This window comes from Ruegeria sp. BF6, assembly GCF_056538665.1.
In genome coordinates, this window is record NZ_JBQFTN010000008.1 from 53,767 (window position 1) to 111,437 (window position 57,671).

Below are 57,671 nucleotides of genomic sequence, written 5' to 3' on the forward strand. Positions count from 1 at the left end.
GACGCACTTGCTGCACGCTATTCAGCCTCTCGCGGGCGGGCTTTTGGGCCTGAGAACTTTCTGTGCTTTCCCGGAACTCAAACGGCCCTGTTCGCGGCGATGGCTGGGGTTGCAGAGGCTGGTGACGAAGTTCTGGTCGGTGATCCGATGTATGCAACCTATGAAGGGGTCGTGCGTGCATCCGGGGCGGAAATGGTGCCCGTACCACTGCGGCCTGAACACGGGTTTCGCATGCAGGCCGAGGATATCGCTGCATGCATCACTCCGCGTAGCCGGGCCATTCTTCTGACAACGCCGCACAACCCGACGGGTGCGATCCTGACCGCCACGGAAATTGCCGAAATTGGCCAGCTCGCGATGGCGCATGATTTGTGGATCATCTCGGACGAGGTCTATGAAGAACTGATCTTTGACGGGGCCGGATTTGTTTCACCATTGGCAGACCCGGGACTGGCGGATCGTGTCATCGGTGTATCATCCATCTCAAAATCACATGCCGCCCCGGGGTTCCGCAGTGGCTGGTGTGTTGGACCCGCTGCATTTTGCGAAGCGCTGCTGCCTTACTCTGAGACCATGCTCTTTGGCAATCAGCCTTTCATCGCGGACATGACGGAAAAGGCGATCCGAGACGGGTCCGAGGTTGCCCCTGGCATGGCTGCCCGATTCTCTGGACGCGCCACGTTACTGGCCGATCGACTAGAAGCGGAAACGGATCTGACCGTTCACCGGCCCGAGGCAGGAATGTTCGCCCTCATCAATGTCTCCGCCACCGGGGTTGATGGCGAAGCTTATGCCTGGGACCTGCTGCAGGCCGGGGTAGCTGTTATGCCGGGATCAGCCTTTGGGGACAGCCTGAAAGATTGGGTTCGGGTAGCACTGACGATTAGCGAAACCGATTTTGCCACTGCGGTCTCTCGCATCATCAATCACGCCAACAGCAAATCACGTGAGGTTGCATGAGCGGAATGACAATCGGTGAAGCTCTGGTTTCCCAGCTTCGCCAAAGGGATGTGACCTGCGTCTTCGGAATTCCGGGCGTTCACACGATTGAGTTGTACCGCGGGCTTGCGGCCTCGGGTATTCGTCATATTACACCCAGGCACGAACAGGGTGCGGGCTTTATGGCCGATGGCTATGCGCGCGTGTCGGGCAAACCGGGTGTGGCCTTTGTGATCACCGGCCCCGGATTGACCAATACGCTGACCCCGATGGCCCAGGCGCGCGCCGATTCAGTACCAATGCTGGTAGTGTCCGGTGTCAACAAAACCGCGTCGCTCGGCAAAGGCTTGGGACACCTGCATGAGTTGCCAGACCAACTGGGGCTAGCCAAAACAGTTGCGTTGGTGTCCGAACAAGTCTCCTATGCCAACGCACTGGACCCGGTTTTGGACCGCGTTTTTCACAGCCTCACCAACGGTCGCCCCGGGCCGGCGCATATCGAGGTACCGTTGAATATTGCAGCGATTGAAAACCAGGAAACACCAATTGAGACGCTCGATTCAGAGCCACCGGTTGACCCGATATTGATTACACAAGCCGCAAAGCAACTGGCTGAAGCGAAGAAAGTTGTCATTCTGGCGGGTGGCGGCGCAAAACGTGCTGAAACCGGACTACAGGCACTGGCCGAAGCTCTGGATGCCCCCGTGGTGCAAACCGTCAACGCGCGCGGCCTGCTGCACGGGCATCCACTGACCGTTCCCGCCAGCCCCAGCCTGAACGCCGTACGCGCACTGATCGAAAGTGCCGATTGCGTACTGGCCTTGGGAACCGAGCTGGGGCCGACCGACTATGATATGTACGCCACCGGTCAATTTGCGGAAATGTCCGGCCTGATCCGAGTTGATCGGTGCAGTGATCAACTGACCCGACACGAGGCAACGCTCGCCATTCAAGGTGACGTTAACGTGGTTGTGCCGGCGCTGTTTGAGGCATTGCCGCAAAAGACAAAGCAAAGAGATGGTGCGGAACGTGCCAGCAAAGCACGCGACGCAGCGTGGGAGGAGCTTAGTCCGGACTATCGCCATCAGGTAGAAATCCTGAATGCAATACGCTCTGGGGCTCCGAATGCGCTGATGGTCGGAGACTCCACCCAACCAATTTACGCCGGCAATCTTTTCTACGACCACGACCGGGCCGGAGGTTGGTTCAATGCAGCGACGGGCTATGGCGCGCTCGGCTATGGCATACCTGCAGCCATCGGCGCATCGATCGCCGATCCGACAGCACGGGTGGTCTGCATTACCGGCGACGGCGGCGCGCAGTTTTCATTGCCGGAAATCATGGCTGCAGTAGACGAAAATCTGCCAGTCACCTTCCTAATCTGGAACAATTATGGGTATCGGGAAATCGCCACGTCAATGCAAGATGTGGGCGTGACAGTCATAGGATGCGATCCCTCACCCCCCGATTTTGCAGCAACGGCCAAGTCATTTGGCATCTCATTCACCACGGTTCCCGCGGAACCACAGGCTGTGGCGCTGGCGCTGCGCGAAACCACCGCACTGAATGGGCCGACAATGATCGAAGTCACCGCTCCGAAATACGAGCCTCAGAAAGATTGAAACATGTCAGATCCGACCTTTGAGTTTTCCCGCGCCATCACCCGTCGTCCGGCCCCAACCATTGCTGGCGGATTGCGTGCAGAAGATATCGGAAACCCGGATTTCGACGGGATGATGGCGGCGCATAAAGATTACGTGGCTGCGCTGAGAAGCACCGGGGTTGAGGTGATCGAACTTGATCCCCTCGACGCGTTCCCTGATGCGCAGTTTGTCGAGGATACGGCCCTTTGCCTGCCGCAAGGCGCTGTGCTGATGCGGCCCGGCGCACCATCGCGAATGGGTGAAGTGGCCGAAATGGCTCCGACACTTCGCGCCTGCTACGAATCGGTCCTTGAAATCAAGGGCCCCGGCCATGTCGAGGGTGGAGATATCCTTGTAACCGGCCGCGAAATTCTGGTGGGCCGGTCAGACCGCACGGATGCTGAAGGTGTCGCCGAGCTGGCGAAAATCACCACTGAGTGGGGGTACAAACTGCGCGAGGTGTTTACGCCGGTTGGCGTTTTACACTTCAAAACAGATTGTTCACTGATGGATGCCGAGACAATCCTGTCGACCCGACGGTTGGATGCATCGGGCTGCTTTGAGGGCTACCGCGTGCTGCACGTCGCCGATGGGGAAGAAGCTGCCGCCAATGCGATCCGCTTCAACAATCTGGTGTTGATGGCCGCGGGCTTCCCACGCACCGCAGAAATGCTGGATCGTGAAGGGTATGAGATCGTTGAGATAGACAACACCGATTGTGCAAAGCTGGATGGTGGCATGTCATGTCTTTCACTGAGATTTTGAGGGGTTTGTCACTAACTTTTCGTCATTGGCGTTCTTGAAGCTAAACAAGCGTGGAACCGTCGTCATGGACTCCACTGACCAGACATTTGTAGATCATGCGGCAATCGACATATTGGGCTCACTACCGCCACCGGAGCAAACGCAACATCTGCACAGGAAACGCATTTCGCTCCTGGGAAGCAGCCCAGAGATGACGTTGGTCCACTGGCACCGTTGCTACGATGCCGCCTGTTACAGGAGACACTCGCTGCGATCGTCTTATGATTGAACGCAGGCATCTTGCTGAGCCTCTATAACGAGAAACACGAACTATTACCTGAATGGCCGGCAGAGATTTTGCTGATGGGTGATTGAACGATAAAGCCCAACCCAGGGGCTTCCACACGCCATGCAGAAACCATTGCGAAAGCTAGCTTTCAAAAAGCTTTGCAAGAGCGTCTTGGTCAGCGTCGTTATGCAGCAATCCAATCATGAGAAGTAGGCGAGCTTTGGCAGCAGGAAGATCTCCGGCCAAGATGCAACCGGCCTTCTGTAGCGTTTCACCGCCACCTGGATCTCCATAAATCGGTTCAACGCTACCATGATAAACCCGGGTCGCGACCACGACTGCGATGTCTTTTGCCAAGGCGTATTTGATCGCCTCAAATACGTCTGAATTGACATTGCCCGCCCCTACTCCGTTGACAACAATACCCTTGGCACCGGTATCGACCGCGTGGCGTAGCAATCTGCCATCAGACCCGGCATAGGCCATGATCAAAGGCACATCTGGCAACGTGTCCGGAAGAGGTTTTGGCAACGGAACCCGCACCCGATGCAGCCGATCATTGAAACGCTGCACCTGTTTGCCGAACACGTAACCAAGATAACCCTTTTCACCCGAGTTGAAGGTCTGAATATTCGTGGTTTGCGTCTTGCGCACGTGACGCGCTGAGTTGACGTATCGATTGAGAGTTACCGTAACACCCCAGTTCCGGGCTTGGGGTGACAGCACTTGAACCACAGCATTGTATATGTTCCCCGGACCATCTGGATTTGGGGTCGAGGCATCGTTCATGGCACCGGTGAAGACGACCGGCTTGTCGCTTTTCAGCGTAACATCCGCAAAGAACGCCCCATCTGCCATTGTGTCCGTTCCATGAGTAACAACGGCTCCGCTGATATCTTCCCGAGAAAGAACCTCGTCCAGCTTGGCGCTGAGCTGCGCCCAATCCTTGGGCGTCATCTGAGATGAGTCAATATTGCTAAATTGCAGGACACCAATGTTCGCAATGCCTGACAATCCGGGCACAGCCGCCACAAGATCTTTGGCCGAAACAGCGGGAACAGCACCACCGGTCGTAGGATCCGTCTTCTCTGCGATTGTCCCTCCGGTGGCGATGATCGCTACTGATGGTAGATTGTCGTTACGGGATGCAAATTCCAATTCCGAATTCTGTTGATCAGCTTCTGCCGCTCCGAAGAAAAATAACGCCAGGCAGGCCAACGCTGACATCGAATTTCGAATACAACTCATGGCTGACCTTCCAAATCCTACAAAAAAACCGTACGAAATGCGCCGGTATTCGTTTCGCGAAACATGCTGCACCTTGTCGAGGCTGGCAAGCTACTTGTTCAAACCTTTTGGAAACACGACCGACACATCCATCCGGAATGCAAAGCCATCCGGCCCACCCTGCGGGCTATCGGCCCAATAGGTCACGCAGCCCATTATCTGAATCGGAACCTCGCGGAACTGTACCAGTTATCCAACTTCTGCAGTCTACCGGAACCCATCATTCATCTGCGGTCCGATCGTATTCGCTCTTGGTGAAGGTCTGGAAGGTCCATTGCGACGCGTTGGTGTAGACCACAAACGGCTCAAGGAAAGTCGTGTTCACACTTGAGACGTTAATCCGCGTCTCACAAACGCCCCATTGACAGGTGACCAACCCGCCATAGGTCCAGCCGTTCTTTTGCACCAAAGCGGCGGCTGTAGGATCAAGCGCCATAGTGCCTTCCCCAAGCAACGAATCTGTACTGGTCGGCCACGTCACCTGTACCCCAGCTCCCAAAGAGAGATCGCCACGTTTCGTTTACTTGGCTTTGGATGCGAAAAAGAACCCCTGCTCAAAATCGCCGAGGCCAAACTGACTGCCGGACGATCCGATGATGTCGTTCTGCTGGACCAGCGGTATGGTTGTCCGGATCGTCAGATTGAGATTTGAGCTCAAGTGCAAAGGGTAAATCGGCTGAAAACTGAGAGAGGTTCTGTAGCCATCCTCAGATCCGATATTGGGCGTGTATTCCGGGATTAAAGGCAACACAATCAGATCCGCGAATGGATTGGCGAGGTCCTTGGCGATTTCTGCAGCCGCGTCGCTACTTTGACCCGACGCAACTCCTGCGATTGAAAACATGATTGCAAAAGGTGACATGTTATCGACCCTGAGAATTGATCACCCTTGGCATTATTTGTGGCGCAAGCTCTGGACTTGCATCTTTGACAGGCAATGCGAGGACTCCATTCGCAAAAAGAAGCGGTATCACACTGCATTGGATGGGTCGTTGTGACGGAGTCCCAAAATGACTTTTTTTGGTACAGCACAAACCTACGGAAGACGAGTTATCTTCACCTGATTTGGAAGAACGTCATAAGATTGCCAAATGGCTTGCAGAAAAAACCTGGGTCAGAGATCGAAGACAGGGTAGGTCGCGCGGTCCAAGGCTTATCGCGAGATCAAGTGCAATTTTTCAAAAAACAGAAATAATGGAATTGAAAGGGAACTAACTTGTAACGAAAACCGGGCCAGAAGTTGATTAAGCTCTGGCCCGGTTCTTTGTGTATTACACGGAAATCAGAACGACCACCTCAGACCCGCCTGGAAAAACGGCCCCTGAGCGTCGCTACCGATTTCCTGTTCCGCATTCGCTTCGAATTGCATGTTGGGAACGAACTCGTGTTCATACCCGATCAGCACACTGGCGCCGGTGAAATCCGTTGATGGGAAAGACAGCGACTGCGTGGTCGAGAATACTGTCACGTTCGTGTCATTGTCCCCCAGATCACGCCGCAGAACTCCCGACAGCTGTCCGACAATAACACCGCCGGTATTCAGCGCCTTCTCGGCCTCGACACCCAGACGGGCTTCGATCACTTCGGTGGTGCTGTCTCCGACCGTGGCATTCGCGGATGACCCAGTTTCGGTATAACCGTCATCGTCCTGACGGGTATAGCGGACATCGCCAAAGCCCAGCAGTCCGAAAGCGTCACTGACGTCGAATGCTCGCTCGACACCCAGATAAGCCGTCAGCAGGGTGCTGTCGTAATCGGCATCCGCGTCTGCGCTACCGGTGATCTCGCGCGACCGTTCGGTCGACAACAAGCCATAGCCCAGCCCGGCTTCGATCGTGTATGATCCGATCTGGCGACCCAATGAGGCGTCCAGATAGAATCCATCGGTGTCGAAATCCGTGGTGTCGGTGTCACCGTTGGACCGGAACACACCCAGCCCCAGTGCCAGCGCCAATCCGTTGTCCAATTGCCCGGAAAACCCGGCGCTGCCGTTGAAAATCGCGACATCAGTATCAACCCCGGGCACGTTTTCGATTTGGCGTGCGGCACCGTCAACCGCCACGTAGGGACGGAACGGGCCGAATGTCACGCCTGCGATACGACCCGTGGTCGAATTGCGCGTCACCTGAGCCTGCGCCCCATAGCTCAGCGCATTCGTCGAACCGCTGATGGTGCTGCCATAGAAGGCTACGACATCGCCCGAGGTCAGCACCTCGGAAGAATCAACGCTGGCATAAATCGGAGCCGCGCCGCCTTCGTCCTGCACGAACCAGGCCGAACGACCATCTGACACTGTCGTTGTAAAGGTTCCGGACCCCGTTGCGGCGTCTTCGAACTCGAAAATCGCGCTGCCACCATTTGCATCCAGGTTAACGTTGTGATCCTGAACGCGGATCAGACCATCAACCTTATCGGTGCTGACAAGGTTCAATGTCCCTGTGCCTGTCCCAAGGAAGATCGCATAGGCATCACCGGTGTCAGAGGTCGCGGAAATCTCACCAACTTCTGTGATCACACCATCGAAATTCTCAAAATACAGGCCATAGGCATTGGATTCTGCCGCGCCCGATGCCGTGGCGGTGATCACACCACTGTTCGAGAACGTCCCCTGCACGTCATCGGCCAGAACACCAACTGCAGTCCCCTGAAAGAAGTCTGTGTCATTGGTGATCGTAGCTGAGGCCGTCAAGGTGCCGGTGTTCGTAAAGCTGCCTGCAAACGTATCGTCCAGGAAAACCGCCTGCGCCTCGGCTTCGGTCGAACCTGTGGCAGATGCCTCAACACCGCCGCCGTTGAGGACCGTTCCGTCGGTTCCGTTGCGCATATAGAGACCCCGAGCTAACGCCTCTTCGGTCTCTGACGTAGCGGTGGCGGTGATCACACCGGAATTAGACAGCGTCCCGTCAAATTCGGAAACAGTGACGCCATAAGCCGTCGCAGAGGCGCTGGTGTTTCCACGGGCCGTCACCTGAATCGTACCGGAGTTCGTTACGTCACCAATTGTCGTGCCACTGGAATAAAACCCGTAGGCTTCTGCCGAACTGGTGTTATCCGTAACAAGCACTGTGATCGAGCCGGAGTTGGAAAAATCACCGTCCAGACCACTGGTAATGTAAATCCCAGCACCCGTGCCTTCCGAAAAGCCATGGGCCTCAATGTCGATGGAGCCGGAGTTCAGAACATTCCCGGTCATGCCACCACTGACATAAAAGCCATAAGCCTCGGCTTCTTCGGTCTGATCGGTGGCAATCGCAGTGATGGTACCAGTGTTGGTGAAATCACCGTCCAGTCCGCTCGAAATATCAAAGGCGTATACCGTCGCCGATGAATATCCATCACCTCTTACGAAGATAGTGCCGGTATTGGTGATGTTGCCGGTCATACCGCTGCTGACATCAAGGACATATGCCTCGGCTTCCTCGGTTTGGTCCGTGGCAATCACGCTGATGGTGCCGGTGTTGGTGAAGTCACCTTGCAAGCCGCCCGAAATGTCAAACGCGTAGACCGACGCGGACGAGTACCCGTCACCGCGTACGGAAATAGTCCCAGTATTGGTGATGTTGCCGGTCATACCGCTGCTGACGTCAAGAACATAAGCCTCGGCTTCTTCGGTCTGGTCGGTCGCTATAACGCTGATGGTGCCCGAATTGGTAAAACTCCCCTGCAAACCACCAGAAATATCAAACGCGATTGCTGTGGCGTCCGAATATCCATCACTTCGCACCAGAATATTGCCGGTGTTGGAAATGTCTCCAGTCATCCCACCGCTGACATCCAACAGGTATGCGTAGGCTTCGTCATCCTCCAGATCGGTGGCATGTACAGTGATCGACCCGCTATTCACGAAACTGCCGTCGAGGCCGCCACGGATTTCAAACGCCGTTGCAGTTGCAGAGGAAACCCCGTCAGCGAGGACCGAGATAGAGCCGCTATTGGCAATATCTCCGGTCATCGAGCCGCGGACATAAAGACCGACGGCTTCGGCTTCTCCAGCTGTTGCGTTCGCGGCAACTGAAATCGTTCCGGAGTTGTCGAAACTTCCGTTCAGGTCGCCCGACAGATAATAGGCCGACCCTGAGGCGGACTCGGAGGCGCTGCCAATGGCAACTATAGTTCCGGTGTTGGTAATATTGCCGGTCGTGTCACCCTCGACATAGACAGCTGCACCGTCCGCGCTGCTAAACGTGGTGTCGGCGATGGCGCGGATCGTCCCGGTGTTGGTGAGGCTTCCGGTTTGATTGCCTTCAACGTGATACCCCCAGGCAACTGCATCACTCGCCGATCCCTCGGCCCTGGCAACAATTGTGCCAGCATTGTTCAGCGCACCATTTGCGTCGCCCTCAACGCGAACACCTACGGCTTCGGCTTGACCGGCAGTCTGAGACGCTGTGGCCTGGATTGTGCCGGTGTTGTCAATGTCACCGTTCAGATTATCGGTTACCAGAATGCCGATTGCTTCCAGTGTGCTCGCGCCTCTGGCAGCTGCCGTGATGGTTCCATCATTGACGATATTCGTGTCCATGTCTCCGTCGGAAAGCAACCCGATGGCTGTTGCGTTGCTTGCACCCGACCCGCTGGCCCTTGCCGTGATCGAACCTGAGTTGGAAAATGATCCGGTTGCGTCGATACCGCCCGTGAAAAGAACGGCAAGGGCGGTTGCATTGGTAGAAGTCGCGCTCGCCTGGGCGGTGACTGTCCCGGTGTTCACGAAATCACCGGCAAAGTCCCCACCCATAAGGTAGCCAAGCGCTGCCGCAAATGACGAGGCATCGACGTTAACGTTGACTGTGCCGTTGTTGATGATCTGTCCGGTTGCCAACAAATCGTCGGTCAAAAGCACGCCAAACCCGACAGAACTGGATGCGGAAGGACCAGAGATCGTACCATTGTTAGTGAATGTGCTGGAATAGTCAGTATCAATGACGACTGCCGGACCACCACCAGTGGTCAGGGTGACCGCGCCGGTGACCGTGATCGTGTTGTCTTCGTCATTCAAAAACACCTGTCGCGTGTTTTGCGGTGCCGATACCACCTCGGCTGTTGCAATCCCGACAGACAACGCCGCGACAGACACGGACGCTAGGAAAACCGATGGCGCAACACTGGCCACCCGCCCTTTCCATTTCACAACACGACCCCCACGCGCCACACGTTCCCGTGTGCGCTCAGTTGCGCAACCTTTCATTTATGAAGTCCCTTCCTTAGGAGATAACTCGTTAACTTTTTGTTCATTTTGCTACCTAGGAGCGAAGCAGGGCGCAAATATGACCACCAAAAAAATCTTTCGAATATTTCGTGGTATTGCATCAAGAACACACAATATATCGTATTGATACTTGGGAATACTTGACCCAGCCAACGGATGGACGGCAGGGAAAGAATGTTCTACCACAAGTGCGCCAGCGCTATAAATAAGCGGTTCTCAATCAGATCTGCGCTGGTTGGCAGGAGGCAATCTTATGGCAGAACAGCAGCAGATTTCGGTGCAGGAAGCATTCGCCCAAGCGATGTCGCATTATGAAAAAGGGCAGTTTAAGCAAGCCGCCGCTCTTTTGTCGGAGATTGTCAAAGCCGCTCCGCAACACGCGGACTCACACCACATGCTGGGCCTAATCGCATTTCGGGCCGGACAATTTGACCCTGCGGTGAAGGCTGTTGGCCGCGCCGTTAATTTGCGACCGGACTACGTGGTTTTTTTGACCAATTTCACCGAAATATTGCGTGCGTCCGGGCAACTGGAAAAGGCCCGCACCATTGGTGAGCGGGCAGTGCGGCTGGCACCCGGCCACGCGGCGGCCCATTCGAATTTGGGCCTTGTTCATTATGATCTGAAAGAGCTTGAGCTTGCGCGCACATCGCAAGACCGTGCGCTGGCCCTGTCGCCGGACTTTGACCGGGCCCTCAACAATCTGGGCAGTATCGCCCGGGATCAGGGTGATCGTGATAAAGCTGCGGACCTGTACCGACAGGCCCTACGGATAAACCCGGCCTCTTCCGAGACCGCGAACAACCTGATCTCGGTTCTGATTGAGGCCGAGGACATCTTCGCCGCCCAATCCGTTGCCGTAGCCCACGCCAAGCAAGCGCCGCGCGATGCAGAGTTGCACCGGAACTTTGGCCGGATATTCATGCTAGAGAACGATCTGGACAAGGCGGAGAACGCCTTTCGAAACGCGATCTCGCTGAACGGTCAAAAGGCCGAAAGCTATGTTGGCCTGTCTCAGGTTCTGTTTGAAAAGAACCACCCCAAACTGGCCCTGATCGAAGCGGAACACGCATTACGTCTGGATCCCGAAAATGCCGCCGCCTGCCATCAGATGGCGCTAGTTAAGGCGCATCTTGGCGACACGGACACGGCGCAAACCCTGTATGCCAAAGCGATTGAGCTCAAACCCGACCTAACCGCAAGCCGCCTGGCCCTAGGACATCTAGCCATGGAACAGGGTGACTTTGACAAAGCGCGCCAATTGTTCAACACGGCTGCGACCTCGGCGGATGATCCGCTCAGCGCGCAAATCTCATTGGCGCGGCTGGACACGATCACCAAAGACAGCCCGGTCTTTCATGCGCTTGAGGCTGCCCTGCCCTCAGCCGATAAGATGTTGCCGCAAAAGGCTGTTTCCTATCGTTTCGCAATGGGTGATTGCTATGAAAAGTTAAAACGTCATGACGAAGCTTTCGCGCAGTTTCAAAAAGGCGCAGCCTTAAAAAGATCGCTGATCACATATGACCCAGCTGAAACGGACAAGCTTACGGATGATTTGATTTCGACATTCGATGCCGACAGGATCAAGCAACTCGGCCAATGTGCGATCCCGAGTGAAAAACCCATCTTTGTTGTCGGAATGCCCCGTTCAGGCACCACGCTGACGGAATCCATCCTCGACGCCCACCCGCAAGTATTCGGGGCCGGAGAGCTGAACGATTTGCAGAACCTGTTCGGGCGTCAGGCCGATGGCCGTACGAATGTGCCACAGGCGACGGCCTCGGCTTCCTACGATCAGCTAAAACGGCGGGCCGAAGACTATGTTGAAGTTCTGTCGCGCCTTGGGGGGGATTACCCGCGCGTGGTGGACAAGATGCCGGCAAACTTTCAGATGATCGGGCTGATCCACGGCCTGATGCCAAACGCCCGAATTATCCACGTCACCCGTGACCCCCTGGATATCTGCCTATCTTGCTACACGCGCCTGTTCGAACGCAGCCAGTTGCACAGCTATGATCAGGTCGAGTTGGGGCGCTATTACAACAATTATGTCCGGATCATGGAACACTGGCAGAATACCCTGCCACAGGGTGCATTCCACACGATCCGGTACGAAGCGCTGGTGGACGATATCGACACCGTCGCGCGCGGCATTGTTGACTATTGTGGGCTGAACTGGACCGAAGCCTGCCTAGAGTTCTATTCGGGCAAGCGCCGTGTCCGCACCGCCAGCGTCCAACAAGTTCGCCAGCCACTTTATTCGACATCCAAGGAAAAATGGCGGCGGTATGAAAAACACCTGCAACCGCTGATTGACACGATCGGTGATAACCGCACTAGGTGACTTAGGAATCCCGCGTGGAACCGCTTTTCTTCAGGTTTCGGGCCATCTTGCTAAGATCCGCATAGAGGTCACCCGCGGAGGGATACCATCGGGCCACGTCAGCACCCTGGCTGGAAACGACCATGTCGTCCCCCCTGGCCGCTGGACCGGTTAAGGCCTGTTGCGGGCCAAACGCAGCCACGTTTTCTGCCGTACTATTCAGAAGCTTGGTGTTGAGTTGTTGCGCCACTTTGTCGGCAACGCCTGCTTCGGCCCAAGCCTCACGTGCGATGGCCTGCAATACCACTGTGAAGTTATTCGAGATCACCGCGGCGGCGTGATAAAGACTTTTGCTTTCTGACCGGATGGAAAAACACTTGGCGCCTATGTTTTCCAACAAGGGCACAATAAACTCCTTGGCATTTGTGTCCCCTTCCAGCCCGCAAAGCGCGCCTTTGAACTGATCCCGTGCCGCCAGAGGATCGGCAAAGGACAAAACGGGATGCACGCTTGCAAGATGCCAATTCAGTTGACGCAACGGTGCCATCTGCTCGGCCGGGAAATAGCCGCTGCAATGGAAGGCGACCGGTGGTTGGCCATTCGATATTTGATCCCTGAAAACCCTTTCTAGCTCAGACGCGGCAGCGAAGATTTGAGTGTCAGGGACAGAAATGATCCATAGGTCGGCAGGCTGCAGCCCTGAATACCCTTCCACAGCCCGCCCATTTGCGGTCAGTTGGACTGCCTCCCGCGCGGATTGAAACCTGGCACTCAGTACGTCCTGCACTGAATAGTCATCGAGAGTGTCCAGCAAGTGGATCAGGGTTTGCCCCACCCGCCCGGCTCCAATGACATTCACTTTGAAAGGGCACATATTCGAACCTCTTTATTGCGACAACCTCTCTGTCCGCCAGCATTTGTCCAGCCTACAAATGGGGCAAGGCAATTTAGATCCTACAATCTCCAGCCAGCGCTTCTTTCGAATTGCGCGAAAACCTCATCTTGGCGTTTAAGCTTTTCATAACAGTTGCCCATCACAAAATGATAGGAAACGTGCTTGTGCGGCAACATCTTGTCGGTTGCAGGGTCAAAACACCCCATTGTCATTCACCTTCGCAATAGTCATCACAAGATCGCCAGCGTCATCTTTGACAAAAATCTTCGAAGCGGCAGCATTGGAAGCAAATCCCTTCGAATACGTGTCGTGAATTCCAAGCGCGCTGCCTGACCAACAAACTCAACTGGACACGGGGTAGTTCCGGATGGTGGATTGGCATTGGACAACCAGGACTATAAACGTGCTTTCAACGCTACTTTTGCGCTCTGTTCAGGACCAAATCTTGCTCGGTCGTAGACCGATACGGCAAAGCTGAGCGCCCCGGATAGCCCAACAGAAATCAAGGCGAGCAACGCCAGTGCAATCAGTAGCTCAAAAGGCTGAGGCCGGATCGCGCGTTCATTCCGGCACCCTAATTCAGTAGCCTGAAAAGTACTTTGCCCACCATATCTTCAACCTCAATCGCCAATTGCATCAGATCAAAACTTGAACCTGTTCCAGTATAGGGATCGAAGCGTTGACACAGTGTCCAGCTTCCAATTCTTTTAGTTCTTTCACCTATGGTCAGAGGCCGCGTGATACCCAGTTCACTCAACCCGGAATACGCAAATTCCGCTGCAACGGTCTTTTGGAATCTGGAGGCAGAGCGTTCTAGAAACTCCGCCTGACGTGGCAAAACCACAGCGTGCACCATCGTAATAACCTCAGATGCGATCAGTACATCAAACAATGGATACCCTGCCCGTCTATTCATCGGATGAAGCTCTCGAAAACTGTTCGAAAAAGGTGACAGAGTTAGAGTTTCCTGGCGTGCACCGACCTCCAAGCAAATCTCGTCACCCTCCGCCGTCACATCAGGCATGAATCTCAGATTCAACGTTTCATTGCCACAGTCGGTTATTGCGATGCCGATCATCTGGCCCGATCTGATTGCACGAAGACGTGCTTCGCTGACCCGTGAAGCAAGTTCTGAAACCCACTGGCCTAATTTCGTTTCATCTGAAGGTCGGCGAAACCCTGTAGCAGAAATAACGACGGCCATCGCAAGGACTGAAAGAGAAACAAACAGTTCGAACAAAGAATAGCCTGCTGCATACTGCGCGAGTGCTGGCGAAAAGGAGTTATCGAAAGAATGCAACATCGTTCTATGTCTTGATGGCAGAAATGATGATTCCTCCAACGCAAAACCCAATGGCAAGGGTGAGCATGGGAGCAATCAAGCGGACGGATTGCCCGCGTATCTAAGCGCTTCGCAGGCGAAGGTCAGCGACGAGGCGATCCTGAACCCGAACCATTTGGTCCGATACGGTTCCGTAGCTAACTTCTAGATGACAGAGCATCGGTGGAATTGCTGAGCAGTTTACCCTGCCAGTTGGTCGCACTGCTGAAACGGACGGTGTCCGGGAGTGAATTGACCTTTGCGGATCATGTTATCGAATTCTATGCCTGCCAGGACAGATGTGGCTGAAGCGAAAGATTTGAATTCCGGCATGGGTCTAATCCGTCGTTTGATGAAACGGTGATCCTGTTCAATGACGTTATTGAGGTCTTTTCGCCTTACCATTTCGATCTAGATCGGGAAGCCAATGCTTTTGAGCATCTTGTTGATCGCCTTGATGCCAGCTGTATTGGCCCCGCTTTTGTCGATGACGATCATGCGCGGTAGACCGTGCACTTCAAGCGCGCGCGTAAAGAACCTCGTCGCAGCGGCTTTATTCCGGCGCTTGGGCAACATGAAATCCAGGGTCTTGCCGTGTTTGTCGATCACTCGATAAAGATAAACCCATTCGCCTTTCACTTTCACATATGTCTCATCCATGCGCCACGAACGGTCAACGGGATGCTTTCTGTACCGAGCCGCTTCAGCAATGAGGCCTGCATATCGGCTGACCCAACGGTTTAGCTTTGCATGATCCAGATCATCGCCACGTTCGGCCATGATTTCTTCCAGATCCCGATATGAAACACCGTAGCGCAGGTAGAAGGAAACCGCGTGCAAGATCACGCTTTCCGGAAAATGCGTGCCCAATAATGAGATCGTCACAGCCTGCTCCTGTCTTGTTCGAGTGCGCGCGACCAGGCATGCCCTCGACCTGACAGGTAGGGTCGATGTCTGCGACAGAACCCTTTGCCAAGCGTCTTCAAGCATCAGGGAAATTTGTGACAGAACCACGTTGAAATACAGCACGCCGATATGACGGCTCTGTTGCGTAGCTTTCGCTGATTGAATTGGCAACGCGGTTCCAGCGGCTTAGGCTGCCAGTTCCGAGAACGTGGCGTCTACATCTTCAGAACCGAGTATTGTCAGAATCGGGCTGACTGCCGTATCGAAGCCGCAGCATATTCACAAACTTCCCAAAAGCTATCGGCGATGTCTGAACTTGGTATTTTGTTGGAAAGCATCACAGAACAAATCTACCGGGAGTCCGACTGGGGTTCGCCGGCGGGGTACATACGCGAATTGGCCGAAGTCGACCCAGAGCAATTTGCAATATGTGTTTGCACCCCTGACGGTGAGACGAATTGGGCTGGTCGCGCCCAACAGCCGTTTTCGATTCAAAGTGTTTCAAAGGTCTTCGCCCTGATTGCCACATTGGGGCGCATTGGCGGTCAACTCTGGAGCCGCGTGGGGAGAGAGCCATCAGGAACATCGTTCGATTCGGTCATTTTGCTGGAAAGCGAGCGCGGCCGTCCGAGAAACCCATTTGTTAACGCTGGGGCTATCGTTACAACCGATGCCCTTCTTTCGGGCCGCGAACCAAAGTTTGCCTTGGCAGAAATCCTGAATCTTGTCCGAGCCGGGGCCGAAGACGACGACATTCACATCAATGCGGCGATTGCAAAGTCGGAACAGGAAACCGGGTCCAGGAACAAGGCACTGGCGCATTATCTGGCCTCATATGGCAACCTGGACAATCCACCGGAACTGACGCTTGGAACGTATTTTCATCAATGTGCAATCGAGATGACCGCGATTCAACTGGCTCGCGCCGGGCGCTGCCTGGCTGGCTTTGACGATGCGCCCAATATTGTCTCGACCCTAAACGCGCGTCGCGTGAATGCGCTTATGATGACCTGTGGTCATTATGACGGGTCGGGGGATTTCGCCTTTCAAGTTGGTTTGCCTGGAAAAAGTGGTGTTGGAGGCGGGATATTGATTATCGCCCCAAAGGTCGCTTCGATCGCAATCTGGTCGCCGGGTCTGAACACATATGGCAATTCTAAGGCTGGCACACGTGCAGCAGCAATGCTCACGGAAAAAACAGGTTGGTCGGTATTCTGACGAAACGGCGCAGCGGCTTGTTCCAGGGCGAAAAGGTTTAACCGCGCCTAGGCCAGAGCCTTTCGGCACTCTGTGACATAACCTCGTCGGCCAATGGTGCAGACGTTGAAAAGCCAGCAATGTCGAGTTACCTTGGAAAGTTCTCGGTTCGGCCTCTTACAAAGATGCCGCTGCGCGCGAAGCTTGGTCATACAGGCCCGACAAATTTCTAAGCACTTTTGCAACATGACTGATCTCATCAAAATCCCGGTCAGCCGCCACAGCGGTGTCGAGAAGGCATGCCTGGCGTACCTTGCCATATTCCAGGCAGACCTCTTGTCCACGTTCTGTGGTTTTATAAAAGACTTCTTTTCCGATTTTCTCGCCTTCGACCAACTGGGTTTTGATTAGCTTCTTGACCGCGTAATTGACCGTATGCGTGTCCTCGATATTGAGCATAAACGATATGTCCGCGAGCCGCTTCTCTTTCCCGCGGTGGTTGATATTGTGCAAGATAAGGATATCGAGCGGATTGAAATCCTTGTGCCCAACAGATTTCATGCAATGCATCATCCAGCGAGAAAAGGCGTTGTATGTCATCGTCATAGCATATTCCAGCTCGCTGAGCTGCCAGCCAACCGGGGAGTCCGCAAGATGGGACGATGACACAATGGCAGTTTCGCTGCCGCCAGTTCCGTCTGGATTGTTTTTTTGTGTCACTGCCAGCCTCACTTTACTTTGTTCTCCCACATGTTACTGCGCAGCAGGCAAACGCACAAGAAACGCTGTCGAAACATTTGCATTTTGCCAGCGAAGCGGCGCATTTGCCTAGTGTGACAAGAACAGCAGAACAGTTGTGTTGCGCAGCATATACTGAATCATCCTGCAGAACCGGAAAACGCTTGAAAGAGTAAGCCATAACAAGGTCCTACATGTTGTTTGGCAGAAAAGTGACGATGCCGGGCACAGCCACAATGATCGCCAGCGCAATAATCATCAGAATGAAAAACGGCAGCGCCGCCTTGGCGATAACAAGGATATTTCGGCCTGTTAGAGATTGCAGAACAAACAGATTGAACCCCACGGGGGGCGTGATCTGAGACATTTCGACCACGATCACCAGAAAGATACCGAACCAAAGAGGATCGACGCCAACCTGCTGCACCATTGGCATCACAACAGATGTTGTTAGAACGACAACAGAGATCCCATCCAAGAACATCCCCATTATGATGAAAAAAACGGTCAATGCGGCAAGGAGAGCATATGTCGACAAGTTCATGCCGCCGATCCACTCTGCAAGTACGCGGGGAATACCGGTGAAGCCCATAGCAACTGTCAGGAACGACGCACCAGTCAGAATGAACGCGATCATACAGGACGTTTTTGTCGCGCTCATCAGACCTTCTACAAAGGTATTTTTATCGAGAGAACCAGAGTGCCAGGACAGAACCAATGCCAGCACAACCCCAACGGCGGCGGCGTCTGTTGGAGACGCGATACCCGCATAGATCGAACCAATCACGCCACCTATCAGCAAAATGACGGGGACCAAGCGTCGAGACCGGTACATTTTTTCACGAAACGAAAACTCGAAAACCTCATCCGGCAGATTGTCACGGTTCAGAAGGGCCCAAATCGCCACGTAGCCGACGAACAGGGCCACGAGCAAAAGTCCTGGCAAAACTCCGGCCACGAACAGGCGCGCGATGGATTGCTCGGTGGCAACGCCATAAACGATCAAGATGATCGACGGTGGGATCAACAATCCCAAAGTGGCCGCGCCTGCCAGGGTGCCGATCATCAGGTTCTCTGGATATCCGCGCTGCGACAGTTCCGGGATTGATAATTTGCCGATGGTGGCGGCCGTTGCCGCCGAGGAACCCGAGACAGCTGCGAAAATACCGCAACCGAAGATATTCACATGAAGAAGCCGGCCGGGCAGTTGATTCATCCAAGGTGAGAGCGCAGTGAACATGTCATCGGACAGCTTGGAGCGGAACAGAATTTCCCCCATCCAGATGAAAAGAGGCAGGGCCGCCAGAGCCCACGAGTTACTGTGGCCCCAAATTGTTGTCGCCATCACCAGGCCAAGCGGTGCATTTGAAAATAGCGCCATGGCAGCGATGCCCACGCCCATCAAGGCGAAGGCGACCCAAACTCCGGCCCCAAGCATAGCAAACAAGAGGACAATTAGGATGACAGAGAGAATTCCGACAGTCATGTTGCGCTCCTATTCGCTCAGGAGGTTTTCGCCCTGACCCTCATAGGTCGGAGCCTTGCCACGCACGACAAGAAAGAGTTCGTCGGCTAGTGCGATTGTCAAAACCGCCAGACCGACCAGTACAGGCACCTGCGGAATCCACACCGGGATCGACAGCATGCCCGATGTCATGTCCCTGAACTCAATGGATTCTTCAACAAGACCCAGCATGTAGAACGTGGCATATCCCGTCATTGCCAGACCAATCAAAAGAGCCATGGCTTCGAAGCCGCGTTGCAGTCGCGCCGGCATCAGCCCGGTTACAAGCGTCACGCGGATATGGCCCCCAGATCGAAGCGTGTAGGCAAGCGCCAGAAACGATGCTGCTGCCAGGAAGAACCCTGTGAAATCGGAATAAGATGGGATTGTCAGTCCAAGTGCGCCGCCTGTCAGGGCCGAGTAGATTTTATCGGTCAAGTTCAGACAGACTTGCGCGAATACAATGGCCACGATGGCGCTGATGAAAATCGCAGCTGCTACACCGCTATAAAGGTAAAGGGCGTCCAGTACGCGTCGCATAGTTAGTTCCTCCCCTAACTTGCGGGGGTGCGATCACGCCCCCCACCAGTGTATTTTGCGGTCTTACTGATTGTAGGCGTCAAGGATTGCTGCACCCGCCTCGCCGGACGATGCGGTCCATTCCTCAAGCATTTCGGTGCCAATGGCTTGCAAACCGCTCATCAGTTCGTCGGTCGGCTGCTGCACGTCGATCCCGTTCTCAGAAAGGGCCGCAGTTTGTGCGTCGGTTTCTGCACGGCTCATCTCCCAGCCGCGGGCTTCGGCAGCGGCAGCAGCTTCCAAAACACTCTGTTGGGTTGCTTCGTCCAGGCGACGGAAGGCGCGTTTGTTGACGACAACGATGTTCTTGGGAATCCAGGCCTGAATATCGGTGTAATTGGACAGAAAATCCCAAGCCTGTGAGTTTACACCTGTGGATGGCGACGTGATCATCGCTTCAACTCGGCCCGTGGAAAAAGCCTGCGCGATGTCAGGAACCTCGATTTGGGTCGGAGCGGCGCCCGCCATGGATGCAAAGGTTTCCAAGGTCGAGTTATATGTGCGGAACTTTAGCCCCGCCAGACCTTCGACTGTTGGGATTGGCTTGGTTGTGTAAAGACCTTGCGGCGGCCATGGCACAGCGTAGAGAACCATAATCCCCTGCTCGTCCAAAAGGCTCTCCACAACCGGCCGTTGGGCCGCCCAGAGACGTTTAGCGTCATCGTAGTTCGTCGCAAGAAACGGCAGCGAGTCAACGCCGAAAGCGGGGTTGTCGTTGTTCAAAAGCGAAAGGAAGAACTCGCCGGCTGGAACCTGTCCGCTGCGAACGGCCTTGGAGATTTCCGGGTGCTTAAACAGCGAACCCGCCGAATGCACTTTGATGTCTAGCGCACCATCCGTCGCTTTTGCCACGTCAGCGGCAAACTGATTGATGTTTTGGGTATGGAACGTGGCATCAGGATACGGCGTTGCCATGTCCCAGGTTTCGGCAAGAAGGCTTGTCGACGAAACGGAAAGCGCAATCGCGGCACCACTCAAGAACTTTACAAAACTCATTTGGTTTCTCCCTGTTTTTGAGTTTATCGCAATATACTGATGTTACGTTGACACTTTGTCAATGTTTTACTATCGTAATTTCTGACGTGCCAATCCTGACATGTGCATCTGTCAGGAACTCGCTACCGCAAACCCAGGGAGAGACTTCGATGAATTCAAACGATAACAGAGCGTTATGGCAGTTCTGGGTGGACCGTGGCGGCACATTTACCGATATTGTTGCGCGTAAACCTGACGGTTCACTGCAATCGCATAAGTTGTTGTCAGAGAATCCAGAACGCTACAAAGATGCAGCTGTTCAAGGGATTCGCGAGCTTCTGGAACTGGAATCTGACGACGAGATTCCCGGTGGTATCATTGAGGCCGTAAAAATGGGGACCACGGTTGCCACCAATGCGCTGCTTGAGCGTAAGGGTGATCGAACAGTTTTACTGATCACCAAAGGAATGCGTGATCTGCTTCGGATCGGCTACCAGAACCGACCCAAGCTTTTCGATCTGGAAATCGTGCTTCCTGAGCTTCTCTATGATGAGGTGATCGAAGTCGAAGAACGGCTGGATGCGGATGGCACCATCGCGACGCCGTTGAATTTGTCACAGGTGCGAACGGCGCTCAGCGCCGCATATGGCAAAGGCTTCCGCTCTGTGGCCGTCGCCTTGATGCATGGGTATCGCTTTCCCGAACATGAAAAGAAAATCGGTGATATGGCGAAACAACAAGGTTTCAGCCAGGTCTCACTCAGCCATGAAGTCAGTCCGCTAATCAAGCTGGTTTCCCGCGGCGACACTACAGTTGTGGATGCATATCTGTCCCCCGTCCTGCGCCGGTATGTCGAACAGGTCAGCGACACCTTAGGAGCCGGTCGAGGTGGCTGCAACTCGTTGATGTTCATGCAGTCGAATGGCGGCCTGACTGATGCGGGCCTGTTCCAGGGTAAGGACGCCATTCTATCGGGACCCGCCGGAGGTGTCGTCGGTATGGTGCGCACCGCGGAAGAGGCCGGCTTTGACAAACTGATAGGCTTTGACATGGGCGGCACCTCGACGGACGTTTGTCACTATGCAGGTGAATACGAGCGGTCGTTTGAGACAGACGTTGCTGGCGTGCGAATGCGTGCCCCTATGATGAGCATTCATACGGTTGCTGCTGGCGGAGGATCGATCCTCAGTTTCCGACAAGGCAGGATGCAGGTCGGGCCGGAAAGTGCCGGTGCCAACCCCGGACCTTCCAGCTACCGTCGTGGCGGACCTTTGACCGTTACCGATTGCAACGTTCTGCTTGGAAAAATTCAGCCGAGTCAATTCCCAAGCGTGTTCGGCCCGGACGGAAACGAACCGTTGGATGTGGCAGCGGCCCGTACCAAGTTCGAAGAGCTTGCAGCCCAGATTTCGGTCGAGATCGGCGAAGCGCCCAAAACACCAGAAGAGCTGGCCGAAGGCTATCTGCGCATCGCAGTTGAGAATATGGCCAACGCGATCAAAAAGATCTCTGTGCAGCGTGGGTATGACGTCACCAAATACACCATGAACTGCTTTGGTGGGGCCGGTGGGCAACACGCGTGTCAAGTTGCCGATGTGCTTGGTATGGAAAGCATTTACATTCACCCCTTCGCGGGCGTTCTGTCCGCCTTTGGGATGGGGTTGGCCGATATCCGGGCAATCCGCGAGCATCAGTTCGCCAGCTCGATTGCCGACCATGTGAAGGCCGGGAAAGTACTCGCCGGCCTTGGTGCAGCCGCACGAGACGAAGTGCTGCAGCAGGGCATTGACCCTTCGAAAATTAAGCTGATGTATACCGCACAAATTCGCACCCCTGGCTCACATCAGACGTTGCTGGTTTCGTTTGGCGATCAAGAAACGATGCAAGCTGCGTTCAATGACGCCCACCAACAACGCTTTGGGTTCGTGCCTGTATATGATGATCTGGTCATTGATCTTTTGACGGCCGAAGCTGTTGGTGCAACCGGTGAAAGTGTGGCCCCGTCGCAGAACGGCACGACTGAATTCGGGAACCATACCGCCCGCATGTTTACCAAGGGCGCGTGGCAGGATGTGCCACTGGTCATGCGAGAGACAATCCAGCCTGGTGATAGGGTATCCGGTCCAGCAATTATCGTTGAGCCAACCGGCACCAATGTTCTGGAGCCGGGTTGGAATGCCGAAGGTCTTGCAGGTGGAGGGGTGACCTTGCGCCGTGTCGAAGCCATCAGCCGAGAAGAAGCCATCGGCACGAGCGTCGATCCAGTGATGCTGGAAGTGTTCAATAACCTGTTCATGTCGATTGCCGATCAGATGGGCGCGACGCTTGCCAACACTGCCTACTCTGTGAATATCAAGGAGCGTTTTGACTTTTCTTGCGCAATTTTCGACGCCAATGGCGACTTAGTCGCCAATGCGCCGCACGTTCCGGTTCACCTGGGCTCTATGTCTGAAAGTGTACGGACGATCTTGCGTGAGAACGAAGGCAAAATCCGACCTGGCGACGTGTTTATGATGAACAACCCCTATAATGGGGGGACACATTTGCCCGATGTTACCGTGATCACTCCGGTTTTCGATGATCGCGGTGAGAAGATTATCTTCCTGACGGCGTCTCGCGGACACCATGCGGATATCGGTGGCAAGACACCCGGATCGGCACCGCCTGACAGTCGCCACATTGATGAAGAAGGTGTGCTGATCGATAACTTCCTGCTGGTCGAACGCGGTACGCTGCGTGAGGATGCGACGCGCGCGCTTCTAGCATCGGGACGTTATCCGTGCCGCAATATCAATGAGAACATGGCCGACCTGGCGGCACAGATCGCGGCCAATGCCACCGGCGCGATGGAGCTTGGCAAGATCACCCGTCAGTTTGGACTGGAAGTTGTGCAAGCCTATATGGGCCACGTACAGGACAATGCCGAAGAAAGCGTGCGCCGGGTTCTGGATGTCCTAAAAGACTGCGAATTCACCTATCCGTTGGACAGCGGTGCGCAAATTGCTGTCAGTATCAAAGTCGACAAGGATACGCGCAGTGCCTTAGTCGACTTTGAAGGCACCTCATCGCAGGATCAGTTCAACTACAATGCTCCGTTTTCAATCTGCCGCGCGGTTGTCCTCTATGTTTTCCGGACGCTTGTAGGTGCAGACATCCCAATGAACGAGGGCTGCCTGAAGCCGATGGACATCCGCGCCCCAATAGGGTCGATGATCAACCCGAACTATCCGGCGGCTGTGATCTCGGGCAACACTGAGGTCAGCCAAGCTATCGCGGATACGCTTTTTGGTGCACTTGGGGTGATTGCCGGATCGCAAGGGACCATGAACAACTTCGTCTATGGCAACGCGCGCCTGCAAAACTACGAAACCATTTGTGGGGGTACTGGCGCCGGAGACGGCTTCGCCGGGGCTAGCGCGGTTCACAGCCATATGACCAATACCCGAATGACGGACCCAGAGGTTCTGGAAAGCCGTTTTCCCGTACGTATCGAAGAGTTCTCGATAAGGCAGGAATCTGGCGGCAATGGATACTGGCGGGGCGGCAACGGGATTACCCGCAAGCTTCGTTTCTTTGAAGAGATGACGGCAACCGTCTTGTCCTCACACCGGCAAGTTCCACCACATGGAACCGCGGGCGGGGAGCCTGGCAAATCTGGGGAGAACCATGTCGAACGCAAGGATGGAACCATTGTCCCTCTTCGCGGGAATGACGAAGCGCTGATGGCTCCGGGTGACATCTTTGTCATGAAAACCCCGGGCGGTGGTGGCTATGGACAAAAAGGCGCCACTAAATGAGCAGTTTCCTATCTGACGTTGGCGCGATGTTTGACTCGGCCGCTGGTTCGCTGGACCTTCCCGATGGTCTGGCCGAGAAAATCCGGGTCTGCAATGCCACCTACGTCACCCGTTTCGGGGTCCGGCTGAGAGGCAAAATGCACACCTTCACAGGCTGGCGTGCTGTGCATTCCACGCACAACAACCCAGCAAAGGGTGGTATTCGCTACTCTCTCCAGGCCGACCAGGAAGAGGTCGAAGCCCTGGCTGCGCTGATGACGTATAAATGTGCCTTGCTCGGCCTGCCGTTTGGTGGGTCGAAAGGCGCGTTGATGATCGACCCACGCGATTGGGAAGAGCACGAGTTGGAAAAAATCACCCGCCGGTTTGCGCAAGAACTGATCCGGCACGGTTTCCTGAATTCAGGTATGAATGTGCCGGCTCCTGACATGGGCACCAATGATCAAACCATGATGTGGATTGCGGACGAGTATCGTCGCCTCAAGCCGGATGACATCAACGGGATGGGTTGCGTGACCGGCAAACCACTTGGGGGCAATGGCATCGAGGGTCGAACCGAAGCCACCGGCCGTGGAGTCCAGTATGCAGTGCAGGTTTTCTTTGAGACGGCTATAGACGCTCAAAAAGCAGGATTTGGCGGCAATGATCTGGCTGGTCGGTCCGTTGTCGTACAGGGGCTTGGCAATGTTGGTTATCATGCCGCCAAGTTCCTGTCCGAGGAAGACAAGTGTCGGGTCACGTCGGTTATCGAACGTGACGGTGTTATTCGCAACCCGAGAGGTCTCGACATCGAGCGCCTGAAATCACATGTCATCGAAACGGGCGGCGTTCAGGGATTTGAAGGTGGCCACTTTGATCACGACGGAACCAAAGCCCTGGAAGATGACTGCGACATTCTCATCCCCGCCGCGCTTGAACGTGTAATCCACAGCCGCAATGCCGGAGCAATTCAAGCACGCTTGATCGTCGAGGCCGCCAATGGCCCCGTAACCTATGAAGCAGACAAATCGCTGCGCGAGCGCGGCGTGGTCATCATCCCCGATCTCTTCGCCAATGCAGGCGGAGTTGCAGTCAGCTATTTTGAATGGGTCAAGAACCTGACCCACATCCCTTTTGGCCTGATGGAACGCCGCTATGACGAGAAGGGCCACCGCACTCTGGCCCGCTCGCTGGAGATGATGACGGGGCAGGCTTTTCCCAAGGAGGCCGAAGCCGAGTTCTTTCATAGTCGCCGCGAAATCGACCTGGTTCGATCTGGTCTGGATGACATGATGCGGTCAACCTATGCAGAACTTTCGCGCGGTTGGAACAGCCCGAACAATCCTTCGACAGATCTGCGCACTGCCGCCTACAGCCTTGCAATCAATCGGATAGCCGAGGCCTACAGAGCCATCGGCATCTGACGTGGAGAGAGTGGTTTTCTCCAACCACTCTCATCTCAACAGTGTTCTCCGCAGTTACCTCGGTTGGAGCCCGCAACGAACCTATGCCTTCGAAAGGCAGTAGGTGGCATGATCCACGTGCTTACCGCTAAGAAATCCGGCACCGCGTTTGGTGCGTTTAAACACAAACCCCAGCCGTTCAGCTGAAGCGCGACTCTTTTGCTTCTCAATGGCAATACCAAGCGTCAACTGCTGGATTCCATCAGTTGCAAATACCAGCGCAATCAACTGCGAAACGCTGGCGATTATAAGTCCTTTGCCCTGTAAATCTCCTGCCAGCCAGTGACCGATCTCAGCCGATCCTTTTTCAGCATCAATCTCCTTCAGGCCAAGCACACCCAACAAACAGTTTTCGGCGAAAAGCCCAAAGTTGCAGGCCCGCGCATCGGCTTTATCCCGTTTGGAGTTCTGTATGAAGCTATAGGTGTCCGCCAGACAGGTCATGTGGGATACCCAGGGTAGCCAGAGACCAAGCTGAGCGCGGTTTGCATCCAGCAAAAGCGGGGCGATCACAGCTGGCATCAAAGGCATCAACAAAACGCTGAAGGGGATTGGTTGCCCGATCCCGATTGAGATGGTTGGGCGGAAATGCGACTTTGCACGTTCGCAGGAGGACTGAATTGATGCTTTATTACGAACCCGTACCAAGGGGCCCTGCTATCTCAATCGAACTATCGTGCCAGCTCGGGTTGAAAATTTTTTCAAGGAGATTGCAGCCGAGCGGAGAGTGCGTCGCCCAACCAGGTTTGGTGCCCCTGCCTATGGCGCAGACACCGATTCTATTGTGTCTAAGAACAAAATTGAAAAGTGTAACTTGGCCGGCGCAAATCAAGGATTTCGGCAGAAATACGCGAATTCCGCAGCTTTCTTTTTGGCAAGAAACGGAGTTGCAACAAAAACTACCTTCTGATAGGTAGTCTTTGAAAAACACGATTACTGACGGAGATGCACAAATGAAGATTTATGATACTGAAGGATTCCCAAACCCTGCCCGTATCCGTATCGCTTTGGCCGAAAAAGGCGTGACGGACAAAGTTGAGTTCATCCCTGTTGACGTAATGGGCGGCGAGCATCGCACGCCGGAATTCAAAGCCAAGAACCCTGATGCCGTTGTTCCTTGCCTCGAACTGGCTGATGGGTTCCACATCTCGCAGTGCAACGCGATCACCGAATACATTGACGGTGAATTCGAAGGCCCATCTTTGACCGGGAAAACTCCGAAAGAACGTGCCCGCATCTCGATGATGAACCTGCGTGCGGAGAACGGTTTGTTGAACGCAGTGGGCACCTATTTTCACCACGCCACACCCGGGCTGGGTCCCGATCTGGAGACCTATCAATGCGCGGAATGGGGCAAAAAGCAGAAAGAGGTTGCCGGTAACACAATGGCCTATCTTGACTCAGTTTTGGCTGAAAATGAGTATTTGGCTGGTGACAGTTTTTCGATGGCGGATATCACCGCTTTTGCCGGGTTGGCTTTCGCCGATTTCGCAAAAGTTGAAATTCCTGAGAGCCTGACCAACCTTCAGGCCTGGCGTGCTAAAGTTGCCGCGCGCCCATCCATCGCCGCCTGATCGAACTCTGCCATCTAAGTCGAAAGGATATCCCCCATGGAACTCAACTCGGACTTTTCCACCCGCGTCGTTGTTCACTCTGACCAGCTTGAGTGGCAGGCCTCGCCCATGAAGGGTGTGGACCGCCGCATGCTGGATCGAATTGGTGGCGAAGTCGCCCGCGCAACCACGATTGTGCGTTATGCACCGGGCAGTAAGTTTTCGGCCCATACCCACACGGGCGGTGAAGAATTCATCGTACTGGACGGTGTGTTTCAGGATGAGCACGGCGATTTTCCCGAAGGAACTTATGTGCGCAATCCGCCAACCACCCAGCATACACCCGGGTCGGAACCCGGCTGCACGATCTTCGTCAAACTCTGGCAGTTCGACATGGACGATCGCAACCAGTTCCGCAAAACCATGGCCGATGAACTAGCTGCACCGGTGAACGGCGTCGCCACTGCCACGCTGCACAAAGATGACCGCGAGGTTGTCACCTACAGCCATCTGGACGCCGGGGCTCAGATGACATCAAACGCTCCGGGCGGTATCGAGCTTCTGATGATCGGGGGATCGCTTACGTCGGGCGAGGACGTTTTGCAAAAGAATGACTGGCTGCGCCTGCCCGAAGGTGAGCCTTTAACCGCCATCGCCGGGCCGGAGGGCGCAAAGGTCTGGATGAAATCCGGGCATCTGCCATTTGCGCAACCACCGGCGGTATGACACATGGATACCTCTAAGTCTCTGGCGCTTGTCGCCGGTGCGGGGGCTGGCCTTGGCCAGTCTCTAGTCTCGCGGTTTCAGGCTGGCGGTATGACAGCCGTTGGCCTCGGGCGCACCCGGCCTGAAAATCCCGTTGGCAGCTTTCATGAACTTGATCTAAGCGACCCTGAGGCCGTCGGCCCGGTCATATCTGATCTGATCGCTACCTATGGCCCACCGAAAACTGTCGTTCACAATACGGCCGAACTGGTGATCGCACCCTTTCCCGAAACCACGTTGGAAGACTACCAGCGGACATGGACATCTATGGTGCAATCGCTTGTCATTCTAGGCCAATGCGTTTTGCAACCGATGGTGCGCGGCGGCGGTGGCACATTGATCGTGTCGGGGGCAACGGCGTCTCTGCGGGGTGGGCCGCGCTTTTCGGCCTTTGCATCGGCCAAGTTTGCTTTGCGTGGGCTAACGCAATCTCTGGCACGGGAATGTCAGCCCGCAGGCGTGCATGTGGCCCATGTCATTCTGGACGGTATCATCGACACCCCCCGGTCGCGTGACATGCACAGCCTAGACGCGTCAAAAATGATGAAGCCTGACGAGATTGCCGAGGCGTATTGGCAACTGGCGCATCAACCGCTATCCACATGGACGCATGAGCTGGATCTACGCCCGGCCTCAGAAGGGTTCTGACCGGTGCAGACGCAGACTCTGATTGTTGGTGCGGGGCTATCCGGGCTCAGCCTGGCAACGCAATTGGACGAGCAAGACCACGACTATCTGCTGGTAGAAGCACGGAACCGTCCGGGTGGGCGTGTCCTGACCGAGATGTTTGAGGGCGGCTATTTTGATATGGGTCCGGCCTGGTTCTGGCCCGGACAACCGCGCGTCGCTGCTCTGATAAAACGGTTCGGGCTGGATTGGTTTGAACAATACTCGATAGGGGCGTTTAGTTTTGAAGATGAAAACAGCCATGTAGAACGCGGTCGTGGATGTGCCTCGATGCAGGGATCCTATCGTCTCAAAGGCGGTCTGAGCGCCCTTACGGATGCACTGACCGCCGAGCTGCCTGACAATCGCCTTCTGCTATCTACACCCATCACTGCATTGGAAAAGTCGGCTCACGGCATCAACGCAACCACTCAATCGGGGCAAAAGATCCTTGCGCAAGCAGTAGTGTTGGCCCTTCCGCCTCGCATCGCAAGCCGGATCGCGTTCTCGCCAGCTTTGCCAAAAGAAACGCAAGCTGCCATGACCGGCATCGCGACATGGATGGCAGGTCGGGCCAAAGCCATGGCCGTTTACGATTGGCCATTCTGGCGCACAGCCGGGCTGTCCGGTGACGCCAGGAGCCGTGTAGGACCGATGGTGGAAATCCACGACGCTTCACCTGCCGATGGCGGACCTTACGCGCTGTTCGGCTTCATTGGCATCAATTCAACAGCGCGCCAAGACGAACACCGCCTGCGGCAGGCTATCAAGGAGCAGCTTTCACGGCTGTTCGGCCCTGAAGCTGCAGAGCCAAAAGCACTTTTTGTCAAAGACTGGGCCTTTGACCCGTTCACCTCTATCGAAGATGATCAACAGCCGCTATACGCTCATACGCAATATGGGCTGCCGCAGGCAATGACTCGCCTCTGGGATGGTCGACTGATCTTTGGGGGAACCGAGGTCGCGCGGCATTTTGGAGGATACATCGAGGGTGCCCTTGAAGCCGCAGGCGAAGCGGTAGCCTTGGTCAAGACAGAAAAGGTTTGAACGCGCATGACGGTTGATACCAAAACTGCCTTGCTGGATGTCGCCGAACGTGCGGCGCGTGCGCGCGGAGTTGATGGATTCAGTTATGCCGATCTGGCCGAGGCTGTGGGTATTCGCAAAGCGTCAATCCACTATCACTTCCCAACGAAAGCCGCCCTTTCAGCAGCCCTCATGGATCGCTATTACACGACACTTGAAGCAGCGTGCGAGCGTATCCGGGTGGATTATGAAACCGGGGCTAAGCAACTACTAGCTCTGATCGCGCTGTACCGGGACGCTTCGAATGATGGCAAGACACTGTGCCTTTGTGTGTCCCTGATCAGCAGCAGAGAGAGCTTGTCCGACGAAGTCATAGAAAAGATCCGCAGATTCCGCGCCATGATGGTCAGCAAGATCGAAGCGATTCTGAAGCTTGGCCAAGCGGATAATTCGATATCTGGGATCACTGATCCTGCCGCCGAGGCAAGGGCCGTTCTCGCATTATTGGAAGGCGCGCATCTGACCGCACGCGCAGAGGAGAATGTTGAGACATTCGATGAAGCTCTGGGTGTCTTGAAGTCACGCTGTTGATGTTGTGCGAAACTCGGCAACTCAGCTGTCACTGTGCCCACAGTTCCCGGACGCAGACATACTCGAGGTGGAATATCGGGGTTTCGTGCCCTTAATGTTGGGATATCCACAACCGACCACGAAGTGATCGCGCATTAACTAGCCGTATGAAAAATGGGCCATTTGCCCAATTCACGTATGGCCGCAACACAGTTCTTCCACAGGATTTACCGTCCTAATTTGGGGGCACAATCCGTCAATTGATGACACAGTCCAGAAATTGAAGGCACAAGTGATTGTTTTGCTCAACTTTTTGAAGCGAGTTTCCAGCAATTATGGACACCGTGATACTCAGCTCGCGCAACGACTCGGTGGAAAAGTCGCGATGGTTGCACTTGCTCCCCGCATCGCTTTCATCCGCCATCGGACTTGGGTCGACGGCTCCGTATTTCAGCCCGGCGCCGCTTCGAACAAGGGAATTTGAGACATATGTAGACGCCAAAAACGCAAGAGGTAATTTGATGGGTCTTTAGCATCGGTTCGGGTACTGACATGTGTTCGGCCTATTTCGCGGCCTAAGTAAATGCCGCTGGCCCGTATGGTGTTGGCGGATTCGGGCGAACTCAAAACCACGTGCTCGAAGCTCTCTGTCGCAAGCTGGTTTTCCCGACCCGGTCTCACGACCCTTTTGCCGTACCGTCCATTGTCCTCTTCCGTTTCCGCCGCCGCGCAGCTGCACACGCTTTAGGCTTGGGCAGCCGGAGCCCGGTATCCCGGCGCGGCGATCGTCATTTTCGAGGATTTTTCTATGAGGCTGCCACCGTTATCCCGATCCGCAGTTAAGCCGATTGTGACTGGGACCTCAAACTCCGTGAGAAGAACGGCTATTACCGCGCGGCGTTTTCCGTCGCGCACAAGCTGGCCGTCACAATGCATGCCATACTCGAAACCGGCAGGTTCTTCGAACAAAGAGCCGAAACGGCAGCGGGACGATATCACGGCTCGCGTTTAGCGTATGATAACACTTTGACGTCCTCACCGAGACATGAGCAGAGCCATTCCGCTGAAGGTGTTGCACCGCTGGATCAGCTGATTGCGCCATCTACATTTGGAAGGCGCCCCTCGCAGAACTCTATCATGCGGTGACCGATGTTTACCGCGAAAACAACCTTGCACCCGGCAACCGTTATTCAAAACGCAAAGTAACTGGGTCTAGGCTGTGCGATTAGACAACACCTTCACAACCCAGTCCGGTTCGCGGATAAAGGGAACACGATTGTGTGGCACCTTGGGCGTGCAAGATGATCTAAAATGTCTCTTTCGGCACTAGCCCTGCTCAAGGCTTTCGGTTCCATCGGTGAATCGCGAAAACTTTGAAGCAGCGGTTTTCAGGACGTTGACAAAATCCTCCAGTAGCTTTGAGGAAGGCAACCCCTCGGGCCGAGCGATCGTATAGGAATACTCAATACTGGGTTCAAAGCGTCGGGTGACTACTCCGTTGGCACGCCAGGGACCAGCGCCAAAGGGTTCGATAATACCAATTGCCAAGTTCTCCGCGATCATTGAATAGCCGGTATGAGAGCTCTGGATGCCGATATCGGACTTGTATCGAACGCCAGCTTCGTCGAGCACAATATACGTATCGTCCCAATTGACCTGTTGCTCCGGCAATATCCGCAGCACGTTTTCGCCTTCCAAATCCTTAGGCCTGATCACGTCACGCATCGCCAGTGGATGTGTTTCGTGCATTGCGCAGACGTGAGCGGCTTTGATCAATAACTCTTTCTGCATGCCCGGTAAGTCTGGAAACCCATGCGCAATCCCAAGAGTCGCCTGATGCGTTTGGAGTTTGAGTGCAATCTGCGTAAATGAGCCGGTCTCGATCTGGAAAGCCACAGAGGGGTGAGATTCGCGGAATTTTTTGACCGCCATGGGAATGACACTGGTTGATAAGGCGGGTGTCGCACAGATTTTTAAGTCACTCGGCCGCTCCTCCCGAATTTGTTTCGCCGCGCCATCAAGCTCTTCGATGCCAATATAAAACCGTTCAACTCCATCGTAGAAACGAAGCGCTTCTGGCGTTGGAAACAAACGTCCCTTGGTACGTTCGAACAATTTGAAATCTAGGTAAATTTCGAGATCTGCAATCAATCGACTGACCGCCGGTTGGGTCACAGACATCAAGTTTGCAGCTTGGGCCGTGGTCCCGGACTGCATGACACTACGGAAGGCTTCAATTTGACGGTGTTTCACTGCGGAAATCTCGTGTATAATATTTCGGCATAGATCAATGTATTAATATGACTTGAGATTATCAAGGTCGTTCGTCCATGGTTTCTGAAACTGAAAACCAAGGAAGTACGAATGGCGCATCAGCCGAAGATATTGGTGGCGGGTTATGGTCCCTGGGCTAAGGCGGAAAACAACCCGGCGGCACAGACCGTGGAGGAGCTGCGCAAGCGTGTTTGGCATGATTGCGATCTGAGCCTGCACGTCCTTCCTGTGTGCAGCACGAGCCTGACAGATAATGTGAAAACACTTCTTGAAGAGCAGTGCCCGGACGCATGGCTTGGGCTCGGAGTTTCGGACGCAGGAATCATCGAGGCTGAAATGGTCGGCATCAATTGGCGACATTTCTCTGTTCCTGATGTGGCGGGCAAAAGCTATGAAAGAACCCCGATTATGACCTCTGGACCTGACGCCTACAACGCGACGCTTCCCAACGAAGAAATGGTCGATGCGATCAATAAAGCGGGCATACCTGCGGCGCTGTCCTTTCACGCGGGCACCCACCTTTGTAACCAGATGCTCTACACTACAGCGCATTTGGTTCACCAACGGGGCATGCCTACTTGGCACGGGTTCATTCATGTGCCCCAGACCCCCGCAAACATCGCCATGACAAAACGCCGTGAGGCGAAAGTACCCTCGATGAGTTTGGCCATGATCACCGATGCCGTCGCGATCTGCATCGGTACGCTGAGCCGTCAGCTCTCCACACAGCGATCGCTCTTCGTATAAGGATCACGGCAATGCCAGACAGCTCTACAAACGTCACCCCTCTGCTTTCCGTTCGCGGTTTAACAGTCGAATTCGGCTATGGGGATTTCGCAGTTCGGGCTGTCGATGGCGTGTCCTTCGATCTTGAGCACAACAAAACCTTGGCCATCGTTGGTGAATCCGGTTCTGGCAAATCGATCTCATCGCTCGCGATCCTGGGACTGCTGCGACACATCGGAGGCCGTGTTCCAAAAGGCAAATTACTTTTCGGAAGTGAAACTCTGGGGCGGCGTGTGGACCTCGCCCAGCTTTCTGAGCGCGAGCTTCGCAAAATCCGCGGCAATGAAATCGCGATGATCTTCCAGGAACCTATGACGTCCCTGAACCCGGTGTTCACGATCGGGGGGCAAATGGGCGAGACGCTGGTCTTCCACCAGGGGTTGAGCAAACGCGATGCTCGCGCCAAGGCACTGGAGTTTCTGGACCTTGTGCGCTTGCCCAACGCCGCGCGCTTGCTGGACAGCTATCCGCACCAATTGTCCGGTGGTATGCGCCAACGTGTCATGATCGCCATGGCACTTTGCTGCCAGCCAAAAATCCTGATCGCGGACGAGCCGACAACGGCACTCGACGTGACCATTCAGGCACAAATTCTTCACATCATTCGTGAACTGCAGGCCGAGATGGGAACCTCCGTGATTTTCATCAGCCATGACATGGGGGTCGTCTCCGAGATGGCTGACAATGTTCTGGTGATGAAGGCCAGCAAGTTCGTCGAAACCGGATCGGTGGAAACCGTCTTGGGGACTCCGAAAGAAGCCTACACGCAGGCGCTATTGGCAGCGGTGCCGCGCATTGGCAGCATGACCGGCACCACGCGACCGAAACTGTTTGACATTCCGGGTCGAACACCGATCCGCGACAAGACCCCGGCCAAGGCCGTGGATCGCAGCCAGCCATTGCTTGAGGTTGAAGACCTGACGACACGATATGACATCCGTGGTGGGCTCTTGAACCGCGTGACGCACCGAGTGCACGCGGCAGAGAAAATCTCATTCAAAATCTATCCCGGAGAAACGCTTGCTCTGGTCGGGGAATCCGGCAGCGGCAAATCCACGGTCGGGAAAACCATTCAACAGCTGGTGGAACCGGTATCAGGCGCGATGCGGTACAACGGTCAGGACATCTTTTCTCTGCCAGCGGGACAGCGCAAATCGTTCCGCAAGCAAAGCCAATATGTCTTTCAGGACCCCTATGGCTCGCTGAATCCGCGCAAGACTGTCGGCGAAAGCCTAATTGAACCTGCGAAAGTCCACGGGTTGGTGTCATCCAAAGAGGAAGCCGAGGCGAAGATTGCAGATCTGCTAACCAAAGTCGATCTGCCCGCAGCCCATTCCACCCGATACCCGCATCAGTTCTCGGGTGGCCAGCGACAGCGTCTCTGCATTGCCCGCGCTCTGGCCTGCGACCCTAGCCTGATCATTGCTGATGAGGCGGTCTCTGCGCTTGATGTGTCCGTGCAGGCGCAGGTTGTGAATCTCTTGATGCAGCTGCAGGCTGAACAGGGGTTATCCTACCTCTTCATCACCCATGACATGGCAGTGGTAGAACGGATCAGCCATCGCGTGGCAGTGATGTATCTGGGCCAGATCGTCGAGATCGGTAGCCGCCAGCAAATCTTTGAGAACCCTCAGCACCCCTATACGAAAAGGCTATTGTCCGCTGTTCCGGTTCTAAGTCCGGGTCACCGCCCCTCCCGGCCACCGTTGGAAGGGGAAATTCCAAGCGCAATGCGCCCTGTCGGCGACGGGCCGGCGCTTGTCGATCTTCAACCCGTCGAAGACGGCCATTTCTACGCTGCGCAATCCACCGAGGAAATGGGGGTATCGCTGCACTAGCCCGCCACCCAATCAGCGCAACAACAAGGGCGAATGCCCCGTTCACAAATCACCGACTGGAGGACTTATGTCTAAACTCTCACGATATCTCACGGCCAAGAACGCGGTCCGTTCGACACTTTTGGCATCATGCCTCACTTTCGCAACGCCCATGATTGCGTTTGCAGAAACCACATTGAACGTCGCACAGGGGCGTGATCCGCAAAACCTCGATCCGATCGACACTTTCCGCCTAGCCTGGGGTTCGATCGCAAGCAATGTCTTTGACGGGCTGGTTTTCCGCGGTGAAGACTTGCAACTGCAACCGGGTCTCGCCACCAATTGGGAATTCCTGGATGACGAAACCCGTATTCGGTTCACCCTGCGCGAAGGTGTCGAATTCCACAACGGTGAACCCTTCAATGCAGAGGCGGTGAAATACACCTTTGATCGTTTACTCGGCGAAGAAGGTGCCAAGGGTCCGCAGCGCGGCAACTACACATCGATCCGTGAAGTTGTGGTTGTTGATGAGCACACCGTAGATTTCATGATGGAACGTCCCGATCCGGTCCTGATCACCAAGCTGTCCGGCTACGGCGCGATGATCGTTCCGCCGAAATATATCCAAGAAGTCGGGGAAGAAGCATTCGACATGAAACCGGTCGGCACCGGTCCGTTCAAGGTCGTTGAATACACCCCAACCGTTGGCGTAAAGCTTGAGCGGTTCGACAATTATTGGAACGGCGAAGCCAAGCTCGACATTGTAAACATCCGTTTCATTCCAGAAGACGCGACACGCATGGCGGAGCTTCTGTCCGGCGGCATCGACATCTCTCTGAACATTCCGACGCCATCGGTTGAAACCATCAAGCAAAGCGATGTCGTGGACCTTGTCGCTGTCGATGGCCCGTCCGTTGTCATCACGCGTTTCAATACGGAAAACGGTATCACCACTGATCCGCGTGTGCGCAAAGCAATCTCAATGGCAGTCGATCGTGAGACCATCATTGAGGCGCTGCTCGGTGGACTCGCAAGCCCGATATCCAGCGCTCAGGGCGAGAAATCCTTTGGTAATGATACGTCACTTCAGCCCTATCCATACGACCCGGAAGGTGCAAAAGCGCTGTTGCAAGAGGCAGGTGTTGCGCCGGGGACCGAAATCACGCTGGATATTCCAAGCAACAATGACACGTTCCGCGAAATTGCACAGGTCATGGCAGCTTATCTTGAACAAGTTGGCTTGAAGTTAAAGGTTCGCACCCACGAGACCAGCGTCTTCTTCAACGAGATCGTGACCAACGGCAAATCCGGCGAGATGTTCTACTTTGGCTGGGGTGGTTGGACTTTTGACTTCGATAACACGGCCTATCTGCTGTACCATACAGGTGAACGCAATAACCCCTACATCGATGATGCAAAGCTGAATGCGCTGCTCGAAGAAGAACGGGCGACCTACAACGCCCAAGTGCGCCGGGACGCGTTGCAGAAAGTGGCCGCTTATGCGCACGAGCATGCGCTCGATCTGCCTCTCTACAACCTATCCACGCTCTATGGTGTGAACAATCGTGTCGAAGGCTTTGTTCCGGCGCCAGATGACCGCGTCCGCTACATGAACATCACCCTGAATTAAACCAATTCCGGCTTCCAATCCTGCTGGCTTGGGAGCTGGTTGCCATCAGCATTGGTCGCTGGGAGGAGATCTCGTGCCCGTCTTTCGCTTCATCCTGCAACGTGTCTTTCAAGCGGTACTTGTGATGCTTGCTGTGACCCTCTTTGTTGCTTTCGCCATCCGCCTGACTGGTGATCCAGCGATCATGATGACCGCTGAATCAAGCAATGTTACAGAAGAAGACCTTGCCCGCATCCGCGAGGCTTTGGGTCTGAACCGTCCGTTCTTCGTTCAGTATTTCGACTTTGTCAAAAGCCTTCTGACCGGTGATCTCGGGGATTCGTTTTTTCGCGGCTCAATCCGCGATCTGATCGGAATAGCCATGCCCGCAACCTTGCTGCTGGCGGTCGCTTCCCTTGGGGTGTCGATCCTTGTTTCGATCCCTTTGGGAATCCACTCGGCGCTCCACAGAGGCGGTCTGTCTGATCAGGTCATCCGGGTGTTATCGTTGGTGGGGCTTTCTTTCCCGAACTTCTGGCTTGGGATCATGTTCGTGCTTCTTTTGTCGATCACCTTCCCGCTCCTGCCGGCGTCGGGCTTTGAAAGCTGGTCAGCACTGATCCTGCCCGCCATGACAATCGGGATCATCCTGACGGCGACGAATGTTCGTCTGGTTCGCACCCAGATGTTGGAGACCTTGTCGGCCCAATATGTGATGGTGGCCCGCGCCAAGGGCATGACCGAGGGAGTAGTGATTTACAAGCACGCCCTGCGCAATGCGGCAATAGCAATTGTAACCTTCCTCGGTCTGCAGTTTGGCAATCTGATCGGCGGGCTTGTGGTGGTCGAACTGGTGTTCAACTGGCCCGGGATGGGCACGCTGTCCATCGAGGCCATAGCGCAACGCGATTACCCTCTTCTGCAGGCAACCGTTTCCATTCTGGCGATCATGATTGTCGCCGTTAACCTTGCTGTCGATTTGGTTTACGGCCTGATCGATCCGCGTATCAGGGTGGCTTAAATGACTGATCAAACGCGACAAAAACCTGTGCGTGCCGTTCCGAAGTTTCTGATGAGCCGCTACTTCAAGTTCGAGTTCATTGCGGGCGCTTTGCTGACCGGAGCTCTGACCCTACTGGTTCTGTTTTCCGGGGTCATCTATCCCGACGGGGGGGCTACAGTTGACCTTCTGGCACGTTTGACGCCGCCTTTCCTATCGTCTGAACACCCGTTGGGGACAGATCCGTTGGGCCGGGATATTCTGGAACGCATTATCCACGGTGGGCGTGTTTCACTGTTGGTCGGCGTGCTCTCTGCCGTCGGGTCGGTGGTGCTGGGAACAGTGATCGGGCTCTTTGCGGGCTACTATCGCGGATTCCTGGATACCTTTGTCATGCGGTTTGCCGATGTCCAGTTGGCCTTACCATTCATCCTGATGGCGATCACTGTCATTGCCATAGTGGGTCCCGGGATCGATCGGATCATCGTCCTGATGATCGTTTCGCAATGGGTGCAATATGCGCGCCTGGTTCGGAGCTCAGTACTGAGCCTGCGAGAGCGGGAGTTTGTACAAGCCGCACGGAGTTATGGCTTGCCGGATGTGAAAATCATCTTTTCGCACATTCTGCCGAACGCCATGGGTCCGCTGATCATTCTGCTGACACTGAATGTGGCTAACAATATCCTTCTTGAAAGCAGCCTGACCTTCCTTGGCCTCGGCGCAGACCCGCAGACGCCAAGCTGGGGTGGCATGCTTTCTGAAGGGCGCAGCTACATCCAAACTGCCTGGTGGGTTACCGTTTTCCCAGGTGTCGCCATCATGCTGACGGTGCTTGGCCTAAACCTGCTTGGAGATTGGCTAAGGGACGAGCTGGATCCATTGGGGCAAACCCGCTGATCTCAAAAAAATGCAAGCTGAAAACGGTCCGCAAACGCGGACCGTTACTTTTTCAAGAGACATAGCCAACATGATTTCGTTTTTATTGCACCTTTGATCACGTCGGGTTTGCCGTAACGCTTCGTCCGCTATGCACCCGCGACGCTGCATCTTTGCTCGCTTTGTCGATGACAATCTTTCGTGGCAGACCGTTGACCTCCAGCATACGAGCGAAGAATTTGACGGAGGTCAGTCTGTTACGGCGCTGCGACAGCATGAAGTCAGGCGTATTGCCATGTTTGTCAACGGAGCGATAGAGGTTGCCCTTAGCCTTGATGTAAGTTTCACCCATTCTCCAAGAGCGGTCACACAGCCCTTTGCGGCGACGAGCGTTCTCAGAGATTGCACCGGAACACCGTGTCACCCACCTGTTCAGCGTGGTGTGGTCCACAGAAACGCCTCGTTCGCGTATGATCTCTTCCAGATCGCGGTATGACATGCCGTACCGGACATAGAAGAAGACCGCGAACAGGATCACATCCTAAAGATATTGTTCGCCTTTGAATAAAATCATGAGCCGACTTTCGACCTAACTATTAGTAGGACAATACGCTCGCTACATCCACGCGCGACAATGGTCAAAACTCTGCAACAGAACCATTAGAAGAACACAGCGCACAAGACCACGTCCCTGGGGAAGTGGCCGTCTTTCAAAGACGGCCATATTGAAACCTGCTCGCAATTGATTTTAAGCCAAAAAAGCCAAGACACGTGATTTGGTCAACCAATGCCCAAAGTTTGCGACAGAACCTTCAATTCGAAGCACTATGCATCATAGTGTTGCAATATTGAGCGGTATATCCCACAGTATGGTGCATAGTGCGGGATATTCCTGCATGTTCAACGAGCGACTCTGCTCAATTCGGAGATTACCGGAATGAAAAAGAAGCCTGCCACTCTGCCACGAGGTTACCGAACCTGCACTGCATCTCTTGCAGTTGCCGACGTTACCGCCGCAGTGCAATTTTATGAATGCGCGTTTGACGCAAAGATTCAGGCATTTGACGCGGATGAGACGCCGGGCTTTGCAGCCATCAAGATCGGCACCTCGATGCTGTTCGTCACGGCAGGTTGGGGCGCTCATGGTCCAACTGCACCGGGCACGGTCACGCCGGTTGGGCATCACATGTATGTTGAAGATACCGACGCCACGCTCGCGACCGCACTCGAGAACGGTGCCAGCCTGATTGCAGAGGCGAACGATACCTATTGGGGCGAACGCTGTGCCACGATCTCTGATCCGTTCGGACATGTCTGGACGCTGGCAACGCGTCTCGAAAACCTCAAGCCTGCTGATATCAGTGAGCGACGCAGAGCGCTTTTGAATTCAGAGCAAACTGAAGCTGCATGATCGACATTTTTGAATATTTGGCGGATCACAAGGAGCGCCGCGCATGAGCGACGCTCCGCTGCCAACTTTTACGATCCGTCAAAATGATCTGGGGATTCTCGCTGCTGAGAATCGCATTGGTGACTATCCCGTTGCCGTTCGCACTGCGCGCGAAGTGGTCAGTGGCGGTTTTGCCAATCAGTCAGCGCACCCTAACACTTGGACAGTTTATTTTCTGGTCGACGGCCAATGGGCACTGGTCGAATCCACCCGTGGGTTGCGGCGGGAATGGTCCAGCCTTGATCGGCTGGAGAAATGGTTGCGCAGTTGTGGGTTCCGTTTCTTCTGGGTTCGAAATGACATCGATTTTGTGGAACCGCAGGCAGAAGATACCACCGAGGAAGAGGCAGTATGAAGGCAGTGTCCTCTGAAAACCACAGCCTGTGGACAGCAGGCTTGCGCGACCCCACAGTTTTATGCTCCGATGAAGAACGCCGGATCACAACGGCGATCGCAATCGGCAAGAAAAAGAGAAGAAAAACGAAATGACCCCTTTTGCGATAACCGGAATCCAGATGCATGTCGGTGCGTTGCAGTCGAATGTCGACGCGATGCTGCATCGGATCGACATCATGATGGCCCGGTTCCCCTGGACCCAGATGGCGCTGTTCAGCGAACTGGCGCCTCATGGTCCGCTCGACCGGTTTGCTCAGCCCTTTCCCAATAATGACCTGTCGCGTTTTCAGGATGCGGCTCGGCGTTATGGGATCTGGCTTATCCCCGGCTCGATGTTCGAAAAGCACGAAGACGGGCGGATTTTCAACACCTCGGTGGTGATCAACCCGGATGGTGAGATCGTCTCGAAATATTCCAAGATGTTCCCGTTCAAGCCTTATGAGCAGAACATCGCCTCTGGCACGGATTTCTGCATCTTTGATGTCCCGGATGTGGGCCGGTTTGGCCTATCGATCTGCTATGACATCTGGTTCCCCGAAACCACCCGCCACCTGACCAGCCAGGGGGTCGAGGTTCTTCTGCACCCGGTTCTGACCGGCACCACCGACCGCGAGGCCGAGCTGTCGATTGCCAAGGCAACCGCTGCGCAGTTCCAATGCTATGTATTCGACGTGAACGGGCTGGCTGCTGGGGGCGTGGGCCGCTCGCTGGTCGTTGATCCTTCGGCCACTGTGTTGCACCAGTCCGCAGGGCAAGAAGATATCTTCCCCATCGAGATCGATCTCGATCAGGTCCGCCGCCAGCGCGAAGTCGGACTGAAGGGATTAGGGCAGGTTCTCAAAAGCTTCCGCGACCGCGAGGCTGACTTCCCGGTTTATGACCGTACCAGCGGGGCGGATGCTTACCTGCATACGCTGGGCCCACTGCGTATTCCGCAAAAAGGCGACGTTGCAGGTGTCGCCGCATCCGACCCCAGAACGGCGCTGGGATACAGCGAAGACGCCGCGACCAAGCCCGACAATCTGTTTCTCTACAAAGGGCGCTCTGGCACAGACTGATACCGACCCAGCTTTTTGGTATCCGCAGAAAGGAAAAGTTTCATGCACGGCATTTCCGATAGCGAAAAGCTCCACAGCATCTCGGACTACTACAGCGCCTCGCAGTTGAGGGCAGACCGATGGAGCGCGCTACGGGAAACGGCCGAGTCACTGGACCAGGGCGGCAGCGAAAAAGATCGGGACCGGGCGCGGCAATTGTTGCAGGCGCTGGCCCCGATCGAAGTGTATTTCGCTTTTCCTGGCGGTTCTGCCTTCGACTATCTGCGCCGGTTGCTGGACCATGGCAATTTCGGTGATTTCTCAACCGCCGTGCGCCGGGTGTCGCGTGCGCTGACCTCAGGCGCGTATCGTCGCCGCTCGATCCCGCTGATCGCGGATGAGACCGAAGTTGATGAGTTCGAGGACGAGTCCACCCAGAGCCATGAGGCCCGCGCGCTAGGTCGGCCTTATTTCGAGGTGATGATCGTCGACAATGTCAATGAGCATCAGGAACGATTCCTGCAAACCAGCCTGCAACGGATGCGCCGCAGCGAAGATCCGTTCATCTATGAAACTGTTGTCGTTCCCAGTGTCGAGGACGCTCTGATCGGGGTTCTGTTTAACCAGAATGTGCAGGCGGTCATCGTCCGCCCGGGGTTAAGCCTGAAGTCCAAGAACGAAACCAATGTTCTCGGCCGCTATATCAGCCTCTATGGCGAGGGTTCCGATCTTGATGCGCTGTCACCCTCGGAATACGGGCCAGAAACCTGCCGCCGGATCGGCATGCTGCGTCCGGAACTGGATTCGTATCTGATCACCGATCGTTCGGCGGAAGATATCGCCGGTCTCGATCTCGGCCTGTGCCGACGCGTGTTTTACAATCAGGAAGACTTTCTGGAACTGCATCTGAACATCCTGCGCGGGGTGCAGCGGCGCTATAAGACGCCGTTCTTCACAGCGCTCAAGGAATACTCCAAACAGCCCACAGGCGTGTTCCACGCCATGCCGATCAGCCGCGGCAAATCGATCAGTCGCAGCCATTGGATTCAGGACATGGGGGCGTTCTACGGATCAAATATCTTCATGGCGGAAACTTCGGCCACATCTGGTGGGCTGGACTCGCTGCTCGAGCCGAAGGGCCCGATCAAAGAGGCGCAGGAAGCCGCCGCCCGCGCATTCGGGTCTAAACAGACGTTTTTTGCCACCAACGGCACCTCAACCTGCAACAAGATCGTGGTGCAGGCGCTGGTCCGGCCCGGAGACATCGTGCTGATCGACCGCGATTGCCACAAATCGCACCACTACGGCATGGTACTGGCCGGGGCAAGCGTAGTCTATATGGACAGCTATCCGCTGCACGATTACTCAATGTATGGCGCGGTACCGATCCGAGAGATCAAGCATAAGCTGCTGGCCCTACGCGCGGCAGGAAAGCTTGACAGGGTACGGATGGTCTTGCTGACCAATTGCACCTTCGATGGCATCGTCTACAACGTGCAGCGGGTGATGCAGGAATGTCTGGCGATCAAGAAGGACCTTGTATTCCTGTGGGATGAGGCCTGGTTCGCCTATGCTAGATTTGCACCAAACTCGCGTGTACGTACCGCAATGCGGTCGGCCAAAATTCTGCGCGAACAATTCCGTACGACAGAACAAGCCGAGGCTTATGAGGCTCAGCAGGCAGCTCTTGAAGGCGCTGACGATGAGGTATGGCTGAACACACGCCTGATTGCCCCTCCCGATGCACGGGTTCGGGTCTATGCGACGCAATCAACACATAAGACGCTGACATCCTTGCGTCAGGGCTCGATGATCCACGTCAACGACCAGCAGTTCAAAGGTGCTGTCGAAGAAGCGTTTCACGAGGCCTATATGACCCACACCTCAACCTCGCCCAATTACCAGATCATTGCCTCACTGGATGTAGGCCGCAGGCAGGTTGAGATCGAAGGCTATGAATTCGTCCAGCGGCAGGTCGAAAGCGCGATGGCAATTCGCCGGGCGGTGACAACGCATCCACTGCTCAGAAAGTACTTCAAGCTGGTCACAGCGGGCGACATGATCCCCGAGCAATATCGCGAAAGTGGCATGACCAGCTATTTCGACCCCGATCAGGGCTGGGCCGATGTCTGGGATTGCTGGGCCAAGGATGAGTTTGTTCTGGATGCCACCCGTATCACGCTGCATGTGGGCGCGACCGGCTGGGATGGCGATACGTTCAAAACCAAAATCCTGATGGATAAATACGGCATCCAGATCAACAAGACCTCGCGCAATACAGTGCTGTTCATGACCAATATCGGCACCACGCGAAGCTCAGTCGCCTATCTGATCGAGGTGCTGGTCGAGATCGCCAAGGAACTGGACGATCTGATGGACGACGCCTCGAAAATGGAAAAACTGGCCTTTGACAAGCGCGTTAGGAATCTGAGCGAACACGTCCCGCCTCTGCCCGATTTCAGTCGGTTCCACGACGCATTCCGCTGTGAAGAAGGTACCGAAGCCGGTGACATTCGCACGGCGTTTTTCCTGTCCTATGACGAAGACAATTGCGACTACGTCGAGCCCGACAAGGAGATGTTGGAACGGCTTGTAGCCGGGGAAGAGATGGTTTCGGCCACCTTCGTGATCCCCTACCCGCCGGGCTTTCCCATTTTGGTACCAGGACAGGTGATCAGTCCCGAAATTCTGAAATTCATGCAGGAACTGGATGTTTCGGAAATCCACGGTTTTCGCGCCGATTTGGGCCTGCGCATTTTTACCGAAGACGCTTTGAAATCAGTAAAGAACCCCTAAAGGGTCAGGGAGGACAACAAATATGCCAAAAAAGGTACTGAAGAACATCTCGGAAATCCGTCGGTATTTCCACACCAACAAGGACCCGATCTATTTTGTGTCGGCGACCAATTTCAACCTTTTGGGGCTGGATGAATGGGTGATGAACTTCACCTATATCTGCTACATGGATTGCTTTGACGGGCGACATCCGAACGTGTTTGTGCCTTCTGAAATGCCGCATGATGAGTTTCAGTCCATCGAAGACATCAACAACTATCTGCTGCAGCACAAAGAGGTCATCGATCTAGTCAAACGGCGTGGCGGCAAGCCGAAATTCGTCTTCCTGATGTTCGATGAGACGACCGAGAAGCTGGTCAAGGAGCAGGGCGGTCAGCTGTGGTTCCCCAAGGCCAAGCTGCGCACCAAATGCGACAACAAAATCGAAACCGTTCGCATCGGTAACAAGGCAGGTGTACCATCCGTGCCGAATACGCTAAGTGTGGTCAATAGCTATGACCACCTGAAAAAGGTCTGCGACAAGGCCGGCCTGGGGAACGATCTGGTGCTGCAATCCGCCTTTGGCGACAGCGGCCACACGACGTTCTTCATCAAGTCCGAAGCCGATTTCAATAAGCACAAAGACGAGATCGTCGGCGAAGGCGAGATCAAGATCATGAAGCGGATCGACTGTCGCGGCGCAGCGATCGAGGCTTGTGCGACCTCGGAGGGTACCATCGTTGGCCCACTGATGACCGAGCTTGTGGGGTTCAAGGAGCTCACCCCCTATCGCGGTGGCTGGTGCGGGAATGAGATCTTCTCGACCGCGTTCCCGCCCAAGGCACGCGAACAGGCGCGACAGCTGACCTTCCAGTTCGGGGAAGAGCTGCGCAAATCCGGCTATCGCGGGTATTTCGAACTCGATTTCCTGATCGACAAGAAAACCGATGAACTTTGGTTGGGCGAGCTGAACCCGCGCATCACCGGCGCCAGCTCAATGACCAACCATGCGGCCTTTGCTCATGCCGACGCACCACTGTTCCTGTTCCACCTGCTGGAATTCTCGAAGAAACCATTCGAGCTGGATGTAGAAGAACTTAACGCCCGCTGGGCTGACCCGGACATGATCGATAGCTGGTCGCAGATGGTAATCAAACACACCGATGACAGCGTGGATCGCATCACGCAGGCCCCGCAATCGGGAATCTACAAGATGCTGGAAGATGGCCATGTTGTATTCGACCGCTTCGACTATCACCGCCGCGCCGTTGGTGAGAACGAGGCGTTTTTTCTACGTATCTCCAACGTGGGCGACTACCGCTATGAAGGCGCTGATCTGGGCATCCTTGTGACGCGCGGGAGATCGATGACCAAAGGGTTCAAGTTGACGGACAAGTCGAAAAAGTGGATTCACGGCATAACCTCGGCCTACGCGGCAGAACCGCTGCCCGCCGCACAGCCGATGGAAGACCCCGCGTTCAAGATCATGTAGAAAGCCCCATGGCACTTGTTTTTCGCTCGATCGATGAGGCGCAGCCCGGTCCCAAACTGGCCGGGCTGTTTGCCGAATACTGGCCCGCCTACCGCAAATGGTGGGCGCAAGAGGGGTATTCGGCTCGCCCTACCTATCGCGAATGCTTGCGCGCGCTGCAAAAGCACATGCCCGAGATCGTGCCGATGTATGAAGAGGTCGTCGAGCTTGTGGGAGGAAGGGACAGCCAGGCGCGGTTTCTCAGTTTCTACTGCCCGCCAAAATATTTGTCAGGCTGCAGTCAGGCGATCTGGCGCGGCAAGACGCCGTTTCTGGTACGCAACTACGACTATCACCCAAAGACCTTTGATGCAGCGCTGCTGAAAACCCGCTGGGACGGACGCGGTGTCATAGGGATGAGCGACGGTGTTCTGGGCTTGCTCGACGGGATCAATGATGCCGGTCTAACCATTTCGCTCACCTTCGGTGGTCGGCGCGAGGTGGGCGACGGGTTTGGTGTTCCGCTGATCCTGCGCTATGTCCTGCAAACCTGCGAAACGACGGCCGAGGCGGTCGATTGCCTGTGCCGCATCCCCTGCCACATGAGCTATAATGTCACCGTTCTGGACGCTAAGTATAACCACAGCACGGTATACCTTGCTCCAGACCGGCACCCGCAAATCTCGGACCAGCCGGTCGCGACCAACCATCAGGGCCATGTCGAATGGTCCACTCATGCGCGCTTTACGGCAACTGTGGAACGCGAGCGGTTTCTGCTAAACCGCCTGAACCAGCACCCGGAAAGCGAGAAGCGGTTCATCGACGCTTTTTTGCGCCCGCCGCTCTATTCCACCGCGTTCAAATCAGGGTTCGGAACGCTTTATACCGCCGTTTACAGGCCCAAACAAAAGTTCCTGACTTTGTTGTGGCCGCAATCGGCTTGGAGTTTGTCTTTCGAAAAATTTGTTGAGACGGACTTGAAAGTTTTCGTTCCGGGTGAAGAGGTAACGGGCAGTTAACTATACGTTCTCATCCTCTCATTATCTGTGAATCCGGAAGATATCCAAACCGGGAAATAGATGAGCAGTTCTTCGCGAACCATATTGAGCAAAGTTTGCGACAGAACCTTTGGGTTCAGTGCTTGACTGCTAGGGTCGGGATCCATTGATTTCTGCTATCGCAAAGACCAAGGCCGGCTGGTCCGAAGAAAAGCCGGCCAGACTGGAAGAGGAAATCCTGTCCGTATATGAGCGGATCAACCCGAGTATTGAAGGCGGCAACGCCTTTGAAAACGCCAGCATGTCCGATGTGAAACCCACCGTTGACGTCGCCTCGTCCATTGACGGGTTTCTGGAATAGCCTGTCCTTGTTTACAATCTCTATGGATGCCGCTTCGCATCAGGATGTTGCGTGTTTTCTTGCCGTCCGGGGGCGGCAGGATATCAGGATCAGGACCAGAAATGACAGGTTGAGTACGACATTGAAGGGCGCGCCAACCAGAATGGAGCCTGAGCTGTCGACGCAGAACCAGGACCATGCCGCAATCTGTGCGGTCTTGGACGCGGCCACCGCCGATACTGGGGCTACATAGGTTCCCAGTGCCCACTGCATGCCCCCCAGACCAACGGTCAAACCACCGGTGATGACAAGCAGCAAGGGCGAAGGAACCGTCAGTTCCGCGGCAACGTCGTGAATTGGCCAATACGCGATTTGTAGGAAGATATGCGCGAAAAGGTGCAAAAAAGGCAGCGCGGCTAGCGCAAAGAGCACCCCGGTCGCAACAAGAACACCGCCTGAGATTCGCATCGCCGACTGTTGTTGGGTCATGATCGTCTCCTTTCGATATACGTCTTTCATGCGACTTTCGGCAGGCGCAAATCAATTACCTCAGAGGTAAGTGAATTCTGTTCGGACCCTTGCTAAACTCAGGTCATGACACCCTATCCCGGCATGCTGAAAGAGTGGCGAAAGCGACGCAGGATGAGCCAGCTGGACCTTGCGGTCGAAGCCGAGGTCAGCGCGCGCCATATCTCATTTCTTGAAACCGGGCGGTCCCGGCCCAGCCAGGACATGATCCTTCATCTATCCGAGGTCATGAACCTTCCGGTCGAAACCCGAAATCAGATGATGCGCGCCGAAGGGTTCGCGCCGCGTTTTGCGGCAACGCCGATTGACGACGCGGTGATGTCGCCCATCCGGGATGCGGTTGAATGGACTCTGCAGCAACATGCCCCTTACCCTGGAATGGTGTTGGACCGGCTCTGGACGGTTGTAATGCTCAACAGCGGTGCCCAAAGGCTGTTCAAACCACTGGGGATCGGCGAGGGGCAAAGCCTGCTGGACCTGCTGACCAGCCCGCTGATGCCTGAGCTTGTCGAAAACTGGCCCGAGGTCGCGCATCACACGATGTTACGGCTGCGCGCTGAAAGCGCCAACGCAGGCGGCATACCCGCACTGGACGCCGCGGCGCGCACGTTGTCGCAACAGGGGCACGCCCGCAGTGACGCGGTGATCGGGCCGACAATTTCTACGATCTACCGCTTTGGTGGTCAGCGGCTTTCCCTGTTTGGAACCATTGCGCAATTCAGCACAGTCACGGACGTCACGCTAGACGATATGAAGATAGAGCTGTTTTTTCCGGCCGACGAACAAAGTGCCAAATTTCTGAGTGACCTTGCCCACGTGGCTGCCAATTAGATGATAGTTTGACCAGAGCCCCACCACGTCCCGGTGAACTCCGCTCATTCCTGACCTTGGCAGGGTTCGGCAAACAGCCCTGTTAAAGCGATCTGGACGCCGAACAAATATTCCCTTAGAACCTTATCTGTTAACTTGTCCCTAAAAGGACCAATTTCATGGTGTTCCCGTCGCAGGGCTGAGCAGCCCCTCTTCATTCCGAGCATAAAGCTCCTGACCGCGACTCTTTCGCCGGACGTTGTCCGGCAGGTACCCCATGACAGATCAAATCCTGATTCCGCAGGCGTCCACCCGCGCCGAATTCACGCCGTTGATCCGGCTTGCCGTGCCGCTGATGGTCGGGCTGGCCGCCGCACTTTTGATCGGTGTCGTAGATACGGCGATGATTTCTCCGCTTGGCACGGTCCCGCTGGCGGCGGCAGGCGTGACCACGGCCGTTTTGATCATCCTTATCTCCGCTCTTTGGGGCGTAATCACCGCAATTTCCGTCCAGATCAGCCAAGCCGAGGGCGCACGCGATGCCGCGCGGGTTGCTCTGGCGTTGCGCAGCGGGCTGTTGCTGTGCTTTCTGGGCGGCGGCGGCGCGGCATTGGTGATGATGGCACTCTATCCGCTGCTGGGGCCTTTGGGGCAACCGAAGGAGGTTCTGGCGATCCTGTTGCCATACTGGATGTCGATGGCGATCTGGATCGTGCCCTTTACACTGTTTTTCGGCCTGAAAGCTCTGTTCGACGCCGTTGGACGGCCCTGGACAGCCGTTGCACTGTCTTATCTGGGTGTCCTGTTCAACGTACCCGCAAACTATGCCTTCATTCACGTCCTTGATCTTGGAATTCTGGGCGCTGGTCTGGCCAGCATACTCTCACAATGTACGTCGCTGGTTGCCGGGATTTATGTGTTGATACGCGCGCCCGGGCTGGCCGCCTTTCGCCAGCGGGTGACCGTTGCATGGGCGGATGTCTGGTCACAGGCCAAAGACGCCCTGCCGCTCTGTCTTGGATACGCAGGTGAGGGCGGTGCTTACGCAGTGGTGGGTCTGATGATGGGCTGGTTGGGGGCCGAGGCGCTGGCTGCCCATCAGATCGTCAACGCGCTTGCGGGGTTGGCCTATATGATCCCACTTGGCATGGCGGGTGCAGCCTCGATCCGTGTGGGACTTGCAGTCGGCGCAGGTAGTCGGGAAAGGCTAAGACCAATCCTGAAGGCGTCCTTTGTGATGGTCACGCTCTGGCAGGCGGTTGCCGCAATCGTATTCATTACTGCTGGCCGAATGCTGGCGGAAACGATGTCGGATGACCCGGCCGTCATTGACCTCGCGGTTACGTTGTTTTTCATCGTGGCACTGCTGCAAGTTGCGGATGGCGTTCAGGGCACTGCGTTGGGTGCGCTAAGGGGAATGTCGGACATGAACCTGCCGACGATAATTACCCTGACAACCTATTGGCCACTTGCCTTGCCGGCCAGCTATGTTCTGGGTTTCCTCTTTGATCTCGGAGCCGTCGGCATCTGGATCGGTTATACTCTGGGTCTGGTTGCGGCGGCGATTGCCCTGCCCCTGCGGTTCTGGTCGCTGACACGACCCTGAGATTAGCGCAGATCGATTGAGGATACCTCCGCAATTCCGCTCGTAGCTTTCGAAATAGGGCTCCAAATTCGATTACCAAATTGGTTGCCAGTATGAGAGAACAGAAGATGGCCGATGTTGCGCGGGACACCAAGTAGATCTTGAAACAAGATGCAGCTTCGCATCTGAATCATCAAACCCGCGCCAAACAATAGTATTTAACCCGCTCTCCTTTGGCGTTTAGAAGTCGATGTGAGACGATTATGCGAACCGTTCCGATAGTCATGAGGCGGACGGTTCCTATGCCGGCAAAACAAAAGTCAGTCTGATCGGCCCCATCCAAGTGGTCCGGTTTGACTGTAAGTGCATGACTGGACTTTGGTCCATCGTGACGACGGTTTCTGGTGCAGGCGGGTGGTAACCCAGAGCTGCCGTTCGACTGAGGCGTTGAAGTTCTGCGGTGGCGGTCCGCGTGGCAGACATTTGCAGGCACTCCTTAAATGTCTGCACAGCGAACCTTTGCCGCCTTTTCCGCCAGTTCCTTCTTTGGTTGCTTTCTTGATGTTTGCAAACTCAGTCCTTTCTACAAGTAAGCAAAGTAGTCGAGTTGTGGTCCTACCTGAGTCTCATGTGTGCCCGCCAAAGCCGAATGCACCAAAACTAGCTTAGCTTGCGCGGCCCAGGGTTGCCGCACAAATTTCGTCAAACCGACCATTTGGCTTCCTTGGAACCTTGATCAGGTCGGCACCGCGTCGGCTGCATATTGCGACAGGAATTCCTCTGAGGGTGGGATCTGGGTGATGACATCAATCAGCACCCCGTTGGGATCGCGATAAATCGCATGCCGTTGGCCAAACGGCTCGCTTACAAGTGACTTAGCTACCGGAACTCCTTCCGACCGAAGTCGCGCGTCCACCTTGTCGACATCCTCGACTTCAAAATTGAGGATTATGCCCCTGGATGCGCCGCGGGAAACCTCCGGGATCGTCTCGTGATCTGACCGGACAACGGCAAGATTGACTGACGGATTCGCTTCACTCTGAAGATGCACATACCAATCTGCCTCGAACGCAGCGCGGAAGCCAAAGTGACGTTTGTAGAACTCTGCAGTCTCAGAAACCGTTTCAGACTGAATGACCGGGTAATATTGAGTGACGCGCATTTTTGATCTCCTTAATTTACATGCAGAGTGTATGTATCATCTATTTGCAAATACATGCAAGATGTATGTAAGGTAATTGATGTGATATTCGGAGCCGTTAATCTTGACCCCAGAAAAACCTGCCCGCCGCAGCCAGGCAGACCGGCGCGCCGAAACACGTGCCAGGCTGTTGGAGGCTGCCCGTGAGTTATTTGTGGAATTGGGATTTGCCGAAACCGCAACCCCCGACATCGCGCGCAAGGCCGGCGTAACCCGCGGTGCTTTGTATCATCATTTCAAAGACAAGGCTGACCTCTTTCGCGCCCTGGCAGAAGAGGAGGCCAAAGCAATCTCGGACCACATTGACCAGGAAACGCGCAATGTGGCCGATCCCGAACAGGCCATGGTGACAGGATCGAATGCCTTTTTTGATGCGATGTTGGTCCCAGGTCGGGTACGTCTACTTATGGAAGAGGCCCCGGCGGTATTGGGACACGGCACCGCTGCAGAATTGACACGAGCAAATGGCACAGAAGAACTTCGTGAAGGACTATCGCGAGCTCTTCCTGAGCATACGTCAAGACACATCGATGCTTTGACCAATCTGTTGTCGGCGGCGTTCGATCGTGCCGCTCTTGAGATCGCCTATGGTGGCGATCAAGTGATCTACAAAGAAGTCATGCATCAGTTGGTTGGTGAATTGCTCAAAACCGAATGAAAGGCATCTCAAGGGTCTGCGAGATGGACAAGGAAACTTGCATGAACAAGAAAGCCAAACACGTTGGTCCTTGGCCACGAGCGTGCTCGAGTTTGCGATTGCAGTCGGACTTTTGGTTCCGGCAACCAAAAAGCTCGCAGGTCTCTCTGGGTTTGCATTTCTAATCGGTTTTTTCCATCCAATGTCTATACGGCTCTGAACTAAACAGGCATGGATGGTCATGCTTGGGGAGCGGAGTACCTTCTAATAAGGGCCCTTTTGCAAGTTCTCTTGGTCGTTTGTTGCACGATCGAAGGCCGAAACGCGCACCCAGATGGTCCATTAGATGAGGCTGTCGGCAAGCTTAGGCTGTCCGCCCGGATGCACGTCCCTGCCAGGGCCTACCTTCCGCAATTGCCGGAACATACCCTGACTGAATGCGCCCGATTTAGCTCCGATGGTGAGGACGCAATGATGCCTACTGAACAATTCCTTCCGTCAACGCAGCGCGGTCCACTACTAACAGCGCAGCGGGTCGCCGCATTCACGCGCCAGATGCGGGCGCATCTATTCCCTGAAGCTCTTCAACGAGAAAATCGAGAAACACCCGGACCTTCGACATCACGTAGCGCCGGGAGGGATAAACGGCGTAGAGTCCGGTTTCGTTCGGCGTCCAGTCATCCAGGGCCGTACGGAGCCGTCCCGTAGCCAGATCTTCAGCGACATAAATACGAGGGACAAGACTCAGACCAAACCCGGCACGCAAAGCATCCCGGACCGCTAGGCTGGAGGACACCTTGTAGCGACCGTGAACGGGGACTTTGACAGTTCGCCTGCCCTGCATGAAAGTCCATTGAACGGCATGGTCCGACAAGGTGAACTGGACGCAATTGTGCTGCGCCAGATCCTCTGGCCGGGTTGGGCGACCGTGCTGTTTGAAGTAAGATGGTGCCGCGCAGACGACGTGATCCATGATCATCAACTTTCGCGCAATCAGTCCCGAATCTTCAAGATCGTCGCTCCCGCGCAGAGCAATATCAAACCCTTCTTCAACCAGGTTGACCCGCCGGTCATCCAACCTCAGGTCCAGCGTCAGATCGGGATATCGGTTGAGAAACTTCGGGATTTTTTCCGATAGGCCGATCAGCGTCACCGTAACTGGAGCGCTCACACGCAACACGCCCGATGGCATATCCTGTATGGCCTGCAACGTCGCATCCGCCTCTTCCAAATCGTCGAGCAATTTTGCAACACGGTCGAAGTACAACGTTCCGGCCTCTGTCAGGCTCATCCGTCGAGTTGTGCGATTGATCAGACGCGCGGAAAGATGTCCTTCCAACTCGCTTACATTCTTGCTGATCGCAGCAGGTGACAAGTTCAGCTTGCGGGACGCCGCGGCGAAACTGCCGAGCTCTACCACGGTTCGAAACACGGTAAGGGCGGTTATGCGATCCATAATTATTAACTAACAGTGAATTAAGTATTCATCAATGAGCATATTCTCTACCAATTTGCGCCAATGTATCTCCTAAGGCAGCAAGTTGTGTCGCTGACGTCATCCACGGAACCACAGTCCGACGACACGTTGGCGCAAAGGTAAAGGAGCCCCGCTATGCAGACCGCCAGAACCGCTGACCACCCCATTTACCCACTCTTTCTTGATCGCTGGTCCCCACGCGCATATGAAGCAAAACCCATGCCCAATGCCGATCTTCTGACCATCCTTGAAGCAGGCCGTTGGGCACCCTCGGCATTCAATGTCCAACCCTGGCGGTTTCTGTATGCCCATCGCACCGACACTCATTGGATGGATTTCCTGTCGGTGCTGGACGCAGATAACCGGCAATGGGCCGGATCGGCCTCGGCACTGATCTTTCTGATCTCGGACAAGGTGATGCCCGCCGAAGAAGATCGGCCCGAGATGATCTCAAAATATAACAGCTTCGATGCTGGATCCGCCTGGATGCAAATCGCGCTTCAAGCAACCGCGCTCGAATATGCCGCCCATGCCATGGCGGGCCTCGATTTCGAACACGCGACCGCAGTTCTGGGTCTGCCAGACCGGTTTCGACTTGAGGTGGGGATTACCATCGGCCGCGCCGCGGAAGCCAAACACCTTCCGGATGACCTTCGTGTGCGTGAAGTGCCGAGCAACAGGTATCCGCTTGAGCAGATCTCCTACCCCGGTCCCTACCCCGCCAGCTTTACCGCACTCGCAGCAGAATAGGAGGTTGCCATGTCATGCGACCCAAACGCATCCGTCAAACCAGCAGTAGTCAGAGCCGATCCGCATGTCCACGGCCTGATGCTGGTTGCCACATTCCTGGTCGCGACGTCCTTTCCGGTGGTTGCCGCAATCACAGACAGTCTGGATAGTGTTGTGCTGACCTTTGTGCGGTTCGCCCTTGCGACACTGCTATTCGCTCCGCTGGTGATATGGCGCTCCGGCATCGTCCGTCCCAGCCTGCGCGACCTGTTGCGCTACAGTCTGCTCAGCCTTCTGCTGGTCACGTTTTTCTGGTGTATGTTTGCATCCCTGAGAATGACCACACCGCTGAACACGGCGGCCATCTTTTCGGTAAGCCCCGTGATTACGGCTGGCATGGCCGCGGTCCTGTTGCGCGAACGGATAACGCGAAGCGCAAGAATTGCGCTTCCCCTCGGCACGATTGGCGCGATTTGGGTTATATTCCGGGGCGATCTCTCCGCATTGATGGCACTTGAGATCGGCGCGGGCGATCTGTTGTTCCTTGCGGGCACCATGGCGCTGGCCAGCTATACCACATTGGTCAAGGTTCTGCACAAAGGCGAGCCCATGGCCCGGATGACCTTCTGGATATTGGCCACCGGATCGATCTGGCTTTTGTTAGTGTCGCTGCCCCGTCTTGGTAGTGTTTCCTGGGCCGAAATCCCAATACGCACTTTGGCAGGCATCACCTATTTGTCGGTAGCCACCACCATTGTCACTTTTTTCCTGTTTCAGTGGAGTACAACCCGGATCGGCCCGACCCGTGTGATGTCATACACATTCCTCAACCCGGTTCTGGTGCTTGTGATCGGTTTGTTTGCGGGAAACACCCTGCCACCATTGGCAACCTGGCCTGGCATGGTGATAGCGATCGCAGCTACAGTCATTCTCCAGTCGGACTTCACCCAATGGTTCGGGTATATGAAGCGAGGCATTCGACCTGCCGCGCCGAGTTAAGCCAATCGAAATCAACAGCTTCCTGGGAAACGAAAGGATCGCGAAATGCCAAGGTCGCAGCGGCCTGATCTACGAGGCCCGCAGCCGCACATCTCGTTGGTAGGTTACGATGAAACTATCCAGAAAAAGGAGATTCCGCTGATATACATCCTCTACTGGCCCGTCAGGCCCATGCTGGGTTTCAAGTCTTTCTCATCAGCTGCATCTGCCCTGGCGGGTATCGAACTGGTCAACATGATCCGCGAAGGTCATTTCACGCCCGGAATCTCTCCGTTTCTGCAGTTTGCTCAACTGGCAGGGTAATCAACCTGCCTGCGCCATCTCCTCAGCCTATAAAGGAATTTGCGACAGAACCCCACGCAAAATAGTGGATTGGGCGTGGATGCAAATACTGACATCAGCCTCAAAACCGTCCGCAGGTCAAATTGGGCTTAACTCAAGTTTCCGGGCGACCGGACATCGTGGACCCTCGCGTGATGCCCGTTTGTCCTAAGCGGTGAATTCCCCAGTGGCATGTCGTAATGAAGAGCTTCAGGCGGTTTTGGCGTTGACTACGATCGAAGCGCTATTTCGCAGGGTGTCCTATCAGGATCGATGCACCCGCAAGATATGCATCCAAGCCACAACAGAAATGACCAACCAGACACCAGTGCGCAGGGTCATTGCACCAACGGTGCGCATCTCATAGGCGTTGCCTTGCAGCACGTGAGCGCCGAAGGCCAGGAAAACCAGAACGGTGGCAACCAGATTGCCTATCGAAATCAAGACTGCTGGCCGATGCCGCAGAAACAGCCCTATACCGGCCACGACATAGGCGAATCCCGCCAGAAAGTTGAACCACAGCACGAAGGGCACCGCATCGCCAACGGCGGCGCGCGCTTCCTCGCTTCCGAACAAGGCCCTGCCGCCTGAGAAAACGGTCAACGCGCCGAACACTATTGCCACGCTTGCCGCTATGTTCAGCGCGCGGTTGCCAGAGTTTGCGTTCTTCATGTCACGCCCCCTCCCTCTCCATCAAGCTGGCCGTCGCGAAGGTGGAACAGCTTGTCAAACCGGTCATAAATCTTTTCGTCATGCGTCACCGCGATGATGCAGGTGTCTTGCTCGGCTGCCAGCTTGCGCATCAGGTCCATCACGATCCCGGCCCGCTTGCTGTCGAGCGCCGCAGTTGGCTCATCAGCAAGAATGATACGGGGGCTGTTGGCAAGGGCGCGTGCGATGGCTACACGTTGCGCCTCACCTCCAGACAGAAGCGCGGGCATCGCATCCTTGCGGTGACCGACCTCCAGATAGTCCAGCAGTTCGATAGCGCGCCTTTGCGCCTCAGCCGTCGACTTTCCAGCCAGTTTCAGCACCAGCGCAACGTTATCTTTGGCGTCGAGAAATGGCAGAAGATTATGGAACTGAAAGATAAACCCGATCTTGTCGAGCCGGAGCCTGCGCAGATCGTCTCGCAGCCATTGGTTGTCGTAAACCACCTCACCGTCCAGCGTGACCTTGCCCGCACTCGGAGCAATGATGCAGCCAATGACATTCAGAAGCGTCGTTTTACCCGATCCAGACGGACCCAGTAGCGCCACCACTTCGCCCGCCTGGACTGACAGATCAACATCCTTCAGTGCGTCGACGCGAGCATCGCCTTCGCCAAAGTGTTTGGAGACATTAGCAACATCTACAATCACGCGGCGCGGATCATTGAGCATGCCGTCACCCTCCGATTGCCGTGGCTGGATCGACCTTGAGAGCGGCACGCACGCCAAGGCCGCTGGCGACGATGCAGACGAAGAGGATGATCCCTACTAGCGCGGCGGCGTTGATCGGCTCCAACACCACCCGACGGGGGAAGTAGTCCTTGACGAGCAGGATAAGGATCAGACCAAAACTCCAGCCAACCGCACCAAGTGCAATGGATTGCTGCACGATCAGCCCGATGATCGCGCGGTCGGGCGCGCCGATCAGTTTAAGTGTGGCGATCTGCTTCAGCTTTTCCATGGTCATTGTGTAGATAATCAGCGCGATCACAACGGCCGAAACAGACAATAGGATGCCCAGAAACATACCTATCTGCCGCTTTGCCCGGTCCACCACAGACATCAGCAAGATGGACTCCTGATCGGCTTGTGTCAGAGCCCCAAGATGTTTCCATTGCCGCACCGACTGCGCCACTGCATGTGGGTCTGCAAGCGGCTCAAGCCGTGCGATCACAGCGGCAACACTGTCCTGACTTTCGAGCAACCCAGCGCCTCGCGCTTCCTGAACGCGTTGCGCCGACGGGGCCAGTTGCGTCTGCAGCACCTGCGCATCGCGCAGGGTGATGAACGCTGCCGGATCACCGGCGGAATTCATCGTATCCTCGACCAACCCGACCACAGTGAAAGGATCGCGGCCCAGTCGGATCACATCGCCGACGGACAGTCCGGATTTGGCATCTGCCACGATCTCGAAATGGGACTGGCTAATCCCGCGCCCAGCCGAGATTGCTTCGGGCCCACCGGGGTGGCCTGGCTCGTA

The 57,671-nt window shown here is 55.2% G+C and carries 49 protein-coding genes and 3 pseudogenes (2 of these 52 only partly in view); 32 read left to right on the plus strand and 20 right to left on the minus strand.

Features of this window, described 5'->3' with window-relative positions; all coding sequences use genetic code 11:
* The 3 genes in view from ACR0IM_RS16465 to ACR0IM_RS16475 are tightly spaced (at most 3 nt apart) and all read left to right on the plus strand, a layout consistent with a single transcriptional unit that may run on beyond the window.
* On the plus strand, positions 1-960 hold the 3' portion of the coding sequence (locus tag ACR0IM_RS16465; RefSeq protein WP_480682561.1) for a pyridoxal phosphate-dependent aminotransferase. 225 nt of this gene lie to the left of the window's left edge; only the last 960 of its 1,185 coding nucleotides appear in the window; its start codon lies off the left edge, out of view; its stop codon occupies positions 958-960.
* On the plus strand, positions 957-2,561 hold the full coding sequence (locus ACR0IM_RS16470; RefSeq protein WP_480682562.1) for a 5-guanidino-2-oxopentanoate decarboxylase: 1,605 nt from the start codon (positions 957-959) through the stop codon (positions 2,559-2,561). The genes ACR0IM_RS16465 and ACR0IM_RS16470 overlap by 4 nt, the downstream gene beginning before the upstream one ends.
* Before the next feature lie 3 nt (positions 2,562-2,564).
* The gene (locus tag ACR0IM_RS16475) at positions 2,565-3,347 is read left to right on the plus strand and encodes a dimethylarginine dimethylaminohydrolase family protein (RefSeq protein ID WP_480682563.1); all 783 of its coding nucleotides are present in this window, start codon (positions 2,565-2,567) and stop codon (positions 3,345-3,347) included.
* Between the two features lie 409 nt (positions 3,348-3,756).
* Here the strand turns inward: ACR0IM_RS16475 and ACR0IM_RS16480 are convergent, their stop codons facing one another.
* The 4 genes from ACR0IM_RS16480 to ACR0IM_RS16495 all read right to left on the minus strand — a co-directional run bounded on the left by ACR0IM_RS16480 (position 3,757) and on the right by ACR0IM_RS16495 (position 10,087).
* The gene (locus tag ACR0IM_RS16480; protein WP_480682564.1) at positions 3,757-4,863 is read right to left on the minus strand and encodes an asparaginase; all 1,107 of its coding nucleotides are present in this window, start codon (positions 4,861-4,863) and stop codon (positions 3,757-3,759) included.
* A gap of 259 nt (positions 4,864-5,122) precedes the next feature.
* The gene (locus ACR0IM_RS16485) at positions 5,123-5,338 is read right to left on the minus strand and encodes a hypothetical protein (protein ID WP_480682565.1); all 216 of its coding nucleotides are present in this window, start codon (positions 5,336-5,338) and stop codon (positions 5,123-5,125) included.
* A gap of 84 nt (positions 5,339-5,422) precedes the next feature.
* Positions 5,423-5,764 carry a hypothetical protein gene (locus ACR0IM_RS16490; protein WP_480682566.1) on the minus strand — a complete coding sequence of 114 codons (342 nt, stop codon included), beginning with the start codon at positions 5,762-5,764 and terminating at the stop codon, positions 5,423-5,425.
* 420 nt (positions 5,765-6,184) lie between these two features.
* On the minus strand, positions 6,185-10,087 hold the full coding sequence (locus tag ACR0IM_RS16495; RefSeq protein ID WP_480682567.1) for a beta strand repeat-containing protein: 3,903 nt from the start codon (positions 10,085-10,087) through the stop codon (positions 6,185-6,187).
* Positions 10,088-10,361: 274 nt separating this feature from the next.
* On the opposite strand from ACR0IM_RS16495, the gene ACR0IM_RS16500 reads away from it, so the two are divergent.
* The gene (locus tag ACR0IM_RS16500; protein ID WP_480682568.1) at positions 10,362-12,452 is read left to right on the plus strand and encodes a tetratricopeptide repeat protein; all 2,091 of its coding nucleotides are present in this window, start codon (positions 10,362-10,364) and stop codon (positions 12,450-12,452) included.
* 1 nt (position 12,453) lies between these two features.
* Here ACR0IM_RS16500 and ACR0IM_RS16505 read toward each other — a convergent pair whose 3' ends face one another.
* The 3 genes and pseudogenes from ACR0IM_RS16505 to ACR0IM_RS16515 form a co-directional block, all read right to left on the minus strand.
* Positions 12,454-13,305 (minus strand): Rossmann-like and DUF2520 domain-containing protein, encoded by an 852-nt coding sequence (locus tag ACR0IM_RS16505; RefSeq protein ID WP_480682569.1) that lies wholly within the window; start codon positions 13,303-13,305, stop codon positions 12,454-12,456.
* A 595-nt stretch (positions 13,306-13,900) separates the two neighbouring features.
* A complete protein-coding gene (locus ACR0IM_RS16510) occupies positions 13,901-14,629 on the minus strand; it encodes a pilus assembly FimT family protein (protein ID WP_480682570.1) in 729 nt (242 codons plus the stop codon).
* Between the two features lie 219 nt (positions 14,630-14,848).
* A pseudogene (locus tag ACR0IM_RS16515) lies at positions 14,849-15,532 on the minus strand (IS6 family transposase).
* A gap of 327 nt (positions 15,533-15,859) precedes the next feature.
* Here ACR0IM_RS16515 and ACR0IM_RS16520 point away from each other — a divergent pair.
* On the plus strand, positions 15,860-16,771 hold the full coding sequence (locus tag ACR0IM_RS16520) for a glutaminase (protein WP_480594623.1): 912 nt from the start codon (positions 15,860-15,862) through the stop codon (positions 16,769-16,771).
* 156 nt (positions 16,772-16,927) lie between these two features.
* On the opposite strand, the gene ACR0IM_RS16525 is transcribed toward ACR0IM_RS16520, so the two are convergent.
* The 4 genes from ACR0IM_RS16525 to ACR0IM_RS16540 all read right to left on the minus strand — a co-directional run bounded on the left by ACR0IM_RS16525 (position 16,928) and on the right by ACR0IM_RS16540 (position 20,567).
* The gene (locus ACR0IM_RS16525) at positions 16,928-17,470 is read right to left on the minus strand and encodes a winged helix DNA-binding protein (protein ID WP_480594621.1); all 543 of its coding nucleotides are present in this window, start codon (positions 17,468-17,470) and stop codon (positions 16,928-16,930) included.
* Between the two features lie 208 nt (positions 17,471-17,678).
* Positions 17,679-18,974, minus strand: a complete 1,296-nt coding sequence (locus ACR0IM_RS16530) for a TRAP transporter large permease (protein WP_480642206.1) — start codon at positions 18,972-18,974, stop codon at positions 17,679-17,681.
* Between the two features lie 9 nt (positions 18,975-18,983).
* Entirely contained in the window at positions 18,984-19,532 is a 549-nt protein-coding gene (locus ACR0IM_RS16535; RefSeq protein WP_480594616.1) for a TRAP transporter small permease, read from the minus strand.
* Between the two features lie 63 nt (positions 19,533-19,595).
* Positions 19,596-20,567, minus strand: a complete 972-nt coding sequence (locus ACR0IM_RS16540) for a TRAP transporter substrate-binding protein (RefSeq protein WP_480642204.1) — start codon at positions 20,565-20,567, stop codon at positions 19,596-19,598.
* A 149-nt stretch (positions 20,568-20,716) separates the two neighbouring features.
* On the opposite strand from ACR0IM_RS16540, the gene ACR0IM_RS16545 reads away from it, so the two are divergent.
* Positions 20,717-24,343 (plus strand): hydantoinase B/oxoprolinase family protein, encoded by a 3,627-nt coding sequence (locus ACR0IM_RS16545; protein WP_480682571.1) that lies wholly within the window; start codon positions 20,717-20,719, stop codon positions 24,341-24,343.
* Positions 24,340-25,746, plus strand: a complete 1,407-nt coding sequence (locus ACR0IM_RS16550) for a Glu/Leu/Phe/Val family dehydrogenase (protein ID WP_480682572.1) — start codon at positions 24,340-24,342, stop codon at positions 25,744-25,746. Before ACR0IM_RS16545 ends, ACR0IM_RS16550 begins: the two co-directional genes overlap by 4 nt.
* An 81-nt stretch (positions 25,747-25,827) precedes the next feature.
* On the opposite strand, the gene ACR0IM_RS16555 is transcribed toward ACR0IM_RS16550, so the two are convergent.
* Entirely contained in the window at positions 25,828-26,316 is a 489-nt protein-coding gene (locus ACR0IM_RS16555; protein ID WP_480682613.1) for a GNAT family N-acetyltransferase, read from the minus strand.
* Here ACR0IM_RS16555 and ACR0IM_RS16560 point away from each other — a divergent pair.
* From ACR0IM_RS16560 to ACR0IM_RS16585, 6 genes and pseudogenes are all read left to right on the plus strand, one after another.
* Positions 26,282-26,374: pseudogene (locus tag ACR0IM_RS16560) on the plus strand (IS6 family transposase); the annotation flags it as partial. The gene ACR0IM_RS16555 and the pseudogene ACR0IM_RS16560 overlap by 35 nt on opposite strands.
* Positions 26,375-26,738: 364 nt before the next feature.
* Positions 26,739-27,359 carry a glutathione S-transferase family protein gene (locus tag ACR0IM_RS16565; protein ID WP_480594609.1) on the plus strand — a complete coding sequence of 207 codons (621 nt, stop codon included), beginning with the start codon at positions 26,739-26,741 and terminating at the stop codon, positions 27,357-27,359.
* A 36-nt stretch (positions 27,360-27,395) separates the two neighbouring features.
* Positions 27,396-28,064 (plus strand): cupin domain-containing protein, encoded by a 669-nt coding sequence (locus tag ACR0IM_RS16570; RefSeq protein ID WP_480594608.1) that lies wholly within the window; start codon positions 27,396-27,398, stop codon positions 28,062-28,064.
* Between the two features lie 3 nt (positions 28,065-28,067).
* Positions 28,068-28,751, plus strand: a complete 684-nt coding sequence (locus tag ACR0IM_RS16575; protein ID WP_480682573.1) for an SDR family NAD(P)-dependent oxidoreductase — start codon at positions 28,068-28,070, stop codon at positions 28,749-28,751.
* 3 nt (positions 28,752-28,754) lie between these two features.
* Positions 28,755-29,816, plus strand: coding sequence for a flavin monoamine oxidase family protein (locus ACR0IM_RS16580; RefSeq protein ID WP_480682574.1), 1,062 nt, complete (start codon positions 28,755-28,757; stop codon positions 29,814-29,816).
* A 6-nt stretch (positions 29,817-29,822) separates the two neighbouring features.
* Positions 29,823-30,386, plus strand: a complete 564-nt coding sequence (locus tag ACR0IM_RS16585) for a TetR/AcrR family transcriptional regulator (RefSeq protein WP_480682575.1) — start codon at positions 29,823-29,825, stop codon at positions 30,384-30,386.
* Between the two features lie 1,305 nt (positions 30,387-31,691).
* Here ACR0IM_RS16585 and ACR0IM_RS16590 read toward each other — a convergent pair.
* On the minus strand, positions 31,692-32,618 hold the full coding sequence (locus ACR0IM_RS16590) for a LysR substrate-binding domain-containing protein (protein ID WP_480642198.1): 927 nt from the start codon (positions 32,616-32,618) through the stop codon (positions 31,692-31,694).
* A 111-nt stretch (positions 32,619-32,729) separates the two neighbouring features.
* On the opposite strand from ACR0IM_RS16590, the gene ACR0IM_RS16595 reads away from it, so the two are divergent.
* From ACR0IM_RS16595 to ACR0IM_RS16615, 5 genes are all read left to right on the plus strand, one after another.
* Positions 32,730-33,386: a pyroglutamyl-peptidase I gene (locus tag ACR0IM_RS16595; RefSeq protein ID WP_480594601.1), complete on the plus strand. Its 657-nt coding sequence runs from the start codon at positions 32,730-32,732 to the stop codon at positions 33,384-33,386.
* A gap of 11 nt (positions 33,387-33,397) precedes the next feature.
* A complete protein-coding gene (locus tag ACR0IM_RS16600) occupies positions 33,398-35,263 on the plus strand; it encodes an ABC transporter ATP-binding protein (RefSeq protein WP_480682576.1) in 1,866 nt (621 codons plus the stop codon).
* 151 nt (positions 35,264-35,414) lie between these two features.
* Positions 35,415-36,872, plus strand: a complete 1,458-nt coding sequence (locus tag ACR0IM_RS16605) for an ABC transporter substrate-binding protein (RefSeq protein WP_480682577.1) — start codon at positions 35,415-35,417, stop codon at positions 36,870-36,872.
* Positions 36,873-36,945: 73 nt separating this feature from the next.
* Positions 36,946-37,872 carry an ABC transporter permease gene (locus tag ACR0IM_RS16610; protein ID WP_480682578.1) on the plus strand — a complete coding sequence of 309 codons (927 nt, stop codon included), beginning with the start codon at positions 36,946-36,948 and terminating at the stop codon, positions 37,870-37,872.
* Positions 37,873-38,748 carry an ABC transporter permease gene (locus tag ACR0IM_RS16615; RefSeq protein ID WP_480642193.1) on the plus strand — a complete coding sequence of 292 codons (876 nt, stop codon included), beginning with the start codon at positions 37,873-37,875 and terminating at the stop codon, positions 38,746-38,748.
* Positions 38,749-38,845: 97 nt separating this feature from the next.
* Here ACR0IM_RS16615 and ACR0IM_RS16620 read toward each other — a convergent pair whose 3' ends face one another.
* Entirely contained in the window at positions 38,846-39,265 is a 420-nt protein-coding gene (locus tag ACR0IM_RS16620; RefSeq protein ID WP_480682579.1) for an IS6 family transposase, read from the minus strand.
* A gap of 399 nt (positions 39,266-39,664) precedes the next feature.
* On the opposite strand from ACR0IM_RS16620, the gene ACR0IM_RS16625 reads away from it, so the two are divergent.
* The 8 genes from ACR0IM_RS16625 (at position 39,665) to ACR0IM_RS16660 (ending at position 47,215) form a co-directional block, all read left to right on the plus strand.
* The gene (locus ACR0IM_RS16625) at positions 39,665-40,138 is read left to right on the plus strand and encodes a VOC family protein (protein ID WP_480682580.1); all 474 of its coding nucleotides are present in this window, start codon (positions 39,665-39,667) and stop codon (positions 40,136-40,138) included.
* A gap of 43 nt (positions 40,139-40,181) precedes the next feature.
* The gene (locus ACR0IM_RS16630; protein WP_480596965.1) at positions 40,182-40,532 is read left to right on the plus strand and encodes a hypothetical protein; all 351 of its coding nucleotides are present in this window, start codon (positions 40,182-40,184) and stop codon (positions 40,530-40,532) included.
* Positions 40,529-40,666, plus strand: coding sequence for a hypothetical protein (locus ACR0IM_RS16635; RefSeq protein ID WP_480596963.1), 138 nt, complete (start codon positions 40,529-40,531; stop codon positions 40,664-40,666). The genes ACR0IM_RS16630 and ACR0IM_RS16635 overlap by 4 nt, the downstream gene beginning before the upstream one ends.
* Positions 40,663-41,631 carry a carbon-nitrogen hydrolase family protein gene (locus tag ACR0IM_RS16640; RefSeq protein ID WP_480596961.1) on the plus strand — a complete coding sequence of 323 codons (969 nt, stop codon included), beginning with the start codon at positions 40,663-40,665 and terminating at the stop codon, positions 41,629-41,631. Before ACR0IM_RS16635 ends, ACR0IM_RS16640 begins: the two co-directional genes overlap by 4 nt.
* A gap of 42 nt (positions 41,632-41,673) precedes the next feature.
* Positions 41,674-44,406, plus strand: coding sequence for an aminotransferase class I/II-fold pyridoxal phosphate-dependent enzyme (locus tag ACR0IM_RS16645; RefSeq protein ID WP_480682581.1), 2,733 nt, complete (start codon positions 41,674-41,676; stop codon positions 44,404-44,406).
* Between the two features lie 22 nt (positions 44,407-44,428).
* On the plus strand, positions 44,429-45,877 hold the full coding sequence (locus ACR0IM_RS16650) for a biotin carboxylase (protein ID WP_480682582.1): 1,449 nt from the start codon (positions 44,429-44,431) through the stop codon (positions 45,875-45,877).
* Between the two features lie 8 nt (positions 45,878-45,885).
* Positions 45,886-46,875 (plus strand): C45 family autoproteolytic acyltransferase/hydolase, encoded by a 990-nt coding sequence (locus ACR0IM_RS16655; protein WP_480682583.1) that lies wholly within the window; start codon positions 45,886-45,888, stop codon positions 46,873-46,875.
* A gap of 145 nt (positions 46,876-47,020) precedes the next feature.
* Positions 47,021-47,215, plus strand: coding sequence for a hypothetical protein (locus ACR0IM_RS16660; protein WP_480596953.1), 195 nt, complete (start codon positions 47,021-47,023; stop codon positions 47,213-47,215).
* Between the two features lie 39 nt (positions 47,216-47,254).
* On the opposite strand, the gene ACR0IM_RS16665 is transcribed toward ACR0IM_RS16660, so the two are convergent.
* Positions 47,255-47,683 (minus strand): hypothetical protein, encoded by a 429-nt coding sequence (locus ACR0IM_RS16665; RefSeq protein ID WP_480596951.1) that lies wholly within the window; start codon positions 47,681-47,683, stop codon positions 47,255-47,257.
* A gap of 123 nt (positions 47,684-47,806) precedes the next feature.
* Between ACR0IM_RS16665 and ACR0IM_RS16670 the strand changes: the two genes are divergently transcribed.
* Together ACR0IM_RS16670 and ACR0IM_RS16675 are read left to right on the plus strand one after the other, a co-directional pair.
* A complete protein-coding gene (locus tag ACR0IM_RS16670; protein ID WP_480682614.1) occupies positions 47,807-48,553 on the plus strand; it encodes a helix-turn-helix transcriptional regulator in 747 nt (248 codons plus the stop codon).
* Between the two features lie 256 nt (positions 48,554-48,809).
* Positions 48,810-50,138: an MATE family efflux transporter gene (locus ACR0IM_RS16675; protein WP_480642186.1), complete on the plus strand. Its 1,329-nt coding sequence runs from the start codon at positions 48,810-48,812 to the stop codon at positions 50,136-50,138.
* Between the two features lie 715 nt (positions 50,139-50,853).
* Here the strand turns inward: ACR0IM_RS16675 and ACR0IM_RS16680 are convergent.
* Positions 50,854-51,279 (minus strand): VOC family protein, encoded by a 426-nt coding sequence (locus ACR0IM_RS16680; RefSeq protein ID WP_480682584.1) that lies wholly within the window; start codon positions 51,277-51,279, stop codon positions 50,854-50,856.
* A gap of 103 nt (positions 51,280-51,382) precedes the next feature.
* Between ACR0IM_RS16680 and ACR0IM_RS16685 the strand changes: the two genes are divergently transcribed.
* Complete coding sequence (locus tag ACR0IM_RS16685) at positions 51,383-51,976, plus strand: TetR/AcrR family transcriptional regulator (RefSeq protein ID WP_480682585.1); 594 nt, start codon at positions 51,383-51,385, stop codon at positions 51,974-51,976.
* 523 nt (positions 51,977-52,499) lie between these two features.
* Here ACR0IM_RS16685 and ACR0IM_RS16690 read toward each other — a convergent pair.
* Complete coding sequence (locus ACR0IM_RS16690; protein ID WP_480682586.1) at positions 52,500-53,411, minus strand: LysR family transcriptional regulator; 912 nt, start codon at positions 53,409-53,411, stop codon at positions 52,500-52,502.
* A 156-nt stretch (positions 53,412-53,567) separates the two neighbouring features.
* Between ACR0IM_RS16690 and ACR0IM_RS16695 the strand changes: the two genes are divergently transcribed.
* From ACR0IM_RS16695 to ACR0IM_RS16705, 3 genes and pseudogenes are all read left to right on the plus strand, one after another.
* Positions 53,568-54,182 (plus strand): nitroreductase family protein, encoded by a 615-nt coding sequence (locus ACR0IM_RS16695; protein ID WP_480682587.1) that lies wholly within the window; start codon positions 53,568-53,570, stop codon positions 54,180-54,182.
* A 9-nt stretch (positions 54,183-54,191) separates the two neighbouring features.
* Positions 54,192-55,160: a DMT family transporter gene (locus ACR0IM_RS16700; RefSeq protein ID WP_480682588.1), complete on the plus strand. Its 969-nt coding sequence runs from the start codon at positions 54,192-54,194 to the stop codon at positions 55,158-55,160.
* A 162-nt stretch (positions 55,161-55,322) separates the two neighbouring features.
* Positions 55,323-55,463: pseudogene (locus ACR0IM_RS16705) on the plus strand (IS6 family transposase); the annotation flags it as partial.
* 282 nt (positions 55,464-55,745) lie between these two features.
* Here the strand turns inward: ACR0IM_RS16705 and ACR0IM_RS16710 are convergent.
* The 3 genes in view from ACR0IM_RS16710 to ACR0IM_RS16720 are tightly spaced (at most 4 nt apart) and all read right to left on the minus strand, a layout consistent with a single transcriptional unit that may run on beyond the window.
* The gene (locus tag ACR0IM_RS16710; RefSeq protein ID WP_480682589.1) at positions 55,746-56,153 is read right to left on the minus strand and encodes a hypothetical protein; all 408 of its coding nucleotides are present in this window, start codon (positions 56,151-56,153) and stop codon (positions 55,746-55,748) included.
* Positions 56,150-56,863 (minus strand): ABC transporter ATP-binding protein, encoded by a 714-nt coding sequence (locus ACR0IM_RS16715; protein ID WP_480682590.1) that lies wholly within the window; start codon positions 56,861-56,863, stop codon positions 56,150-56,152. Before ACR0IM_RS16715 ends, ACR0IM_RS16710 begins: the two co-directional genes overlap by 4 nt.
* Before the next feature lie 4 nt (positions 56,864-56,867).
* A protein-coding gene (locus tag ACR0IM_RS16720; protein WP_480682591.1) for an ABC transporter permease crosses the window boundary here: on the minus strand, positions 56,868-57,671 show its 3' portion. It continues 333 nt past the right edge of the window; 804 of the gene's 1,137 nt are visible here — the last part of the coding sequence; its start codon lies beyond the right edge, outside the window; the stop codon is at positions 56,868-56,870.

Coding starts and splice junctions, on each gene's coding strand:
- ACR0IM_RS16585 (WP_480682575.1), top strand. CDS start 29,823: ATGACGGTTGATACCAAAACTGCCTTGCTGGATGTCGCCGAACGTGCG.
- ACR0IM_RS16695 (WP_480682587.1), top strand. CDS start 53,568: ATGCAGACCGCCAGAACCGCTGACCACCCCATTTACCCACTCTTTCTT.
- ACR0IM_RS16470 (WP_480682562.1), top strand. CDS start 957: ATGAGCGGAATGACAATCGGTGAAGCTCTGGTTTCCCAGCTTCGCCAA.
- ACR0IM_RS16680 (WP_480682584.1), bottom strand. CDS start 51,279: ATGCGCGTCACTCAATATTACCCGGTCATTCAGTCTGAAACGGTTTCT.
- ACR0IM_RS16545 (WP_480682571.1), top strand. CDS start 20,717: ATGAATTCAAACGATAACAGAGCGTTATGGCAGTTCTGGGTGGACCGT.
- ACR0IM_RS16615 (WP_480642193.1), top strand. CDS start 37,873: ATGACTGATCAAACGCGACAAAAACCTGTGCGTGCCGTTCCGAAGTTT.
- ACR0IM_RS16665 (WP_480596951.1), bottom strand. CDS start 47,683: ATGACCCAACAACAGTCGGCGATGCGAATCTCAGGCGGTGTTCTTGTT.
- ACR0IM_RS16625 (WP_480682580.1), top strand. CDS start 39,665: ATGAAAAAGAAGCCTGCCACTCTGCCACGAGGTTACCGAACCTGCACT.
- ACR0IM_RS16640 (WP_480596961.1), top strand. CDS start 40,663: ATGACCCCTTTTGCGATAACCGGAATCCAGATGCATGTCGGTGCGTTG.
- ACR0IM_RS16575 (WP_480682573.1), top strand. CDS start 28,068: ATGGATACCTCTAAGTCTCTGGCGCTTGTCGCCGGTGCGGGGGCTGGC.
- ACR0IM_RS16675 (WP_480642186.1), top strand. CDS start 48,810: ATGACAGATCAAATCCTGATTCCGCAGGCGTCCACCCGCGCCGAATTC.
- ACR0IM_RS16480 (WP_480682564.1), bottom strand. CDS start 4,863: ATGAGTTGTATTCGAAATTCGATGTCAGCGTTGGCCTGCCTGGCGTTA.
- ACR0IM_RS16710 (WP_480682589.1), bottom strand. CDS start 56,153: ATGAAGAACGCAAACTCTGGCAACCGCGCGCTGAACATAGCGGCAAGC.
- ACR0IM_RS16555 (WP_480682613.1), bottom strand. CDS start 26,316: ATGCCTTTGATGCCAGCTGTGATCGCCCCGCTTTTGCTGGATGCAAAC.
- ACR0IM_RS16490 (WP_480682566.1), bottom strand. CDS start 5,764: ATGTCACCTTTTGCAATCATGTTTTCAATCGCAGGAGTTGCGTCGGGT.
- ACR0IM_RS16670 (WP_480682614.1), top strand. CDS start 47,807: ATGCTGAAAGAGTGGCGAAAGCGACGCAGGATGAGCCAGCTGGACCTT.
- ACR0IM_RS16510 (WP_480682570.1), bottom strand. CDS start 14,629: ATGTTGCATTCTTTCGATAACTCCTTTTCGCCAGCACTCGCGCAGTAT.
- ACR0IM_RS16535 (WP_480594616.1), bottom strand. CDS start 19,532: ATGCGACGCGTACTGGACGCCCTTTACCTTTATAGCGGTGTAGCAGCT.
- ACR0IM_RS16550 (WP_480682572.1), top strand. CDS start 24,340: ATGAGCAGTTTCCTATCTGACGTTGGCGCGATGTTTGACTCGGCCGCT.
- ACR0IM_RS16645 (WP_480682581.1), top strand. CDS start 41,674: ATGCACGGCATTTCCGATAGCGAAAAGCTCCACAGCATCTCGGACTAC.
- ACR0IM_RS16595 (WP_480594601.1), top strand. CDS start 32,730: ATGGCGCATCAGCCGAAGATATTGGTGGCGGGTTATGGTCCCTGGGCT.
- ACR0IM_RS16475 (WP_480682563.1), top strand. CDS start 2,565: ATGTCAGATCCGACCTTTGAGTTTTCCCGCGCCATCACCCGTCGTCCG.
- ACR0IM_RS16495 (WP_480682567.1), bottom strand. CDS start 10,087: ATGAAAGGTTGCGCAACTGAGCGCACACGGGAACGTGTGGCGCGTGGG.
- ACR0IM_RS16650 (WP_480682582.1), top strand. CDS start 44,429: ATGCCAAAAAAGGTACTGAAGAACATCTCGGAAATCCGTCGGTATTTC.
- ACR0IM_RS16485 (WP_480682565.1), bottom strand. CDS start 5,338: ATGGCGCTTGATCCTACAGCCGCCGCTTTGGTGCAAAAGAACGGCTGG.
- ACR0IM_RS16630 (WP_480596965.1), top strand. CDS start 40,182: ATGAGCGACGCTCCGCTGCCAACTTTTACGATCCGTCAAAATGATCTG.
- ACR0IM_RS16500 (WP_480682568.1), top strand. CDS start 10,362: ATGGCAGAACAGCAGCAGATTTCGGTGCAGGAAGCATTCGCCCAAGCG.
- ACR0IM_RS16605 (WP_480682577.1), top strand. CDS start 35,415: ATGATTGCGTTTGCAGAAACCACATTGAACGTCGCACAGGGGCGTGAT.
- ACR0IM_RS16700 (WP_480682588.1), top strand. CDS start 54,192: ATGTCATGCGACCCAAACGCATCCGTCAAACCAGCAGTAGTCAGAGCC.
- ACR0IM_RS16570 (WP_480594608.1), top strand. CDS start 27,396: ATGGAACTCAACTCGGACTTTTCCACCCGCGTCGTTGTTCACTCTGAC.
- ACR0IM_RS16505 (WP_480682569.1), bottom strand. CDS start 13,305: ATGTGCCCTTTCAAAGTGAATGTCATTGGAGCCGGGCGGGTGGGGCAA.
- ACR0IM_RS16530 (WP_480642206.1), bottom strand. CDS start 18,974: ATGACTGTCGGAATTCTCTCTGTCATCCTAATTGTCCTCTTGTTTGCT.
- ACR0IM_RS16520 (WP_480594623.1), top strand. CDS start 15,860: ATGTCTGAACTTGGTATTTTGTTGGAAAGCATCACAGAACAAATCTAC.
- ACR0IM_RS16655 (WP_480682583.1), top strand. CDS start 45,886: ATGGCACTTGTTTTTCGCTCGATCGATGAGGCGCAGCCCGGTCCCAAA.
- ACR0IM_RS16600 (WP_480682576.1), top strand. CDS start 33,398: ATGCCAGACAGCTCTACAAACGTCACCCCTCTGCTTTCCGTTCGCGGT.
- ACR0IM_RS16565 (WP_480594609.1), top strand. CDS start 26,739: ATGAAGATTTATGATACTGAAGGATTCCCAAACCCTGCCCGTATCCGT.
- ACR0IM_RS16715 (WP_480682590.1), bottom strand. CDS start 56,863: ATGCTCAATGATCCGCGCCGCGTGATTGTAGATGTTGCTAATGTCTCC.
- ACR0IM_RS16690 (WP_480682586.1), bottom strand. CDS start 53,411: ATGGATCGCATAACCGCCCTTACCGTGTTTCGAACCGTGGTAGAGCTC.
- ACR0IM_RS16635 (WP_480596963.1), top strand. CDS start 40,529: ATGAAGGCAGTGTCCTCTGAAAACCACAGCCTGTGGACAGCAGGCTTG.
- ACR0IM_RS16540 (WP_480642204.1), bottom strand. CDS start 20,567: ATGAGTTTTGTAAAGTTCTTGAGTGGTGCCGCGATTGCGCTTTCCGTT.